Source organism: Candidatus Villigracilis saccharophilus, assembly GCF_016711665.1.
The window spans coordinates 1-57,671 of the sequence record NZ_JADJSO010000038.1; the positions used below are offsets into that span (position 1 = coordinate 1).

A 57,671-nucleotide genomic window follows, 5' to 3' on the forward strand; every position below is an offset into this window, starting at 1 on the left:
AGTGAATTCACTCCGCCTTGCTTGTTTCTAGTAAACCAATGTTTTCTTGTCAGTGCTGATGCGTTTGCGGAACATGTAGTATGTCCAGCCTTGGTAGGCGAGTACGATCGGCACGAAGATCAAAGCCACGATGGACATGACCGTCAAGGTGTATTGTGATGACGAAGCATTGTAGATGGTCAGTGACCATTCAGGATTGGTGGTGGAGAGCATCACGTTCGGGAAGGTCATGGAGAAAAAGGTGACCTGGGTCAGGACGATGTTCAAAGCGACCATGATGAACGACCAGCCTTCCATCTTGCGATTGATGAAGTAACCTGCCAGTAATAGCACGGCTACCGCTCCGATCGGGACGATGCCAGGGTTGACCACACCGCGCGCCCAAAAACCTGCAACGTAGGTGAATACACCGAACAGAATATACAGGACAGTTGTCACAGCCCAAATCTTCTTGGCCGCTGCGTTGACACGGTTGCGCATTTCGCCTTCGAGTTTGAGACCGAGGAAATTTGCGCCGTGCAGAAGGAAGATCGCAACAGTTGTCACGCCGCCCAACAATCCGTAAGGATTGAGCAGTGTGAACAGATTGCCTGTGAACATCTTGTCAGCATTGATCGGAACACCGCGCGCCAGATTTGCGAAGGCAGCACCAAGCAGTAAGGCGGAGAGGAAGGAACCGATCGCGATCATCCAGTCAAAGCGATTGCGCCAGGCCGGGTTGGCATCTTTTGAACGATATTCAAAAGAGATACCGCGCAGGATCAGGCCGACCAGGAGCAGGAAGAGCGCCAGATAGAAACCACTGAACATGGTAGCGTACCATTCAGGGAAGGCTGCGAATGTTGCGCCGCCTGCGGTGAGCAGCCAGACTTCGTTGCCATCCCACACAGAGCCGATCGTGTTGATAATGGCGCGGCGCTCTTCATCTTTCTTGCCAAGGAAGGGCAGGAGCATTCCCACACCGAAGTCGAAACCTTCCAGGAAGAAGAAACCGATCCATAGGACTGCGATCAGGAATGAACCAAAGGATTTGTAAAAATTCGTAAGACATGTTTTATTCCTCGCGATTAATCTTGCGCGCCGACGCGTGCAGGAGCGACATCAACTGATTCGTGCATGGCGGCATCCGGCCCGGCGATGGCATATTTTCTCATCAGGTATACCATGGCAACAGCCAGTGAACCGTAGACAGCTGTGTAGCCGATCAGGGAAATGAGCAGGTCAACTGCGGTCAGGTTCGGGGAGACGGCATCCTGCACTTTGAGCAGGCCATAGACGATCCAGGGTTGACGTCCCATCTCGGTCAGGATCCAGCCGCTGGCGTTCGCAAGATACGGCAGGATCAGCATCGCGGGTACCCATTTCATCCACTTGGCTTTGGTGATGTCGCCGCGCGCATTCGACCATACAAAGAAGGCGGTCAGACCCATCATGACAAAGCCAAAGGCCATCATGATGCGGAAGGTCCAATAGGTGACGACCATGAGCGGAATATAATCGCCGGGACCATATTGCTGTTCATATTGAGCTTGCAGTTCGTTGACACCTTTGACTTCACAGGTGAAGTTGTTACAGGCAAGAAAACTCATCGCTCCGGGGATTCGAATCGACCAGATTTCCTTTTTGCCTGAAAGGTCACCAATGGTGAGCAGAGAGAAGGAAGCGGGTTGTTCCGTTTCCCAAATGGCTTCGAGAGCCGCTAATTTCATAGGCTGTACTTCGGCCATATATTGCCCCATGGTGTGACCACCAAGGAAGATCAGAACGCTGGCAACCAGACCAACGACTGCAGCCATTTGGAAGGAGAGTTTGAAAAAGGCTACATTTTGCTTGCGGATGATGTGATAAGCACTGACGGCCAGAATTAAGAAGGCCGCCATCGCCAGACCATCAGAGACGGTGTGCCAGAAGAAGATCCAGCCTTTGGGGTTGCCAATCAGGGCAAAGAAATTGACAAGTTCAAGGCGGCCTTTTTCAGCATTGAAAACGTAGGAAGCGGCGGGAGGAGCCTGCATAAAGCTGTTCGCTAACAGGATCCATAGGGCCGATAAATTGGAGCCGATCGCGGCCAGCCAGATCGATGCGAGATGCACTTTTTCGGATACGCGGCCTTCTCCAAAGATCCAGATTCCGAGAAAGGTTGATTCCATGAAGAAAGCGACCAAAGCCTCCACAGCCAGGGGGGCGCCGAAGATATCGCCCACGTAGCGGGAATACTCTGACCAGTTCATGCCGAATTGGAATTCCTGTACGATGCCTGTGACAACGCCAATGGCAAAGTTGATCAGGAACAATTTGCCCCAGAACTTCGACATTTTGCGCCAGTTTTCATCTTTGGTTTGATAATAGCGGGTCTGCATAAATGCCACAAACCAGCCCATTCCCAATGTCAATGGGACAAAAAGCCAGTGATAGATGGTGGTTAGTGCGAACTGCAATCGAGAAAGTGTTACTATGTCCATATGTTTGTTCTCCAAAAAAAATTATTGATTACTTGATTGTGGTGCGTTGTACAATGCAGATTGAATGTGATCGGTGTTATCTCCTTTCAATGTGGTTTATCCTCCAGATACTTTCTTTGGTTTTTTTTATTGGGTGGTTTTTATGAAACACTAACAGGAATGAGCTGTTCAATGGGGATTAGCATAGGTGATGCGGTCACATTGGCTTCTATCAGGTTGCCTTCCTCCACAAGCTGTGCAAAGGTGATGCTTGCCATTTCTTTTCGGAGTAGGTTCTTTAGCCGTATCCATTGACAGTGGACGGGGCAACGTGTATCAAACGGACATTCACCAGGCTTCAGGACACAATCTGATAGGTAGAGTTCGCCTTCAAATTGTTCCACAACCTGAAGCAGGGTAATCTGTCTTGGATCATGGGCAAGTGAGATACCGCCATCACGCCCGACCTGGGTGTTGATGAAACCACCATTTGCCAGCTCCGCAACGATTCTTTGGAGCAGTACGGGGGGGATTAGCATTTCACGCCCAATTTCGGAAGTGGGATAAAGCCTGTCCCTGTTCTTTTTGGATAGGGCAAGTACCACACGAACGGCGTAATCGGTTTGACGGTTGATTCGGAGCATAATGTTTTCCAATTATATGTTGACCACCGTGGTCAACGTTTACAGATATTGTAAGGATTTAGTTTGTTTTTTTGATGTGGCTTTCATCACTTTGTAAAATGACAAATGTCTTTTCTTTTATGGTATTGTGTGCGATATATATTACGATAATTGTCAGATTTCTTAAATTTTGCATGGGAATTTAGAAAAAAATCTTTATATTGTTTGGATGGTATAATCTTCGAAAAAATTTAATCACGAGGTAGTAAATGATAGATCCTGTAATTTTTGAATTCAATCTTTTGGGCTTGCCGATCATACTTCGCTGGTATGGTGTATTGGTAATGCTTGGAGCGGTTGTTGGTGCGCTCATCGCAGAGCGTGAGATAAAGCGGCGTGGCGAGAATGGTGAGAGCGTCTGGGATGCGCTTGTGTGGATCCTGCCCGCAGGCATCCTCGGAGCGCGATTATGGTATGTAGTGAATAATATTCTTGGCGGTAGTGATTATTACACCAGTGACCCCAGCAGGATATTCAAGGTTTGGGAAGGCGGTTTGCATTTCTTCGGAGGCTTGTTGTTCGGTGGGATCGCGCTTTACTATTACCTCAAGCAGGAAGGGATGGATATCTGGCTGTTCCTGGATGCGATCGCTCCTGCCGCCCTGATCGGGCAAGCCTTGGCACGCCCGGCAAATTTCATTAACCAAGAGCTATACGGTCAGCCAACGAAGTTACCCTGGGGTATTCCAATTGATAATGTCGGAAATCATCGTCTCCCGCAGTATTCGGACCTAACCCAATTTCCGGTTGAGACAACACGTTTTCACCCGACCTTTGCCTACGAAATGATCTTGAATATTCTTGCGGGTCTATTGTTGCTTTGGGTTGCGCGCCGATTTATCGAAAAGTTGAAGCCCGGCGCAATCTTCTCCGGCTGGCTCATTGCTGCGGGTCTCATCCGTGCGTTTATTGAATTCTTCCGCCCGGACCAGCCTCGTATCGGTGATTCGTTCATCTCCTATTCGATGCTTGTTTCATTCCTTATGGCGGTTGTCGGTGTGGTCATGCTGCTTATCCGTAACGGTAGATTGCAGCTTGGTTTTGCTGAGAATTGGGAAGAAGATTATCAGATTAAGTCAATTTCCAGACCATCACCTGCGCAGCGCGTAAAACCGCTTGTTAGAGATATTGCGAAGGTAGAACACAAAAAGCAGGGGGCTGTCCATGAAGATTTGACCATGGTCACTGCAGTAAAGCAGGAGATGGCAGAACCTGAAAATAAACAGGCTGTTGTTGGGGAGTCGGTTTTGGTCAAAGAAGAACCGATCGTGGCGCTCGAAGAAAATGCCGCAATGACGCATGGTACAGAAGAAGTTGTTGCTGCACCTGAAAAGAAAAAGCGTATTCAGAAGGAGCAAACACCTGCCAAAAAAGTACCAGCAAAGAAACATGCGGGAAGCGCAAAAATACCTGTCAAAAAGGCTCCCGTGAAGGCGAAGGCAAAAGAAAAAGCCTCTGTCAAGAAAGTTGCCAGCAAGAAGGCGACTGCAAAGAAACCTGCGGTAAAGGCAAAAACACCATCCAGACAGATTAATACAAATATCGAGAATTCGGAATAAAAAATTACAGTAAACAAATCAAAAGGAGCCTCACAATGAGGCTCCCTTTTGATTTTATATTTCTATTTTTACGGATTTATTAGTGATCGGCTCTCGTGTCTCAAAATTAAATCGCCTGAAAATTTCGGAATACATTTCAACGATTTGCCCGCGGGTGAATCCCATTTCTTCGTAAGAGTAGGAATGGTCACTGTTAAACGTCAGTGTTTCTTTTACGGCCTGATCAATGATGATAGGCAGGCCTGGTTTATCTGGATAGCCAAATTGTTCATAGAAGGCGCGAATGACATGTTCTGGACGCTGGATCAGATCGTCGTATTTCAGGATCAAGTGACGGGGTGAGGGATGCGTGTCCAAATATTTAAGCGGGTGACTGTACCAATGTTTTGTCATATCCACGATCTCGTCCAGGTAATGGAAGCCATCCACAGGATCTGTGAATTGCCGCCGCGCATAATTGATCCAAGACACAGTGGAAGGAAGCATATCCAACGGATTGCGGGCAAGATAGATAATGCGCGCCTCGGGGAAGAATTCCACCAGCGTTTCGATCTTCGCGCTGAAAGCTGGATTTTTCGCGACGTAATATTTCTTGCCGGTTGCATACATGTGGCGCTGTATCATGGATCTGTAGAATGTCATGATGCCGCGTTTGTGTTCGGGGCTGAGCGCTTCGTCGAAATGCTGATAATTTGGCATCTCATCCATAAAGGGGAAGAGGAATGTGACGAAGTAACCGTCCCAAATGTGCAGGTGAATATTCTCATCCTCTTCGGGCTGGAAGAAGGATATGGGATGGATCTTTATTTTGCCGAGCGTGGCATCGTCGAATTTATGAAGCAGACGATGGAAAATACCTTTTAAGTATTTTTTATCCAATCTTGCAAAGAATTGCGTGATCTTCTTTTGTGTGACGGATGGGGTCAGGTAAATATCCCAGGTGGTTAAGCTGGTAAAGGTTTGTGAGTCGCGGGAAAGCAGACGGTGCAGGAAGGTTGAACCGCTGCGCAGATTGCCGAGGATGAACAACGGCTTTTCGATGGGATGATCTTTATATGCGGGGAATAGAATGTCATCCAGCCAAAAGAAGAACCAGTGGATGAGTGAGCCAAGCGGCCAGACGATGTAGAAGAGCGCAAGGAAGATAATGCGTTTTTGTGTGAGGCGGGCAGTGGTGTTTTTTGCGTCGAAGAACGAGCGATAGAAAGTGCGCCAGAAAAGGTGGAAGTTATATTTCATTTACGGTTCTATGTTCCTTGCTTTTATGCTTACATATAAAAAGCCCGTTTGGGCTTCTTTTGATTATTCTATCACCAATTATTATTTTGATTATTGCTATTTTCATGCCTTTTCGGTTAATACTTTGTTTATTAATTGCCCTACGCAACGCAGATAATTAATCCAATTTTGTTGAAAATAGTTATATTATTTTCCGCTTTGTGAAGGCAGGTCACCCTTGCCCATGGTTATTGGCACGTTCAAAGAAAGCCAATGTCTCAAGCGGAGTTGGATAACCTGTAATTTTCATCGGCCCGCGAAAGACCCGTTTCGTCCAGTGATCCTGCCAATCACCGGGCGGGATCACAATATCACGCTGACGCATTTCGGGATATAGAACAGGTGCAACAAGAATATTATTTCCGAGCAAAAATTCATCATCACAAGTTAATGTTTCCTCGTTGTTTGCATCCAGCCAGAAAACAGGACGAATGATCGGTGTGCCCGTTTGAGTTGATTCTTTGGCAAGCGCTATGATGAGCGGGGCATATTCTCTATGTAAATTTGCGTAGCGGCGGCAAAGCTCTGCGCTTTCTTCACCATATTCCCATGGAGCAAGGCTGAACTGAATTGAAGGCAGCAGCGTGTTCAACTGCGTCCAGCGGATCATCAATTCTGCGCTCGCTTTTTCATCGTACTCATTGCCTCCGACCATGTCAGGCAGAACAAATGGATAGCCTGCCATCCCAAGCGCAAGGATTCCAGTCAACACGGAATGCAAACCATTATCCAAACCCCACGAGGTGGTCTTGTCCCATTGACGGAAAAAGATCGGCGCGTGTTGATTCTTCCAACCCGACCGTACCTCCGTGAGACGATAGTGTTTTGAGACGGCATTCACATAAAGGTGCGTGTATTCATTGGGGTGGATTTTAGTTTGTGTGACCGCATCAGGTGGGAAGAAGCAGGCTTCTCCTGCGTCGAATTTGAAGCCATCGAGTCCAGTCTCAACCTGAAGCTTGGCCAGCCTTTCGAAAAACCACCCCAACGCTGACGAATTCGTCACATCCAGCAATCCGCCGCGTCCCTGCCACCAGTCGACGAGATAGGGAGAACCGTCTAGGTGTTTCACAAGCCATCCATTTTTCACACCATCTGTAAAGGCTTGTGACTCAGGATCTAAAAACGGAATCACCCAGGCTGTTACTTTGAAGCCTTTGGCATGTAACTCATCGATCATTTGTTTGGGATTTGGGAATCGCTTTGGGTCGAATCCGAGATCGCCATAATAAACCTGCCAGCGGTCATCGATCTCAAGTATGTTGAATGGATACTCATTCTTGATGATGTCATCAGCGTATTGTAAAACGACATCCTGATCGATGGCGGTTTTGTAACGCGCCCAGGTTGTCCATGTTGGTTTTTCAAAAAGACTATCGGGCGGAGTCTCTATTGGATGCCCAAAATGTCCCACAAGTTTTTCGTATGCTTTGATCGCATTCTCTGAAAAGGAGAATTTCAGGTCCAGAGCATTGCCTTTGAATGTGAACAAACCATCGCCGACTTTATTCTTATTTAGGAATGGTCGATCAGAGAATGCCCCGCGACCATCTGTCGCAAAACTCCATTTGAAGTGCGGATAATCTGCGGGTGGTTGGTTGATTCCAACTTCAATGGGGGAGTCTGCGATGATAAGTGCACCGTTGGAGGAAAACCACGCGGGAGTCATCACTCCGCTTAAGCCGGTCGGGCCATTATCAAAGGTCTGCATGGATGCACTTTGCAGCATGATCTTGTTTAGCGGCCATTGCTGGTTGATGAGTTCGCCATGCCCATACCAGTGACCAGGCATCTCGATGGTAAGTTCAACGATGGACTCTGCCGGGGATGTGGTTAATGTCCATTGGTCAGCAACCAGCTGCATGTTAAGAGTGAAACGTGAGAATTCCGCAGTGACTGATGATTCGTCTGTGCGGAGATCCTGCACGGGCGATGCTGAATGCCGCACGGTCATCAATAGGATATTGTTTTGTTTGAAGGAAATGGAGAAGGGCGAGTGGGTGGTTTCGAGTTGGATCATTTGACGATGGATGATAGACGATGGACGATATGGTCAATCGTCCATCGTCCGTGGTCTGATTTACCGCTTGAATTTCTTGCCAGTGGCGAGTTCGATGCTCTTATATGCGCCGTCGTAAATGCCGATGCTCTTGTTCTTGACGATGCAATCGCAGAACATGGCGAGCAGGTCATCGGCTTCGGTGAGCAGGTCGATGGCTTGCAGGGTTTGCGGGATGGTGCGGGTTTCGACAGTGCTGTCGCCGATCTCTGCGCCGCGGATCGCGCCCCACATTTCATGTCCGCCGACGCGGGCGTTGAAGATTTTTGGGACGGGATAGAAGGCGAGTTCGCTGGGTTTAGTGATCATCACATCCATGACACGCATGAGATAGTTGGTGGCATAGACCGCGTGGAAGGTGTTGTCATGCAGGAAGATGTGCAGACCATGCGCGGGCTTCTTGCGGATGCTGTCTGTGAATTCTTTGGTATCTTCCCAGGTGAAGTGCGTGTTGATCAGTTCTTTGTGCTGGGCGAGTTGTTCCTGCAACCAAACCCAGTTGTCTTTGTGATCGCCGAGATTGATAAAGAGCGCGATCTGATCTTTCTCGATCATCGGGATGGCGTGCTCGATGATGGCTTTGAAGAGTTCGCGCTGTGCGCCCGCTCCGCCCATGGTGACGAGGAAGCGGCGCGGTTCTTTTGCGTTCATACGGCTGATACGGTCGGCGCAATCAACTTCAATATTTTCAACAAGTTCATGGTCAACGTGATGACCCGTGAAGAACAGGGCGTTGGCTGGCGTAGGCTTGAGGACTTTGCCCTTGTCGTCAAATCCGCGCATGGCACGGAAGCCATAATAGCCTGACGGAGATTGAACCGCGTGCTTCGCGCCTTCGGTGAGTTGGAAAGCCATCGGCCAGTTGTCGAACATCATGTCAACCACATTGGTCATGCCGCCAGCGACAGCGCCCATCGCTGTCCACATGTGCGAGGTGAGAGTGGGCATATCAGACGGGAGCGCGCCGTAAAGATTATTGAACAACTCGCTCATCTTGTAATCTTTGACTTCGGTCTTGAGGAAGCGCCACGGCCAGGTGCTGGTCATGTAATTGAAGAGCGCATCCAACCCCGGGAGAGTTGGGTTCGCCCGTGGTGAGAGATTCCCACACGTATTTATCGAACCACGGATAACGCTGTGAGATGCGCGAATATTTGCTGTAATTGGTATTGCACCAGTTGATCACATCCGTGCTGATGCCGGGGATGCCGAGCAGGTCAAGCCAGTACGGCGTGAAGCCCATCGCCTTCGCGGCAGAGACGCCCGCCATGGCGATGCGATAATGACCGAATCCCATGCGGATGGTGCTGACGATGACACCGTTCTTTTTATCAAGCGGTGCGCCTTTCCCATCGCGGACGATGTTCTTGAGGCCAAAGATACCTGAATCGTAGGGATGGTCTTCGACGGTTAGATTGAATTTTTCGTTGGGATCGTAATTGAATTTCTTCGCCAGCATGGCCTTCCACTGATCTGCTGCGCGGGTCTGGCGTTCTGAAATGGGGTTGCCATATACCTCGTATCGGCCGTCTTTCTTCTGTAACATGATTCGCTTTCTCCTTGAAATAAAAATTATTGCGAGACCCCAAAGGCTTGCCTTTAGGGTCTGAATTTGGCGCTGATTATATACTCCTATTCACTCAATGCGTTATCCAGCCTTTAATATTTTTTCTACAAATCTCAGTGACAGGTCGGTGACAGCATCCAACTCAACATCGATCAAAATGGGATGCGTCGATTCTTCCATCCAGTGATGTTCCTTGATCGCTGAGCTGACACCTTGCAAGATCATCTCGCCGGCAACCGGGTCAACCGTCGTGTCCTTGCGTCCCTGAAAAATGATGATCGGCTGTTTGATCTGAGGCAGGACTTTTTTGACAGCATCCTGAAACCGCAGTAATTGAACGATGCCCTTCGTCGGCAGTTCCGGATGATAGCCCTGCCATTTATCCGAAGCATCCATCGACTCGCGTTTGGCAAACGGCATGAACAACGAACCAAGATACAGCTTGATCCGATCTGCTGTAGAGATATTTAATTTGATCGCAGGCGCGTACAACATCACACCGCGCACTTCAGCATGCCGGCTTGCCAGATACAAGGCAACCAGTCCGCCCATCGATTCGCCGCCAAGGATGACATGCTCACAGCGAGACTTCAACTGCCCGTAGACTTTTTCTCCGCTCTCGACCCAATCCTGCCAGCGGACGCGGTTCAGATCTTCGGGACGACTGCCATGCCCTGCCAGCAGGGGACCGCCTACGCTGAATCCTTTTTCGTGCAAACGCTTCGCGAATAGACGCACTTCCGCAGTGGTGGCAGTGTATCCGTGTGAAAGGAAAACTCCCACAGGCCCCGCCTCCCAAAAGAAAGACTGACCTTCAAGCTGCGGGTTATAAAGTACATACTCCGGCATTGATTATCCTTTGACGCCGCTGCTCGCCACGCTTTCTACAAAGAAACGCTGGCCGAGAATGAAAACGATCAACGGCGGAATGATGGCAATGGCTGCGCCTGCCAGAATTAGATTGGGGGTGTCAGATGCCCGTCCGCGCAAAACATTGAGCGCAAGAGTCAACACGTGATTCTTTTCATTGCCCACGTTGATGATGACCAGCGGCCAGATGAAAGAATTCCACGCGTACAGGAATGTGAATGTGGCTTGTGTCGCTAAAGCAGGCACACTGGCAGGGATCAAAATTTGGGTAAGGATCTGCAAGCGTGATGCGCCATCCAGTAATGCTGCTTCTTCAATTTCCTTGGGGAAGGTGATGAAGTGCTGGCGCATCAGGAATGTCCCGTACGCTGTGAATATCCACGGGATGACCAGCGCAGCGAGGCGGTCGGTCCAGCCGATGACCACCATCAGTTGATACAACGGAACAATGAGCATCACGAACGGGATCATGATCGTGCCGAGATAGAATACGAAGACCGTGTCGCGTCCGGGGAACTTCAAGCGCGCAAAAGCATATCCGCCAACGACCGAGGTCAACAATTGTCCGACCACAACAAGAATGGTTACCAGCGCGGTATTGGTCAGTGCGCGAGCCATATTATTAAGCTCGACAACTTCCTTGTAGTTTTCAGGATGCCAGCCGATCGATTCCACAGGTGTGCTTAAGCGCACATTTTGTGTAACTTTATTCTCAGGGTTTTTCGGATCAATGAATTCACCGACGGTGGTTTGGCTGACGAGGATCATGGGGACGATCTGCCCGTCAACATCTACATCGAACAGTTTTTCCTGTTTTCCGTTCACATCCACTTTTTGCTGGTTCGTCGCTCCGCCGGTCGGTTTCACCTCTGTGAGAAAACGCTCAACAGTTGCCGTGAGATTGTCAGCCGGGGCGTAAGTCCCAATTTTGATATTGCTTTTTGCCAGCGCGTATTGCTTTTCTTCTCCATCGATCTCCACATAATAAAGTGGAAGCGGTTCATCGTAGCCAGCGACCACGATGGTCTCAGGATTGCGAGGAAGCATGCGCGGTGGATAGCGGAATGTGTCAGCAGGGATCTTGAAGGATGTGGCCAGCATGTACGCGAACGGGAAGATCATCACCAGCGCAAAAAAGGTGAGCACAAAATAAGTAAAGAACTTGTTTAGAAATTGAAGAAAGCGATAGGATTGGATTTTCATGAGTTTGCTCCTGTTTAGCTTTCGTAAATACTGGATTTGCGCTGACGTTGGAACTGGATCAGTGTCAGTCCGAAGATAACGATGAACAAGACCCACGCGATGGCAGAGGCGTAGCCTTGCTGGAAATTCTGGAAACCGCTGCGGTAAAGATAGAGTACCAGCGTAATGGTGGAGTTGTTCGGTCCTTCGGCTGGATTCATCAAAATGAATACTTGTTCAAAGACCTGCATGGCCTGAATGGTGGTGGTGGATACGACATAAAAAGTCGTTGGTGCCAGCATGGGCAGGGTGATGCTCCAGAATTTATCCCATGCGCCTGCGCCGTCCACAGTGGCGGCTTCGTACAATTCACCTGGGATATTCTGCAGTCCCGCCAGAAAGAGTACCGTATTAAAGCCCATGGTTTGCCAGGCGGCGATCAAGACGATCGCCAGCAGGGCGGTCTTTTCATCTGAGACCCACTGGATCTTCGGGTCAACGACGGCGAGATTAAAGAGGTTATTCCAAAATTCGATACCGAGCGTTATGAAATAATTTATATATCCCACGGTGGCGTTGTACAACCACTGCCAGACAAGAGAGATGCCCACGACTGCGGCGATACTGGGCATGAAATAAATTGCGCGATAGAACTTCATGCCAGGGAGTTTGCTGTTTAAGACATTTGACAATACCAAAGCCGGGATCACGCTCAAAGGAACAGCGAGCAGAACAAAAGATAGTGTGTTGCGCAGCGCGAGCCAGAAAAATTTGTCGGCGGCGGCAAATAATATCCCGCTGTTTCCAAAGATAAAGCGTCCAACTTCATCGTAGATCTTAATATCCACTACTTCCCGCGCGAGTTGATCGGGAGATGTCAACATTGCAAAACGGACATTGAGGATCTTTGCGTAATTTGCGAAGCCGACCCAGTTGGGTGTGTTGAACGCATCTGAATCGGTGAATGAAAAATAAAACGAAAGCACCAGCGGGCCGGCAAAGAAGATAAGAAAACCAAGCAGGTTTGGAGAAAGAAAAAGCCAGCCATTTAAGATCTGTTCATGGTTGGTCTTGACATGCAACGCCTGCGCGGTTGCGGGTCTCCCGATCGCCCAGAGGGAAAAACCGAAAATTGCGATACCGATGACGCTTGCGATCCCTGCGGGCTGCGCAAGTTTCCCCAGGAAATAAAGGATCCCATTGATTGCGCCAACTTGAAGCAGGAAGAGAGCAAAGCCGCCAAGCATGACCCAGCGACTCGCGATTTTTAAACTGGTCTCAGAATTTTGCTGTTTTTGGGGAAAATATTCATCCAACACCCCGAGAAAATAGCCAACGATTACGATCCCCATGTATGGAAGCCCGCTTGAGAAGGTCTCGCCCAGAGCATCAATACCGATAAAGACTTCACCGGTGTTCATGGCCAGCACGACACAAGCCACAAAGCCAAGATAATCTATAACGAGCGAGATCATTCTCCCGCTATGGTTGCGGCGGGAAATTTGAACAACACCAACTCCGCTGAATATCGAAGCTGTGATCAATACGGCAGTCATTAGGATCTTTTGCCAGAGGGGGGCTTCTGGTAACCAGGTCCCAGTCCATAAACTGATTGCGCTTCCTGCTGAGAGCAGGGAAAATAATCCGCGCCAGAGCATACTGATTCGCAGGAGCAACTCTGTTCTGGTATCCGTTTGCAAATGAGTGGTCATGTTCACCTCTTTTATGGGTTGAAGCAGCGGGCCAATAACAAGATTGAATAAATAAAAAAATACAGTTGGTTTTTTCTTAATGCCCCAGAGAGGCTATTAAGAAGTGAGGGACAGACAAAATTTTGTCTGTCCCTCTTTTTTACAGGGAAATTATTTGGTAAAGACTTTGTTGGCTTCGTCGCAAATGGTTGTGCCGAAGGCTTCAACCGTGGTTGCGCCAGTCAACACGCCCTGGATGGCCGGGCCCATGATCTTGTCATATTCAGGCCATGAACCAGCCCACAGCGGGCCTTCAGCGGTCGGGTTTGCATCGGCTGCAATTCCGTTCAGGAAGGCTTGATTGTTAGCAGGAGGGGTGAAGGTGAGGAAGGCATCGAGAGCTTCCTGGCTTACACGGCTGGGGATGTTAGCGCCAAGAGCGGAGATCTTGCCTTGGGTCTGAGCGGTGGTGAGCGCTTGAGCGAGAGCCCAGGCTTCTTCAGGATGTTCGGTATTGGCGTTGATCACATAAGCGCCCCAGAACAGCCAGTTACCGGCTGAGCCGCTTGGGCCGGCAGGAAGTTCAACGACATCCCATTCGAAGTCCACAGTGCGGACGCCGGGGGTAGCCCAACGGCCATTCTGGAACATGGCAACTTTACCAGCACGGAAGGTCGGTTCAGGATCTTCGCCGTAGGGAGTGGCGACATCATAATCCTGATAGAGTGAGCGTTGGAAATCGAGACCCGCGAGGGACTCTTCGGTATTGAGGGCGCAAGCAGAGCGATCTTCAGTGAAGAAACCGCCGCCTGAGGCATTCAACCAAACGCCGTAAGGACCCCACCAGGCACTGGCGCCGTAGCCATAGACATCAGAGCCGAGGGCGCGTGTCTTCTGGGCAACATCGAGGAAGGCATCCCAGGTCCATTCGCCATTGGCGGCGAGTTCACGAGGATCGGGTGCGCCGGCTTCGTTGATCAAGTCCATGTTCAGGTACAAAGCGAAGGTGGACACATCGCGCGGGAGACCCCACATAGCGCCAGAGTCAGCGCCGGAAGCGCCGGTCTCAGGATTGTAGGTCAGGTGGAACATCGGGCCAGCATAGAAATCATCAACGCTGAAGCCATCGGTTGCGGAGGCAAGGTCGGCGGCATTCAGGATCAAACCGCGGGTTGCGAAATCAGCAACATCGGTTCCGGGGATCCAGAACACATCGGGAGCGGTGCCGGCTGCAATTTCAGCCTTCAACTGATCTTGATAATTTGCGCCTTCGGAACCACCGGGTTCGTAGGTGAGGGTAATGCCATCGAGTTCTGCATCCAGGTCAGTGCTGATCTGGCTATAGACATCAATTTCTTCCTGATTGTCAGGGCGGGTGCGCCAGCGGACTTCTACATCAGCGGCAACAGGGGCTTCAGTTACGGCAGGGGCTTCGGTTGCGACGGCAGGGGCTTCAGTCGCGGCAGCGGGAGCTTCAGTTGCTGCGGCTCCACCGCCACAGGCTGCTAAAGCAAAAGAGGCAATCACCAAAAGGCTCATTACCTTAAAAATTAAATTCTTCTTCATGTATTCTTCTCCTTAGAAAATATTTATACGATAGGTTGAAAAAGTGATCTATTCATGTGTGGCGTACTATCCCTGATCAATCACCTCCTTTTTCTGAAGTGGATCGTCGTGCAACCAGCTGTGCTGATAATTTCAATTCGCGCACGGTTGGGTTTTTCTTTTGAATAATGTCGATCAGCATGCGCGTGGCTTCCTGACCGATGCGGGGGATATCCTGCTGCATGGTGGTCAGCGGTGGATCAAAATAGGAGGACAAGGGCATATCATCTACGCCGATGACGGCCAATTGCGATGGGATCTTAATATCCGCATCCCGCGCGGCGCGCAGAATACCCATTGCCATGCGGTCATTCTGGGCGAACACTGCGGTTGGAACCCGACCCTGTTCAATAAAGGATTGAAGCGCGGTCTGTCCTGAAGTGGCCGACCAATCTCCTTCGATCACCATGGTTTCATCAAAAGGAATGCCTGCTTCCATCAAGGCGCGGCGATATCCTTCGGTGCGGTCACGGGAACAATCTTCTTCCATCGGACCGGTCACAAGCGCGATCTGTGTGTGCCCCAGTGAGACCAAATGATGAGTGGCGTCATACGCAACCTTTTCATCATCCAGTGAAACCGAGCAGATGTCTTTTTCATGCGCGCTTGCCCCAACAAAAACCAGCGGGAAATCTTTGGGAATAAATTCAAAGCGTTCGTCTGCGTAGGGATTGATCACGATCAATCCATCCACACGGCGATGTCCGACCAGTTCGTCCACCAGGGCGCGGAACGACTCCGGGTCGGAAGCAGAAGATGATAGTAAAAAATAATCGTGTTTGCGGGCTTCCACTTCGGCGCCTTCGATCACGCTGGCAAAAGTGAAGTCTGTTAAGTTCGGGGAGATACATGCCAGGGTGCGGGTCTGACCGCGTGCCATCGAACGGGCGATGGCATTGGGGCGGTATCCCATCTGCTCGATGGCAGCCTCAACCAAAGCGCGGGTTTCTGGCAAAACATCGTCCTTCCCATTGATCACGCGTGAAACGGTCTGGTGAGAGACACCGGCTTTTCGAGCCACATCACGAATGGTTGGGCGGGGATTGGGCATTTTTAGAGGGGTTTGGTATAATGTTACCGTTCACGTGAACGGTAACATTAGTTTACAAGATTGATAACTCTTTGTCAATAGGCAATTTTGAAGATTTGGATGGCATCATGTTCAATATTCAAGTAATTCAGCAAAAGATCCAGGTCTCCACTCCAACCTACAAATGGGAGTGGGACGCAGAGACAGATCTGTTCCAATTATTTGACTCGCAAAACAGGCTCATCTCGCGCGCACACCACCAACCTCTTATTGTTACAACAAAGGACAGGGCGGAATATTCCCGCTCAAACCGTTCTTTCGAGATCCAGGATGACCGCGTCGTGATCTCTTATCTGCTCGATAAAAGCGCATCGCGACTCACCGTGAGCTGGCTCTTCAAAACAGACTTTATCTCCCTTGAACAGTTCCAGTACGAATCATCTGAAGCGCAAGATATTGTCCAAATCATATATTTCCCCGAAGTTACTGGTGACTCCTATAAGCCATCCATGTACAGTCATTATGCAGTTGTGCCCGGGCTTTGTATGAGCTCCAGCATCAGTCCCATCATAGATCTGCACTCCAGGTTATCTGTTACAACGGTCCTCGGTTCCGGCGCCATGCGCGGACCTGGACTCACACAGCAATGGGGTTTGCCCGCGCATTACTTCTGCACATTTAACACCTCGGATCAATGGAATGCCATTGGCGCGAAGGCGCTCCAATCGGGCGCGGCATGTTGGGGACTCGCCGAATTACCGCAAGGCGATTTCCGTTTGGAGATTCGTGAGATTGGCATCAGCCCTATTTTGAATCTCCGCAGTGACATTTGGAAGCACAAGCCAAATAAACTTGGCTTTTCGTTTTTGATCGCGTTCGGCGAGAATTATCATGAAGCCATTCGCAGTTATTACAAAATTCTTCAGCGTGAAAAAATCATTGCACCAAAAAATATTTCTCAAAAGAAAAAAGATGTGATGCTCTCGCCGCAATACAATACCTGGGGAGTTGAATCATCCACGGCGCTGAAGCCTGAAGAATTAACAGAAGAGATCGTCAAAGATATTTTTGATAAATTTCAACGATCGGGCATGAAGGCCCGCACCTTTGTCATTGACGATAAATGGGAAGGTCAGTATGGCGAACTAAAACATGATGAGATTCGTTTTCCTGAATTCGAATCTCTTCTTGAAGGGTTCCGCAAGCAGGGCTTTTATATTGGCTTGTGGGCTGCCTTCCTGCGCTGTCAGGACCCGTCTGCTTTGGGATTAGACGAATCGAATCTACTCCACACCCCCGATGGCCAACCCGTATGGCTTGCCCATCAAACCTCACGCTACGGAATATTTGATGTCACCCAACCGATCGTACAAAAAGTATTAAGCGAACGCGCCAGGCAATTCATCCGCCGCTACAAACCCGACCTGATCAAATTTGACTTTGGGTATGAACTGCCATCATTGGATATCGCCGCCCCGGCAGACATGAATTGGGCGGGGGAACGCCTGCTCCAAAAAGGTTTGGAAGTTGTTGTCGGTGCAATGAAAGCGGAAAACCCTGACCTTGTCATTATGTATTATGGTCTCTCCCCATTACTGATCGATCATTATGATCTGCACAGCCCCGATGACCTGGTTTACTGTATTGGGGATTACGATCTTGAAACCAACCGCCGTATCTTTTTTAGCAGTTTGTGCGGTGAATTGGGCATGCCCACCTACAGCTCTTCTGGTTACGATTGGGAATCCGCAATGGACATCTGGTTCGACTCTGCGCCATCGGGCACGCTTGGCTCGCTGCATTGCTTTGACGGTGATGAAAACGGTGATGGTCCTACAGATAAGATCATCGCAAAATTCAACGGGCTTTCTGCCATCCTGCGCAAACAGGCAGTCTTTCATACATACCCAGTTGATGTAAAATGGCAGGGCGGTTTACGTGCGGGCTTCTCTCCATCCTGGGAACGCATCGAAGATGACAAAACCGTTCTCATCGCTTTGCGAACCCACCTTTTTGACGGCAAGCCCGCGATAAAAACTTATAAAGATATTCTTGATACCAACATCATGCTGGTCGTCGCTTCCATGACCGCGGCTGGCATTGCCGAAGCGCAACATCTCGGCATCGTCCCTTTCGGAGATGGGAACTGCACGATCAAACATACTTCTCTTCATCAAACAGCGACCATCATCGAACATTACTTCAGTGGACATCAACTTGAAACACAAATCACCTGCTCAAACAATTGTATAAAACTTGCGCTTCAACAAACACGAAACACCCAGATCCTTGAATGGGTCGAGATCATTTTCGAAAAGGAATAACCATGTTAAATAATCCGCATCGCCGCTATAACGCCCTCACGGGTGAATGGGTACTCGTCTCACCGCACCGTGCCAAACGCCCCTGGCTTGGGCAGGTCGAAAAACTTTCTCCCGAAACACTCCCAGTTTATGATCCCACTTGTTATCTATGTCCGCGCAATGAGCGCGCAGGCGGAGTATTTAATCCAGATTACACAAGTACATTCACCTTTGAAAATGACTTTGCCGCTCTGCTCCGCAATCCCGTGGAGGAGGAAGCCGCTTCCCCCCACCCGCTGCTTGTCTCTGCTCCCGAGCACGGACATTGTCTGGTGGTCTGCTTCTCTCCCCGTCACGACCTGACATTACCCGAACTTGACCTGCCTTCCATTGAAAATGTCCTCACCACCTGGGCAAAAAACTCGTCGGATCTGGCAGGCGAGGATGCCATACAGTATGTACAAGTCTTTGAGAATAAAGGCGCCATGATGGGATGTTCCAATCCGCATCCGCACAGTCAGTTGTGGGCGCAGTCACAATTACCGAACGAGATCGTCAAGGAACTTGCCACACAAACGGAATACTTCAAAATAAATGCTCGTCCGCTTTTAGTGGACTATGTGCAGGAAGAACATAAACGCAAAGACCGTATCCTGTTTGCCAACGATCACTTCACCGCGCTGGTCCCCTATTGGGCGGTCTGGCCATTTGAAGTGTTGGTGACCGCGCATCGCGCATCCGCATCCTTGAGTGAATTATCTGCATCTGAAACTTCTGCGCTGGCTGAAGTCTTCAAACAGGTGACCACCCGTTACGATAATTTATTCGAGATCTCCTTCCCCTACTCCATGGGATTCCATCAAGCCCCCGCCGATGGACAGACGCATCCTGAATGGGTGTTGCACGCTCATTTTTATCCGCCGTTGCTGCGCTCTGCAACCGTCCGCAAATTCATGGTCGGCTACGAAATGCTGGCCATGCCCCAGCGCGACATTACACCCGAGGTAGCCGCGGAACGACTGCGGGCGCTTTCAGATATTCATTACAAATCTATTGAAAGATAATTCGACCGGACGTGAACAGTGCGAATACGAGCTGATAAACACAGATGGTTTTCGATTTCAAACGGATTTGAACCCGCGCGCGATTTGAAAATGCGCGGCAGGGAAATTTTATTATGTTCCCTGCTGGACATTATAAGAAGATATTTACCTTAAAGAAGGCTGGGAATAAATTCACAGTTTGTGTATAAGTTATTTTTTTACCGTTGGTTTTGGATGACCATTGCGAGGGCTATTCGCGCGGAATTCCAACATGTTTGTAAGGTTTTACCCAATATTTATTTAATATTTATGAAGGCGAAATAGACATTAAAACCTGCGGGGTGTATAGTTACATGGTCAAATTGTCAAATATGTAACATTGGGTTTGTCTCTGACAATTGATCTGGACACGACTTTTAACCTATTAAGGAATAAAAGATGGCAGAGATTAAACCTGCTCGGCTTCAATCATCATGGCGTGTTCGCGTGTTTGATTTTATTCACGACTCAGGCTCTCGTAATTTGTGGCTTGCTCTGAGTCTGCTGGCTTTTGGAATGACCCTTAGCTTGCTTGCATCACTTTATGTAAAATCAGAAGCTGAAATTGCGGCTGAACGCGAATTTTCCTTCATAAGCAACGAGATCCAACTCAATATCGCGGACCGGCTCGCTTCCAGCGCGCAGGTCTTGTACAGCGGCGCGGCACTTTTTGATTCATCCGAATCAGTCACACGCGAAGAATGGCGCATCTTTACCAATCAGCTCCGGCTTGAACAACAACTGCCTGGCATTCAAGGTGTCGGCTTTGCGTTGCTCATTCCACCCGAACAGCTCGACCAGCACATCCAGCAAATTCGAGACGAAGGCTTCCCGCAGTACACGGTCCGACCCGAGGGCAGCCGCCAGATCTACTCCTCCATTGTTTATCTCGAACCTTTTTCAGACCGCAACTTGCGCGCCTTTGGCTATGACATGTTCTCAGAACCCGTGCGCCGCGCGGCGATGGAACAGGCGCGTGATGAAAATAGCGCGGTCCTTTCCGGGAAGGTTGTTCTGGTACAGGAGACTAACGAAGATGTGCAGGCGGGGACCTTGATGTATGTGCCGATCTACCGCCAAGGGATGCCGATCGAGACCGTTGAGCAGCGCCGCGCCGCGATCATCGGCTGGGTGTACAGTCCCTACCGCATGACCGACCTGATGCGCGGCACTTTGAGAAATTGGGAAGTGGAACAGGGGAAACAGCCTGCTCATTTACAAGTTTATGATGGAGATGTGATCTCTTCGGATACATTGCTCTATGACAGCCGTAGTGATGCCGAAAAGGATCTCGCAAATCCCGACTCAGAGTATTCCAAGTTGACAGCGGTTGATCTCGCAGGTCATCGTTGGACCCTGCGATTTGCGCAGGTGGGTGGGTTATCTGCGTTGACAGACTATGACAGCGTTTGGCTCATCCTGTTGGGTGGGACGAGCATTAGCCTGCTTTTATTTGTATTGACACTTTCCCTGCTCAGAACACAGGTCAATGCGCGGCGGATCGCTGAAGAATTGACGATTGAGCTTCGGGAAAGTGAAGAAAAATTCCGCCAATTTTTTGAGCAAAGCAGCGATGGGATTGCGATTCTCGATGAAACAGGTTCGGTGATCGAATGGAATCTCGCGCTTGAAAAGCTAACTGGTTTAGAGCGTACTCAGGCGTTGGGCAGGGGGTTTATTGAAGTTCAATCGACACTAACAGACGCTCAGGTTTCGGTGGATATCCTTGAACAACAAAAAAATATGATGGAGATGGCCTTACGAACCGGAAAAGCCCCTTTCCTAAATAAGCTGCTGGAAGCCTCTTATAAACAGGCGAACGGGGTAATCCGCTTTGCGCAACAGACGGTATTCCCGATCAAGGCCCGGCAGGGATTTCATCTGGGACTCTTTTCACGGGATATCACTGAACGCAAACTTAAAGATGATGCAATACGCACAAGCGAAGCTCGCTTCCGGAATATGTTTGCCATGCATGCCGCCGTAATGCTGCTCATTGAACCAGCCACGGGGGAAATATTGGATGCCAACCTTGGGGCGGAAAAATTCTATGGCTATCCTGTATCGCGTCTGTGCGGTATGAATATCTCTGCACTCAACATGCTTTCAGCAGAAAGAGCCGGACTTGAACGACAAAGGGCGCTTAAAGAGGAATGCAACTATTTTATTTTTCAGCATCGGCTTGCCAATGGGAATATTCGCTGGGTCGAAGTGTATTCATCGCCCATGACCTATGAAAACAAAACGATCCTCTTTTCAATTATCCATGATATTACCGAGCGCAAGCTGGCGGAAGAAAGAATTGATAATATAGTCAGTGAACTACAGGGCACTCTTGATACCGTCACTGCCGGCATCAGCCACATTACGGATCGCAAAGTGGAGTGGGCGAACACTGCTCACGATGAAATGTTTGGATACGAATACGGTGAAACACTCGGAATGGAGACAGCAGTGTTTTATCCAGATCGGGAGGTTTATGAACAATTTGGCAGGGAAGCTTACCCCCAGCTTGGAAATGGCGGGTCATTTAGCAAAGAAATGGAGATGTGCAAAAAGGATGGAAGCCGCTTCTGGTGTAATTTGACTGGACGGTTGGTGAATGTTGCGCATCCGGAAGAGGGTGCCATCTGGATGGTCCAGGACATTAGCAAGCGCAGAGAAATGGAAGAAGCGCTGCACCGGGAGAAGGACGCCCTTGCGAATTTGCTTTCTGTGTCAGAAGGTTTTCTGGAGAATTTCGAATTGGGGATCGATTATCAAAAGATCACCGAAAACCTATTGCGGATCTCAGGCGGGAAATATGCTGTATTTAATCTTTTTGATAAGAATGGAAAAGATTTTACAACCATGTCCCTATGCGGATTGAACGAAAATATTCAAAAAATAACATCTATTTTCGGGTTTGATATTGTCGGGAAAACATGGCCATACGACGAAGCCCGCCAAGCACAGATCAAAGATAATCTCATCACCCATTTCCCTTCCCTTCTGGATCTGATCGGAAATGCGATTCCCAAGACCGCCACTCAGATCGCCAAGAAGCTATTTAACCCCGGGGAAGGAGTGATCGTCAAGGTCGCCACCTCCACGCAAGTGCTGGGCGATTTCACAATCGTAATGCCGGCCGGGAAAGTGTTTGATGCGGATAATACTGTATCCATTTATGTCCGCCAGTTTGGGCTGCTTTTACAGCGCCAACAGGCTGAAGAAGCGCTTCGAGCAAGCCAGCAACTCTACCGTGAACTGGTAGAACAGGTGCCCGAAATCGTATATACCGATGAAGTCGGCGGGAATTGGCGGTACATTGGTCCGAACATCCAGACCCTCTGCGGGTATTCGCCGGATGAATTATTTGCTGATTCGGGCCTGTGGATGGGAATGATTCTGCCGCAAGATCGGGATCTCCTCAAGATGCAGATCAAGGACTTGGCTGCGGGAAATTCTCTGCATAGTGAATATAGAATCCGAAGGCGTGATGGCCGCCTGATTTGGGTACGTGATCATGGGATCATAAAAGAGGATCGTGTCACAGGTAAGAAATTAATCCAAGGGTTGTTATCTGAGATCACACAGCAAAAAGAGATCGAACTTGCCCAAAAGGAGAGTGAGGCGCGCTTCCGCATCTTGTTTGATAATTCTCCAATAGCCCTGCATGAAGAGGATTTTTCAGCGGTCAAACAGCGGCTGAACACTCTACGGACTGCAGGAGTTATTGATTTTGATGCCTATCTGTGTGAGCACCCAGAAATAGTTTTGGAGTGTGCTCAACTAGTGCGGGTGGTGGATGTTAACAATGCAAGCCTGAAGTTGTTTGGAGCTGCCTGTAAAGAAGATATGCTCACAAATCTGGCTTCCAGTTTTCCGAAAACGGGACTTGAGGCATTCCGCTCTGAATTGGTGCTGATCGCATCTGGAGCACCTCATTTTGAAATGGAAACGATAAATCAAACTCTGGATGGGAGGATGATCACAATCCAAATGAATTGGACCGCGTTCCCCGGTCATGAAAGTGACTTATCCAAGATCATTGTTTCCATCCTGGATGTCACCGAACAAAAAAGAGCAGAGGCTGCCATCAGGGAAAGTGAGGCGAAGTTTAAAGCCATTATTGCCTCCTCACCCGATGGGATCGGCATGTCGTCAATGGATGGAAAAATGCTGCTCATATCTGATTCTCTGGCCAGTATGTACGGATTTTCTGAGGATGAAAAGGATGCTTATCTGGGGAAAAATATCTTTCAATTTATTGATAGATCGTCACACGAAATATTAAAAGATAATCTAATTGCACTACAGAGCGGCTTAAAGTGCGGAGTATCGGAATATCTGGCTGTTAAAAAAGATGGGAGTCGCTTTCCGGTGGATTCGAATTCAACGATTCTGCGAAATTCTGACGGCAGCCCGATCGGCATTGTATTCGTTCAAAGAGATATTACCGAGCGTAAAATTGCGGAGGCAGAGCTTCTCAATACCAACCAGCAGCTCGAGGAATCCATTATCCGTGCGAACATACTTGCAGTTCAAGCCGAAATGGCGAATGTCGCCAAGAGCGAATTCCTCGCAAATATGAGCCATGAGATTCGTACCCCAATGAACGGAGTGATCGGCATGAACGGGCTGCTGTTGGAGACCGAACTAAATGAAGAACAACGGAATTATGCAGAAATTGTTCGCTCCAGTAGTGAGGCGCTTTTGACCTTGATCAACGACATCCTGGATTTCTCAAAGATAGAAGCTGGAAAATTGGAACTTGAGACTCTGGACTTCGACTTGCAGAATATGCTCGATGATTTTGCCGCCACATTAGCTATGCGTGCCCACGAGAAGAATCTGGAATTTATTTGTATTGCCAACCCGGATGTTCCCGTTTTTCTAAAAGGGGATCCGGGACGCCTGCGTCAGATACTTACCAACCTGGTAGGCAATGCCATCAAATTTACTGCTCAGGGTGAGGTTGCGGTACGTGTTACCTGTCTGGAGGAATCTGACAGTGAAGTTGAATTGAAATTCTCGATCCGCGATACCGGCATTGGCATCCCGCCGGAAAAGATTGGTTTGCTCTTCAATAAATTCAGCCAGTTGGATGCCTCGACCACGCGCAAATTCGGCGGTACCGGCCTGGGGCTGGCCATCTCAAAGCAGTTAGCCGAACTGATGGGCGGCAGTGTAGGTGTTGAGAGCATAGTGGGTAGGGGATCCGATTTTTGGTTTACAGTTCGATTGAAAATCCAATCTGAGAGTGCCGTGAACAGGCTAAACGAAATACCCGCTCTTGCCAGCCTGAATGGGTCGCGCGTTCTGGTAGTTGATGATAACGCGACCAGCCGTGAGATCCTGAATCTACGACTGGCATCTTGGGGCGTGCGTACCTCGGAAGTGGATAATGGACCATCTGCGCTCGAGGCGTTGGCTTTAGCAAAAGAGGAGGGTGACCCATTCCTTATTGCCATTTTGGATATGCAGATGCCCATCATGGATGGATCAACTCTTGGGCAGATGATCAAAGCAGATAAAAATCTGGCTGGAACCCATATTGTCTTATTGTCTTCTCTCGGAGATCGCAGCGATACCCAGCGTTTTTCAAATTTTGGTTTTGCCGGCTACTTGCATAAACCCTTACGTCATGCAGAACTATTTAATGTGCTCTCAAACGTGCTGATCAGCGATGTACAGGCTGTCGAAACCGAACCGGCCGTGACGCATGATATACGTTCTTTGAGTGTAAAAGCTGGAACGCGATTACTTCTGGCAGAGGATAATGCTGTCAATCAATTGGTGGCACTCGGGATACTCAAGAAACTTGGGTTAAAAGCAGACGTTGTTGCCAATGGCGCAGAAGCACTCACTGCTTTGGAAAGTATTCCCTACGATCTGATCTTGATGGATGTGCAAATGCCTGAAATGGATGGGCTGGAAGCAACCCAGCGCATCCGTGATATTCGATCTGCTGTCCTCGATCACAATATTCCGATCGTTGCCATGACAGCCAATGCCATGCAGGGTGACCGTGAGCGCTGTCTTGAGGCAGGGATGAACGATTATGTTGCCAAACCAGTCAATCCGCAGGCATTAGCCGATGTATTGACCCGCTGGCTGCCCGGCGAAGCCAGTCTGGATAAAGTTGTAGATGGCCAATCCTCTGAGGATAAAACTAGTGTGCCTATGGAAGAGCAGAGAGCAGTATTTGATAAAATCCATTTCTTGCAACGCTTAATGAACGATGAGGAGCTTGCCCGCATTGTAATTGCAGGATTTCTTGAGGATATTCCGCGTCAGATCCAGGCGCTGAAAGATTGCCTTGCCAGTGGGGATGTTGTGAAAGCTGAACGTCAGGCGCATACCATCAAAGGCGCCTCCGCAAATATAGGCGGGGAAGTAGTACGCGCGATTGCCGCTGAGATGGAAAAGAGCGCCAGGATCGGTGATCTGCGCGCTGTCCAAACTCGAATGAGCGAATTGGATTTGCAGTTCGATGCTTTGACAGCAGTGTTAAAAAAAGAGATTTATTTTGATTAGTAAAAATGCCACGCTGAATTACAGGATATTATTTCAGTATCGAGGAGATCTTAACCATGAAGACATTGATCGTTGAAGATGACCTTATCAGCCGTATGCTTATGCAGGAATTGTTGAAAAGCTTTGGGTTGGCGCATGTCGCGGTGAATGGAGAGGAAGCTGTGAAAGCGGTTCGCCTGGCTCTGATGACGGACGATCCGTATCATCTGGTCTGCCTGGATATTATGATGCCGGGCTTGGACGGGCAGCAGGCGTTAAGAATGATCAGACAAATGGAACAGGATCGAGGTATCCAAACCAGTGATGGCTCGAAAATTATTATGACTACGGCGCTTGATGATTCGGAAAATAAGATCGGCGCGTTTTCGGGTCTTTGTGATGGCTACCTGACCAAGCCCATTGAGAAAGAGAAATTGCTGAATGAATTACACAGACTCAAACTTATTTCATAATACGGAAAAAAACAAACCTCCCATCCTTATCGCCGAGGATGATCTCACTTCGCGTATCATTCTGGCAGGCATCTTGGGAAAGTGGGGCTATGATCCCATTGCAGTCAACGATGGTCAGGCTGCCTGGGATGTTCTTCAACGGCCAGATGCGCCAAGCCTGGTCATTTTGGATTGGATGATGCCGAAAATGGATGGATTGGAAGTGATTCGGCAAGTGCGTGCCCGCGTCACTGAACAGCCGCCTTATATCATTCTATTGACCAGCAAGGATGAAAAAAGCGATATTTTATCCGGACTTGAAGGCGGGGCGAATGACTATATAAAGAAGCCCTTTGAGCACGAGGAACTATTAGCCAGGATCAGGGTGGGACAGCGCACGCTTGAATTACAGACCAGTCTTTATGAAGCAAAGCGTTCCATGGAGCATCTGGCGACTCGTGATCCGTTAACTGGGATTCTTAATCGGCGCGCCATTCTCGAACAACTTTCCAAAGAACTATCTCGAATCCAACGTGGTCGTCTTGATCAGGATGGAAAAAAACTTAGTATTGGTTTTTTTGATGTGGATAATTTTAAGCATATTAATGACAAGTACGGGCATCAAGCCGGGGATGATGTGCTCCGTGGGATTGCGCAGATCTTAAGAACCCAGTTGCGCGGGTATGACTCAATTAGCCGTTTAGGTGGTGATGAGTTTCTGGTATTGGCGCCGGAGAGTGATGAGGCAGGTTATAAAAAACTCTACGAAAGATTGGTGTCTGTCATTGCCGCATCTCCGCTTTTAACCTGCGCCGGTGAAGTCATGTTAACGATATCAATGGGGGTCGCCACTGCGATCCCAGACAGCACCGACGATCAATTATTAAGTAATGCTGATGCAGCCATGTATATGGCAAAGCGGGCGGGGGGCAATCGTGTGGTGTATGCTTGAAAGAACTTCGCCCATACTTTGCCATATTTTATATACATCAAAGACTCGTCTGGGATGAGCGCGTGAGTTTTTGATGAACCTACGGCTAGTTCAGAAAACATTTTAAATTGATGGAATTATCCGCTTTTTACGATCTGATGAAAATTCTTGATCTTTCAGTTTCTACTCTTCTTCCTTGTCTAATTGTTTAGTGATCATCAATAAAACCACGGATACAAAAATTAACAGAACGGATAATGCCAGCGCCACGCCTAGATTGCGCTCAAAGCCAATGTAAATAGCTACGGGCATGGTTTGTGTAACACCCTCTAAATTTCCCGCAAACAGGATCGTTGCACCGAATTCCCCAAGCGCGCGCGTCCATGTCAGAATGGCACCGCTGGCAAGCGCGCGGATGGCGATAGGGATCATAACTTCATGGAAAAGCTGCCATTGATTTGCGCCCTCTACATAGGCAGCTTCTTCAAGTTGTTTGTCAATGTGTGCGAATCCAATTCGCGCCGAGCGGACGTGTAAAGGAGCGGCGACAAACATCTGTGCCATGATTACTGCGGCTGTTGTGAACGGAATGCTGATTCCGATTTCGTTTAAGTATGCGCCAATCAATCCCCTGCGTCCAAATGCAGCTAACAACGCCAGCCCTGCCACAGAAGGCGGTAGGACAATGGGCAGGTCAAGAATCAACTCCATCCATGCCTTGCGTTTGAATTTCCCTCGCGCTAATAGGTAAGCCATGGGCGTTCCAAATATCACTGCCAGGATGGTGGTAATGGAACTCGTGACCAGACTCAGTTTAAGTGCTTGAAACGCCTGTCTTGAAAGTGTGTTCGCAAAGAAATCAGGACCGATGGAGCGATAAATCAATGCGATCAAAGGCACCGCGAAAAAAGCCAGAAGAATCAAACTTGGAAGCAGGAGTATCCACTTGGAATATCCTTCTCCTAAGACATGGCGGGAGAATTCTCGAAATTTGGTCATGTGGCAATCAGGATTTTTTGGCGGGCGCAAATCCCCATTTTGCCAGGACGGCTTGCCCCTCTGCAGAAAGAACGAACTCAATGAATTGGGCTGCAAGCTCGGCGTTTTTAGACTTGACAAGCGGCGCAATGGGATATTTTGCAGCGACATTCAAGTTGGCTGGAATCGCAATGGAGTTCAAGTTTGATGCGGCAATCGAATCGGAAACATAGACGATGCCCGCATCCGCTTCGCCAAGCTGGACTTTGGCAACTACCTGTTTGACATTTTCTTCATTGGAAACGATGTTTGCCAAAACCATATTCTTGAAGCCATACCCAAATGAAGTATCCATGAGATCCAGAGCCTGGCGGGTATATTTCCCGACAGGAACTTCTTCGGATGCAAATACCAATTTGATTCCAGGGTTGGCGAGGTCTTCCAGGCTTCCAAGCATCGCAGGATTGTCCACCGGCAGGATAACAATCAGTTCATTTGTCAGGAAGATTTGCGCCGCGTCAGCCGCAACAAAGTTGCCGGTCACAAGCGCATCCATTTCCCTGCCACTGGCAGGCGCAAATACATCCACGGGTGCGCCTTCTTCGATTTGAGTCTGCAAGGCTTGGGAGCCCGCAAAGTTGAACGAGGTGGTGACGCCGGGGTTGACCGACTCAAATGCAGTGCCAATTTCGGTAAATGCGTCAGTCAATGAGGCGGCGGCGAAGATTGTCAATGTGCGCGATTGGGGTTTGGGTGTGGCAAAGGTATGGCAGGCTGTCAAAATAAGGCAGAGGAAAAGAATCAGGGCAGGTGGGAGTTTCATGGGTATTCAGAAAGAATGTGAACCGATCTCGTTTTTACCATTAAATCAATGTATTTACTTGCGATGATATTACTCAGATACTGAAGAGCATAATATCTGGAAAACTCCGTCAAGCCGATACTTCCCGCTAGCGGCAGGAACAAGAACACTGTCGAATTTGCGCAGTACCACGTCGCTGCCCAAAGAGGAAACGCGAGCCTCGCCATAGGTCACTGTCAGAGCATGGAAACTCAGCCCCTTTGTATCCCGTTCTTGAGTCCCCGAAAGTTTTTCAAGATGGAAATACGGACACTTAACAAGACTTGTAGCCGGGCCGCCTGTTTTCTGATGATGGAAAATTTTTCCCTGTGAAAGGGGATTTGTCACGGCTGTGGATTTTTCAATATGTAAAACCCTGCCGTTGTTTTGGGGGCGGTTCCAATCAAATATGCGATATGTTAAATCAGAGGTCTGCTGGACTTCATAGATCAATAATCCCGGCCCCAGGGCGTGGATGGTTCCCGCGGGTACAAAGATCGTATCATCATTTTGTACCTTGTGATATTCCACCAGATCGAGGATTGTTTCATTGCCGATCGCCGCGTGCAGGGTTTCGATGGAAGTACCAGCCTTAATCCCGGCTATTAAATGTGCGTCTGGCTCGGCATTCAGAATGTGCCAGGCTTCTGTCTTGCCAATGAAATTGAGACCTTCTAATTGCAAGGCTTGTTCATTATTAGGGTGTACCTGCAAAGAAAGCCAGCTTGCACAGTCCAGTAATTTGATTAGCAAAGGAAAGCGTTTATTTCCCTTTGAAACGGTGATCTCGCCAAGAATTTCATTTGGGTATTCTGTAACTATTTCAGCCAGTGTACGCCCGGTGAACTCCGCATTTGTTACTGGATTTCCTTCATAAAGGGACCATACCTCGGAGATCGGCTTGCCGTCCCATGCCGTATTTGGACCAACAAGAGAAAGCAAACTTTGTCCCCCCCAAACATAATTCCGAATGGCGGGTGAAAAGGTAAGCAGGGACGATATGGGTTTAGGCAATGTGATATTCCTTTTAATTTATGGCAAATTGTCGTTTATGCGAAAAAACATCTTTATGGTTATTTGAACAACGGTTCCATTTTTAGCCGCTCGCCAAGGTCTAGCATTTGCCTTTCGGTGGGTCGGGACTCAAAACGATGCGCGGAGGCAAGAATGCTTGGTAAAAGATTGATATCTCCTGCAGTGTTCAGGAATACCTGCGGGTTGCCCAAAACCCAGTGCATGGCCAGATCTATGTCTGCCTGATCTTCAAGTGGACGGTACCAGGTGGTGTGGTTCTGCTGTACATCGTTCCAGGGTGAGCGTGTAATCCCTTTGATCGTTTGCACGGCAATATTGCGGTTTTTACATATCGCCAATACTTTGTTAAAGTTTTCAGCGTAGCGCTGATTCTGCATCATCATGAAGCTATATGGGAGGAGGACAGCGTCGAAGTCGAATTGGGCAAGCGAGCGTAAATGAAATTCTGGGACAGGCACTCCATGCCCCGTGACACCGATAAAACGGGCAAGGCCTTCATCGCGCGCCTGGATGACTGCTTCGATCACGCCGTCAGGACCAAAGGCTGTGGACCAGTCGGGTTCTTCGTGCAGCGCGTGGATTTGGATCATGTCCACTTGATCAACATGCAGCAGGTCGAGTGAGCGGCGAATTTGATCATAGGCAGTTTGTTTCGTGCGCTGGTCTGTTTTGGTGGCGAGGAAAAACTGTTTTCCGTGCCGGCGAATCCAATCTCCCAATACCTGTTCGGCTAGACCGTAGCTGGCGGCAGTATCAACATGATTGATCCCGTTTTGCAGGATTAGATCCATGGTGGCATCGACTTCTTTTTGTGGAGTTTCCCAAAACGCCGCAGCGCCGAAGATCGTGCGGGTGCTTTGGTGCCCAGTGCAGCCAAATGTCAAGGTAGGTATCATAAAATCTCCATAAGCATGTTCAATTTTAATAATTTTTATTCCTTCAACTATCAAATTGAGGTCGTTCGGATTGAGCGACCTCAATTTGATAGCCGCTTAATTAGAATCAACAGATGTGGCGCTGATTCTATCAGTTAGCATGGTAAGGTTGCTTTACGACCAGTTCTTCCTTTTATTATAAAACCAACCGAATGATATACTTGCAAAACCTCAAAATGAATTCAAAATCTAAAATAAATTTCAACGACCTGACCTTTGCGCGCCTGTATTACTTTGCCTTTATGGGCGGCTGGGGATTCATTCTGCCGTTCATGAATCTCTTTTATATCAGTCTTGGGCTTAATGGGAAGCAGATCGGTTTTATCTCATCCACTAGCGCCATTGTGGGTATGGTGGTCTCGCCTTTGTGGGTAAGTGAGGTCAAGCGACGCCCTCAAGCCCGCCGCATTTTGCAGGTCGCATTGATCCTTGGTGCAATTGGATATTACATCCTCGGTCTGCAAAATTATTTTCCATTTATTCTTCTGGTTGTGTTTCTGCATTCACTTGCGGCTTCAGGCATCGCGCCCCTGGCTGATTCAATGGCTGTGACAGTTGCACAGGAATCAGGCAATGGATACGGAAGCGTGCGCGCCTGGGGTTCACTGGGCTGGATCGTCTGCCTTCTTTCATCGGGAAAGCTGGTCGCGCAATTTGGGTTTATCGCCGGCTTTAGCGGAATTTGCCTGATGTGGTTGATCGCGGCAGGCTTGATTTTTTTTATCAAACCACACTACTTCAGTTCACCGCAAATCTCCGATCAACCGAAGCCAAATGTGCGCGCGGCCCTTCAATTTATTTGGCAGGATAAAGTTTTGCTTGGATTTGCCTTGGCGCTTGTTGCCATTGGCTTTCTTAACAATGGTGTTTTACAGTTTGAAAATGTTTTCCTGGCTGAACTTGGCGCATCCAAGCAGATTATTTCGGTGGCAGGTGTTCTAAGTGCCGTGGTTGAGCTTCCCTTTATGATCTACTCGGACAGGATCATGCGTCGGGTGGGTCCGCACCGATTACTGCTGCTTGCTGTGGGGATAACCTTGTTTCAACGTCTTGCAGTGTTGATCCTGCCATTCATTTCCACGATCATGGTGATCCGCTTTGTTGGCGGCGTCGCGTTCAGCTTTTATACGATCTCATTTATCGGGTTGATCAGCAGCCGTACACAATCTACAGAGACTGGAACCATCTTGGCATTGTTTAGTGTCACCATTGCGGGGTTGGTTAATATCATAGCTGCTCCCGTCTCAGGAGCCATCTTTGACCTGATCGGTGCACGCTGGTTATATGCGCTCTCTGCCTCAGGTTATCTGATCGGGGTCTTATGTTTATGGTGGACAAGACCAACCGTCCCTTTGGAAGAACGTGCTCAACTTATCGACACAATCAGGTGATGTGCAACTCCATCGCGCTGAAAAATATGCCCGCTGTTGACAGTATCCAAAACATGACCTTCGATCTGTTTAATGCTTCCATTGGTGAAATGTACGGTGATGGCATCCTTGTTTGAAGATTGAAGGATCACAGGAATTTGACAAATCGAGTAAGCCAGGGAGTCTGCTGCTAGATCAATTTGCTGCGGCTGCCCGTCAATATCAAAATAGTTAAATACTGTGGGAGCGGCAAGAAATTCATTTCTGTCTAACATCAGAAAATCAAACACTAGGTTTCCATTTTCGATGAAATAACCAAGTTCCGCTTGACGGGTCAAGATCTCTTCTTTGACCAGGCCTGTCATACCGGGCTGCTTTGCTCCCTGACCTTTGGGAGTATGTGAGTAGGGATCAGTGGGGAAGGCGCCGTAATTTTCAGCAGTTTTATTAAAACTTAATCCCTTGCGAATATCGGCATACTTATCCATTAACGCGCCGGTGGTTGATTCGCTTCGCGTGCGGATGATTGTTTCCTGTACTGCCAATAGTAATTTGGAAACCATGTGCCAGTAAATGCTTCCCAGACCTTCATAGGCGAAAAAAGTTCCAGATCGCCCGGTGAACTCCGTATGCTGGAAAATATCTTCGAACAAACTCTCAATCTTCACCGCATCAGTCTTTACCAGTTCGGCATATTGCGGTTGCTCTTTTAGAGCATCCAATAAGCGGGTTACATCTTTCAAATTGCGGATATGACTGCTGAAGTGGTAATTATCTTCTTCATCCTTGACAAAGAGGGTTTTATTCTCATCCTCTACAAGTTTTGAGACTAATGCCAGATCACGCACCTGATCTGATGTCATGCGGTTCTTTTCGAGGAAACCCGGCAGTTGCCGATCAGGATAGAGAATATAGCTGTGTTGATCTGCGCGGTAAAGCGGACTGTGTCTCAAACTTTCCAAAAGCGCCAATGACTCTTCGCCAGAAAGCAATCCTGATGAAAGGATGGCGGCCTGACCTTCGAGCATTTCATACAAATGTTTGACCGATGCCGACTTGTCATTGAGCCGCAGGGTGTTGTAGGTATGATACAGATTGTCACTGCGCTTATTGGCACGCAATGAATGTTCGATATATTGCTGCGCCAGGTCGAGAAATGCGATGACATCGGGGAGCGATGCTTGAGTATCGTTTCCTGAGAACCCCTGCGAATAATAATTCCAGCGATAGGCACTGCCAGCCTGACCGAGCGCATCCATCATGGCGCGCCTTTGTTCATCGTTAAAAGAGGTGTTTAGCGAGTTCTTGAATTCTTTTAATATTTGGAATATCTGCGAGTAGAGTCCATAAACTTCTGTACTAATTTGAACTGTACTGAGGGCGCACTGCTCCAATATTGTTTTGTAGAACTCAATACTGCGCCGCAAATAACATAGCGTTACAACAGACAGACCCTTACCAACCAGGGCGTTGTTGGCGTCATTCCACTCTGGTCGTTGAGTATTCATCCAGATGCCGCCTTCCGGGACAAAGTTCACCAATTTTGCGAGCAGTAGAGTCAAAAGTTTTTCTGCAAGCGTGGCGTGAGCGATCTGCCCGTTTTGGGCATACAATAATTTACCATCCGTCCCTCGTTCTTTTACCCGCAGCTCAATTTCATTTTCCAAATCCCAATTGAATTCAATCGTATTGAATGGATCTTTTAACAGATCAGCATAAGGTTTTATGCGATAGGGAACATTGGCAAAGCTGAAGATCGGTTTGGAAAGAAATTCCTGCAATTTGCCGGGATGTACCTTCGCGCTGATCTCCATTAATTTTTGAAGATAGATGATCTGATGGTCACCCCAGTAACCAATATTGGCCCAGGGATTATCTGGTTCGGGAATTTCCCAATCAATTCCCTGGCGGGTAATCCGATATGGATTGTATCCATCCGCGGTTGCGGCATTCAGGAATGTGCAGATCATACTTTCGATATATTCTGGATATGAATAAGCAAGCGCTTCCCAATTTTGAAAGATGTCGCGCCAATTGCCTTCGTAACTTAATTGCGGCGAGCCATCTTGTTTTTTGATGTCGATCGCGAATCGATTCCACGGGCGGCTTGGGTCGCCATGCCGACGGCTGAACGACAGCGGCAGGTATGCATAGCTCAAGCGGATTAAATCATTTGAGCCGCTTGCTTCCGCCCGCATATGCAAGTCAAGGATATTAATTTCTGAAGGCAATTCAGAAAAGAAAGTTGCATTCTCATCGAGAACTATGCGGTTACGGACAGACACGAATTCAATGAAATCTTCTGTGTGTACCTGATACTGGTCAGCGAATATACCGCCGCGCATAACATTGAACATGACGTTGGCAAAATGGTGGGCTGTGCAAAGTTGATCGCTGGAAACTTGCAATCCATCCGCGCTGGCGACAATCTTCTCGAGGTTTAAACTATTTAATGCGATATCGCATTCGAGATTTTCTACCAGATTGGATCGATTTCCTTTTAGTTTTTTAGCAAGACTGACAATTGCCGCGTCATCCTTGCTGACATCTGCCACCAGATGCCAGACATGTTCTGCCCCTGAAGCGAGTTCAAGAACAGCGTGCGCAAAATACGCGCCGCGCTGACCGCGCACTTCGGTTTCCATTGTCACACCAAGTCCAGCACGGAAGTTGTCAAGTTGCGCGGATGAGAGCAGATACTCCACTTGATCGAGTCCAAGCTGTATGACCGTTGTCGCCAACAGGGACTCGCTGGGTTCAGCCAGATCCGTCAAAGTGGAATTTAATGCAAAGATGGCCAGACCAGTTTCAGGGTTAAGTTCGCTGCGCTTGTATGCATCCAAAAGAGGACTGAACGTATTCTGAGTCGTTGAGGTGATATTGGCGGGCAGAATATTTTGCAGTCCATCAACCAGCTCGATCTGGCAGGACGAGTCTCCAAAGTTTTGCAGCCAGGTCGTTTTGATGAAGCCATAAGTGTCGCTGGTTCGCCACGCATACCGATAGGTTATTCCCAGACTGTGATTGACCTCTTCAAAAATAATGCTGGTGCCAATTACATTTTTATAAAGATTTCGTTCAATTTGATAAACCCCATGATAGCGTATTGAAAACGGTTCCCATAAATTTTTACGTTCGCCGCGTGTGACCAGCAGTATGGATTTATTTCCCGTGTTTTCGCTGTTCTCCGTCAGCTTGTCATCGGTGTAGTAGGGGAACAGGGATTGTTCGGCGCTGACCCTCCCAGCCGATAGCCCGCCTGTGGATGAGATAAAGAGCCAGTGATTCGAACTGCTGACGATGCTCATAAAGAACGGCGGCATGCCGTCATAATTTTTTATTTTATAAAATGTGCTTCTAAGCATGGTGACGTATTCCCCTTTGACTTCCCGCTCTGACCATTTTTGTACAGTATCTCCGATGAAAAGCGTTGATAAATTCTGGTTCCTCATTCTTGCTCCTATGGATATTTGATCCTTCCCAGACAGAAAAAATCCTCAATTCTTGCGAAGCTTATCTCCGAAAGAACTGAGGATTACTATTTCTAAAACCCATTCTTTTTGATCACGCCCTTATACCATTTTGCGCTGTCTTTTAAGATGCGCTCCTGAGTTTCATAGTTCACCCATACAATGCCGAAGCGTTGACTGTAGCCATGACTCCACTCAAAGTTATCCAGCAATGACCAGACAAAATATCCAGCCAAAGGCACGCCTGCCTGCATGGCGCGATGCGCGGCAGCGAAATGGGTTCGTAGATAATTTGTCCGATCGACATCCGAGACATTTCCATTTTCATCCGGCGGCGTGGAATAGCTCGCGCCGTTCTCTGTGATGTAAATCTTCAACGGGTTGTAATTGAAATACACACGCCCCAGAACTCCTGTGAGTCCATCAGGATAGTTTTCCCAGCCCATTTCCGTCCAATGTTCGGGTGTTTTAGGATGCGGAAAAACTAGTTGTGGATCATTGTTCGGATCATCCGAGCGGGCAAGGTTTCTGCTGTAATAGTTCAGGCCAATGAAATCCGTAGGACAGGAGATCGTGTCCATGTCGCCTGCCTGTACAAAATCCAAGCCGTTTGGCAGCCCGCCAAGTTTTGAAAAGTATTCAACCATATCCGACGGATAGCCGCGGCCATACACAGGGTCGGCAAACCAGCGGAACCATTTCCCGCTTTCGGTGCGGGCGAGGTCTAGATCCATTTTGCTGTTGGAAGCCGCCGCCGCCCAATTAATATTGAGCGTGATACCAACTTCCGCGTTTGAGCTGTTGCGGCGGATCACTGGCACGGCCTGTCCGTGAGATACAAGGAGATGGTGTGCCGCCCGTAGAGCAAGCCCATAGGTTGGATCTTTTATTCCCGGGGCATGAATGCCGTTCTCATAGCCCATCCACGCGACCACAGCGGGTTCGTTTTGAGTGATCCAACTCTTTACACGGTCGCCCAATGTGCGGGAGACAAGATCCGCGTATTCCACAAACGCATCCCCGGTTGAGCGGACAGTCCAGCCGCCTTCATCCTCCAGGGCTTGCGGCAGATCCCAATGATTAAGCGTAACGAATGGGGTGATGTTCGCTGCCAGCAAACCATCCACCAGACGGTTGTAGAAATCCAATCCTTTTTTGTTAACCTTGCCGCGTCCCGTTGGAAAAATGCGCGGCCATGAGATCGAGAATCGATATGCTTTCAAGCCAAGTTTTTTCATCAAGGCGATATCTTTTTTCCAAAGACGATAATGATCATCGGCCACATCGCCTGTATCATTATTTTTTATTTTCCTGGGGTATGCGTGAAACGGTCCCAGGTCGATCTGCCCTTGCCGTGTTTATTCCAAGCGCCTTCTATCTGGTACGAAGCCGTCGCCGCACCCCACAGGAAATCTTTTGGAAAAATAATTTTGTTTGCCATTGTGTACTCCAATAATTTTTGAAAACTACATACTGATCGATCTGCAAATTTTATTTTCAATGAAAGCGAATGGAAGAGGGGACTACGCTGTTACCCCATCACCACTTCGACAGTCACTTCGCCCGAGCCGTCTTCTGCGCGGATCACACTTCCCTCGATCTGCTTCCCGTTGACTGTGACTGATTCCACGCCTTTGCTGACGTGCTTCGGGTTTGTCACGTTGATAAGATAGGTTACGTCACGATATTTTCGTGTGACTGTGAATCCATCCCAATCCGCAGGAATGGCTGGATCGATCTTCAACCCGTCGAACGTTGGACGAATGCCGAGGATGTATTGTGTGATGGCGGTGTAATTCCACGCGGCTGTTCCGCTCAACCATGAATTCTTGGCTTCGCCATGGGTGGGCGCATCTTTGCCCGCGATCATTTGAGCATAAACATACGGCTCGCACTTGTGCAGTTCACTGATCTCTTCGCGCGCCGATGGGTTGATGCGCTTGTAATAATCAAAAGCCTTCTCTCCGCGTCCGACCATCGCTTCAGAGATCATGATCCACGGGTTGGTGTGGCAAAAGATACCCGCGTTCTCTTTGTATCCAGGGGGATAGGATGATATCTCACCTAAATGTAAATAATACTGACTGAACGCAGGTTGTTGCAGCACAATTCCATGCGGCGTTGCAAGGTGTTCAGCCACTGAATCAAGTGCTTTGACAGCATTTCCATTTTCAACACCCAAGCCTGCCATAATGCACATGCCCTGCGGTTCGATAAAGATACTGCCCTCGGCGTTTTCCTTCGACCCAAGCACATGACCAAAATTATCATAAGCGCGGCGGAACCATTCGCCGTCCCAGCCTGCAGCCCAGATGGTTTTTTCCATTTCAGCAGAAGCGTTTGAGTAAAACGTTGAAGGTTGAAGGTCAAATGTCAGAGAGACTTTCGACTTTTGACCTTCGACATAATTTTCCGCCATACCTTTCATTTCACCACATGCCAGCACGAACAACCCAGCAATGAATACACTTTCCGCGACTGTGCCATCTTTATTGGTTGTTGTTTGGAAGGATTGCCCTGGCGTATCGGAGAAACAATTCAAGTTCAAACAATCATTCCAATCCGCGCGGCCGATGAGCGGTAAATTATTTGGGCCGAGGCGGTCAAGTGTATATTGAATGGAACGCTGCAAGTGTTCATACAAAGGTGACTCGGTTCCCTCTTCATTTTCATATTGGACTTGTTCATCCAAAATAGACCAGTCACCGCTTTCCTTGATATACGCCGCAACCCCCAGCACCAGCCACGCGGGATCATCATTGAAGCCGGATCCAACATCATTATTGCCGCGTTTGGTCAGCGGTTGATATTGATGGAATGCGCCGCCGTTCTTGAGTTGAGTTGCAGATATGTCAAGGATTCTTTCGCGCGCGCGTTCGGGGATCATGTGTACAAATCCAAGCAGGTCCTGATTTGAATCACGGAATCCCATACCGCGCCCGATGCCGCTTTCAAAATACGAAGCCGAGCGGCTCATATTAAACGTCACCATGCATTGATAGGCGTTCCAAATATTCACCATGCGATTCGTATCAGTGTCAGGCGTGGTCACCTGAATTTTCTCAAGCAGCATGGTCCAGTGATCGCGCAGAGTATTGAATGCCTTATCCGCATTTTCTATTTGTAAATATTTTTCAATGATCGGCTTGACTCGCTTCTTGTTGATGATCTGTGAAGCAGGCGGATCAAACTTATCATCTTTTGGATTCTCTTGATAACCGAGGATGAATACAATTTGCTTTCGTTCCCCAGCCTTCAAATGGACTTTAACATGCTGCGACCCGATCGGCTGCCAGCCATGCGCTTCGGAATTTAACGAGCGGCCTGATTCAACAACTTGAGGTTGGTCCCAGCCCTTATAGTTTCCGAGAAAAGACTCGCGCTGCGTATCATAGCCGGCTAATTTTTCAGAACAGGCAAAGTAGGCGAAGTGATCACGGCGTTCGCGGTATTCTGTCTTGTGATAGATGACATCATCAACGATCTCAACCTGTCCAATCGAATAATTGCGTTGGTAGTTGATGGCATCGTCATTTGCATCCCACAGACAAAACTCAATGGCTGAGAACAGGCTCAGGTCGGAGTCAGATCCGCTTTCGTTGGTCAGGGGTCACCTGCCAGATCTCGAGACTCTCACCGAGCGGAACAAAATAACGGGTGGAGGATTTAATCCCATTGACTTTGGATGTGATGATGGTGTAGCCCTGACCATGCCGGCATTCGTACTCGTCAAGTTTTGTACGTGTGGGCATCCATGAAGGTGACCAGTATTTGCCGCTCGCATTATCGCGCAGGTAGAGATAGCGCCCGCCCATATCGAGGGGAGCGTTGTTGTAACGATAGCGGGTCAGGCGGCGCAGGCGCGCATCTTTATAAAATGAATAACCGCCCGCGGTGTTGGAGATCAATCCGAAGTAGGCTTCACTGCCGAGATAGTTGATCCAGGGCAGGGGTGTTTCGGGGGTTTCAATAACGTACTCTCGATTTTGATCGTCAAAATGACCGTAATGCATAATACCTCTTCTATGGAGTAACTAAATTCAATAAGTCACAGGTTTTACTCTGGAGTCGGACAGCTTGCTGTCCGAGCGGCTGAATGAACTACGAAAGGCCAAAAGAAAAGTCAAAAGGGCTAATTTCATGCATTTCGCGTCCCGTGTTTTGTTGTTTATCCATCAGCAAGCTGATGGACTCCAGAATTGTGATTTACTAAAATTGACTAAACTCAAATATTTTTCATCTCTTCAAAAGAATTTCGATCTCGTTCATTTGTTCCGCAGTTAACGCGCCAAATTTCATTGCGCCGCAATTTTCTTCCACCTGTGCCACGGTACGGAATCCGGGAATGGGCAGGGTTTGCTCACTGCGCGCCCACAGCCACGCCAGCGCACCTTGCGCAAGAGTGCGTCCGCCGCTTTGCAATATCTCACGGACTGCTTCCATCATCTTCAACCATTCGGGGTTGGGCTTGCCGTCTTTGAAATATTTCATCCACGAAGGGCTGTTTACGCCGCGCACATCATCCGCGGACGGTGTTGTGGAAGCGGAATATTTTCCGGTCAACAAGCCCATCGCCAGAGGTCCGCGGTTGATCGCCGCGAGGTTATATTTTTCACAGACCGCGATCACCTCCGTGTTGTTGTCAAGCACGTTCAATTGAAGTTGTATGCTGGCGCAGTGTTTTCCCTGCGCGAAGAATTCCGCGCGATCTGCAAAATCGGTGCTCCACCCATAGGCGCGGATCTTGCCCTCGCTGACCAATTCTTCCAACGTGTTTCGTACAGGTTCCGCCTTATCAACGGGGAAACCATTATCGTGGAATTGATACAGGTCAATGTAATCTGTATCGAGGCGGCGCAGTGATTCTTCACAGGCTTTGCGAATGCCTGCTGGGGTTGTATCAGAACCGAGTAACTCACGCGCCTGTTCATCAAACACGGCGTTGAATTTTGTCGCGATCACAACATCCTTGCGCCTGCCTGCGAATGCGCGCCCAAGAACTTTTTCGCTGTGACCCGCGCCGTACAAGTTGGCCGTATCAAAAAAGTTGACGCCCAATTCCATGGAACGATGAACGGCGCGGATGGATTCGTTATCATCCACTTCGCCCCAGCCGTGCGGCGTGCCTTTTTCCCAGATCGGCCCGCCGATGGCCCAGCATCCCATGCCGAGGGCGCTTACTTCAATACCAGAACGGCCAAGTTTTCTTGTGAATGTCATTTTGTCTCCATATCAAAATTGTGCGCGTGCTGTGTAGGGGCGCAGCATTGCTGCGCCCCTACGATAAATTTATTTTATTTGCGCCAATTCTTTTTCTATTTTTTCAACCATTGTCTGCGGTACAAAACCGGGGTGATTGAACGCAACTTGTTCGAGGGTTAGTTCTGCGGCCATTTTCATATCTTCCATGAGCAGGAATCCGCCAATATGTTTGGAAAGAATTGCGCGGCCATTCGGGTCGTTGAGCAGGGCGCTGATGGTGAGACCTGCATGCAACCGGGCGGCGCGTTTTTCTGCCTCAAGTGTGACGTTTCCACTCAAGCGTATGTCGCGGCTGGATGAGCCGACGAGAATTTCAAATTCACCCGCCTCCGTTGCCCAGACGTTCATGGTCGAATTGAAATACCAGAAGGCTTCGCGGTCGAGGGTAAATGTTACTGTTTTGGTTTGCTGTGGATTAAGTTCAATTTTCTTGAAGGCTTTGAGTTCCTTTTCAGGCCTTGCAAACGTGGACTTGATATCACGTACGTACAGTTGAACGATTTCCTTGCCCGATACTTTGCCTGTGTTGGCCACATCTACTTTTACATTGACTGTCTGATCGGGCGTGATCGCTTTTTTGCTGACGCGCAGATTGCTATACTTGAATGTGGTGTAGGAAAGTCCATGACCGAAGGGGAATAGCGGAGAGACATTCTTTTTCTCGTAGTAGCGATAGCCGACAAAGATGCCTTCTCCATAGCGGACTTTCCCATTCTCACCGGGGTAATTGATAAACGCAGGGTTATCTTCCAAACGCACGGGGAAGGTGGTCGGTAATTTGCCAGATGGATTCTCGTCACCGAATAAAATATCAGCGAGGGCATTGCCCTGTTCCTGGCTGTTGTACCAAAGCTGGATCACGGCTGGCACTTTTTCGATCCACGGCATTTCTGTGGGCGAGCCGACGTTCAAAACTACAATGGTATTTTTATTGGCTTTGGTGACTCTTTCGATCAATTCGTTTTGCGCGCCAGGGAGTTTCATGTCTGCGCGGTCAAAGCCTTCGGATTCCCATTCACCATTTAAGCTGGCGACCAGTACAACCACATCAACTTTCTTTGCAAGTTTCACCGCATCGCCGATCAGGTCTTTCGAATGCGGCGGTTGATGACCGATGCTGACTCCGCGCCAGCGAGGACTGCCCTGCCAGTAATATTCCAATTTAATGGGATATGCTTTTCCGCCTTCGAGCTTTATTTCAGCGATGAGTTGTTTGCCCATATCTGTTTCAGATGAATGGTCGATGATGAGTTTGCCATCTAGATAAAGTTTGCCCCAGCCAACAGCCGAAAGCGATAAGGTATGGGTGCCTGATTCTTTCGGTGTGAAGAATCCTTCCATGCGCATGGAAAAGGATTCCTGGTCCACCTTGGGAACAGATGTGTAAAACCATCCATGCTGAACGCGGGTTGTGGTTTCAGAATAAACAGCGTCGCCAAAACCTTCAGTCCCGTTGAACAGGCTGAGGTTAAGTCCGATGCGTCCGTCTGCGGTGGATAATGTTTCGGGGGCAGGCGCAGGCAGGTTCTTGTGGATAAAGCACCCAGGCGCGTAATCCACTTTGATGTTTTTGCCTGCGCGATTCTTGATCCCCTCAAACGGGGTGATGACATAATGCGGCGCGACCGATGAACTGCCGCCGCCCAGGATCTGCGCGGCGTTTGCATATGGGCCGATGACCGCAATGGATTTGACTTTCTTGAGCGGAAGCGTGCCGTCATTCTTGAGGAGGACGATCGCTTCCTGCGCGGCCTGACGAATGATTCTGCGGTGCTGAGGCTTGTCCTTCCCTTGTTCAGGCTGGAGCGTTGGGTTTTCAAACAGATTTGCCTTTTCAAGCACACCCAACAAACGACGCACTTTATCATTGATCACAGCTTCTGTGACTGAGCCGTTGGCGATTGCTTTCTTCACAACTTCGATCGACATCCAACGCGCAGGGCCTGGCATTTCGAGATCAAGTCCGCTGGTGGGGACTGCTTCATCGTACGTGCCGAACCAATCGGACATGACGATACCTTCATAGCCCCATTCACCTTTGAGAATTTCAAGCAGGGAGTGGTCGTACTGGCAGGCATAGGTCCCGTTGACGCGGTTGTATGAAGACATCACCGCCCACGGATTGGCATTGCGAATCGCAATGCGGAACGGCTCAAGATAAATTTCGCGCAATGTGCGTTCATCCACTTCGGAGCTGATCGAGAAGCGTTCGTATTCCTGATCGTTGGCAATGAAATGTTTGATGCAGGCACCGACGTTATGATCCTGAATTCCTTTGATATATGCGCTCGCGATCATGCCGCTCAGGAAAGGGTCTTCGGAATAACATTCGAAGTTGCGTCCCGCGATGGGTGTGCGGTGGATGTTGACCGTGGGGGCAAGCAGGATGTGCGCGCCTTTGGCCTTTGAGTTCATCGGCCAATACGTTGCCAACTTTTTCAACCAGATCGGGATTCCATGTCGCGCCAAGCGCCGCGCCGATGGGTGTGGCAACCGAAGGCGTCCCCATGCTTCCCCAGGCACCGCGCGCGCCGTTGGGGCCGTCGGTTGTTTTGAATTGCGGAATACCCAGCCGTGGAATGGCGACACTGTGCCACAAATCCGCGCCTGCGAGCATGGATATTTTTTCGTCGAGAGTCATTTGTTCGAGCAGATCATCAATACGTGACATGGGTACCTCTGAAAGGGTGGTGATTTGACAATGGCGATAGACGGTGGACCGTAACAAAATGGTCTATTGTCTGCGGTCTACGGTCACAGATTTGCAAATGTAATTAGTTCAATGCTGCGCGCTTGAATGGCTTGTTTGATGGCTGGATCAGTGAGGATCTTTAATTCTGTTTCGCGCTGTGAGTTATAGGATGATTCTTTCGCGAAGGCATCGTCCACATAACCAGGGTGGCACATGATCTCAGTTGATCCGTCTTTGAGGTTGTTGATAATGCCGAGCAGAATTTCCTGCGTAGCTTGTTCATCGTAAAAATCAACGATGAAAACATCGGGATGGCGCGGATTGAATTCCTTGATCAGGGAAGGGCCTTCTATAAAAGTTTGTTTCAGTTCACTTGAAATATTGTTTGTGAACGGAAAACGGATCGAGCAGTCATATTCTTTTGCCAATTCAAGCATTCCGCGGAATAGGGCAGGTGAAAAGAAGGAAGAATGGTGATGAGAGTCAAGATGCGTTGGCTTGCGTCCCGCCGCGTTAATAAAGGCCTCGATCTGAGCGCGCCATTCTGCTTTGACTTCGCTCATGTCAATTTGATCTAATTTTGAAAGGAGGATGGCTAGTTTTAAAAAGCTGCCATCTTCGTTGGTGATCGTTTTTAATTGATCACGCGGGAGAATCGGTTTTTCAGCCGTTAAAACGAGATGAACACCCAATCCAAGATTGGGCGTTTCGCGCATGGCGACGCCAATATCCACTGCGGTGGTGGGGATGTTCATCATGCAGGTCGTGGAGGTGACCACTCCGCGCAGGTGCGACTCGCGGATACCGCGTGAGATATCAGGACTGCGTCCATAATCGTCCGAGTTAATAATAAGGCGTTTCGACATTCTTTACTCCTTCAAGGTGTGTTTGCTAAAGATCCACAAGCTGTCCAGTGGTGCCTTGTAAATAAAGGATGAACGCTTTGTATGAATGGCGAATTGCTTATGGATTTTCTGGAGACGAGTTTTAGTGGCGCGCGGTTTATGAGATCGTTTTCAACTCTCAGGTATTGTTGGAGTTTGCCTGGACGAAAAAAATGCCATTCGTGCGCCGAACAGGCAAAGGGTCAGAAAAGAAGCGCTGGGCTTTATTGTGCAAGCAATCTTTTGATCTGGTTTCGCTGTTCCAATGTCAAGAGTAATCCGCTTGCTTCCATTCCTAATAATACAGCACCGACAACCGGTTTCACTTCGGCAGGAATTAATTTTGCCTTGGGCGCGATGGCATGGACTGTTTCGCGCATGGGGGTGATGAGCGGCTCTCCGCTTTTGAACATGGATCCGATCAGGGCGATCTCAAATTCGAGGGTTTCAAAATTAAGTTGGCGGATCACCGCTTTGGCCATCTCGCCAAGTTCCATGCCTGCCCATTTGACAATTCGTTGTGCTGCGGCGTCTCCCTGTGCGGCGGTTTGAAAAACAATGGGAGCGGCATCAGCACCAATCACATAATGTTCTTTTGTGTATCCTTCAATGAGGTCTTCAAGGTTGTTTGCGCCGGCGTATTTGATGAAGGCTTCCGCCAGCAAGGTGGGCGGCAGGCGTTTTGTCCACGAGTAACCGATGATCTGCATGGTGCGAACGATTAGTTCACTTGCACCTGCGTTTTCGCCCATATAGTAACCGTATCCGGTAACACGGCCTTCGCGTTTGTGTTCTTTATCCCAGCCGCGGCAATTGCATCCAGTACCAGAGACGACCGCAATTCCCCAGCCTTCGCTCGTACCTGCCAGCAAGCCAAGCACTACATCGTTGACCATTATGTACGGGGCGTTCAACCCGAGGTTGGAGATCGTCTGTCGCATCCAGGGTTCTTCTGCAGACCAGTCGTATCCTGCAATGCCAAAACCTGCCCCTGCAATTTGATCTGCATGAATGTTTGCGGTTGTGAGAGCGCCATCCAAAGCTTCGCGCATGGATTGTTCCATGCCGGCGAATCCGACAACATTGCGGTTGCCCGGCCCGCCCCGGCATTCACTGATATGGTTGCCATATTCATCCACGATCAGCGCGGCGGTCTTGGTTGAGCCGATGTCTATCCCGAGGTAGTATTTCATCTAACAATTTGCATATTAATTTTGAATTATGAACTTTGATGAAGAAACGCCTCAAAAGGCGTTTCTTCATGTCTTATTTGAAGAATTGCGGCAGGTGTTCACGATGAGTTTCTAGCATATCATCGAGGACCTTCTGTACTTTATCTGCCTTGGGGCCAATGGGGTGGACGAGCAATGCCTGATACGCCGCATCACGGTCACCATGGACAGCGGCTTCAACGGTCAGCAGTTCATAGGCTTTGATCGCGGCGATCAACCCGAAACATGAAGCGGGCAATGGGTCAGCGGCGATGGGAGTAATGCCGCTCTTCTTCACCAAAGATGGCATTTCCAGTACCCACTCCGCGGGCCATTCTTTCACCGCGCCATTGTTCTTGATATTGACCACATGGGTCTCGCCGAGGTCGTTGTAATGTGCGTTGAGTAATTGCGTCGCAACGGTTGAATAATATGCGCCACCACGTTTCATTAAACCAGCCGGAGGCTCGTTAAGATTAGGGTCAGAGTAATCGCGCAATAATTCCTTTTCTACTTCGATCACTTCTTCAGCGCGTGACGGCGGCCACTTTTCCTGCTCTTTTAATTTTTTATCTGTGTGATAAAAATACTGCAAATAATAGTTGGGCATCATCCGCAGCACTTCGATGGTGCGCGAATCCCATTCGGGATGTTCTTCCGTCTTTAATTTTTCGATATATGCCTGAATGACTTGTGGCCAGACATCTTCACCGTCTATTGTGAAACCACGATGCCAGGAAAGATGATTCAATCCGAGCGTTTTCAACTCTGCCCGCTCCGCATCAATTTTCTGACCTGTAGCCTGCTCTAAGCCTTCGATGATCTTCATCTTCGCTGTGATAGGGACGTTGCACACGCCCACAGCGGGTGTCTCCGATGCGTATTGGCTTAGCGCTTGTGTGACAAGCCCGGCAGGATTCGTAAAATTCACCAACATCGCGCCGGGTTTGGCAAGTTCCTGCATATCTTTGGCGATCTTGAGAATGACTGGAATGGTGCGCAGGGCTTTACCCATGCCACCGACACCAGTAGTTTCCTGCCCGATCAAGCCGTGACGCAGACCAAGATATTCATCGCGTTTGCGCGCTTCCATGTGACCCACGCGCAGTTGCGTCGTGACATAGTCCGCATCTTTCACGGCAGCGCGTTGGTCAGTAGTGAGGATCACCTTGAATGGGGAGCCTTTTGCCGCCACCATACGCTGCGCGAATCCCCCGACGATGTCTAGGCGCTCCTTGTCAATATCCATTAGCCATAATTCATTGACAGGAAATTTATCCAGCCGCGCGAGGAATCCATTGATAAGTTCGGGGGTATAGGTGGAGCCGCCGCCTATTACAGCAACTTTAAGCATTTTATTTTTCAACCCCTGTAACCACAATTCCCTGCATGAACTGACGTTGAGCCAGGAAGAACATTACCGCTGGCAGCAACATGGCGAGAACAGCCGTTGCCGCTGAGCGACCCGGATAGGTGCTGAACGTGGTCACAAACTGACCGATCCCGACGGAAACCGGGTATAACTTTTCATTGCCTAACAGATATACAAGTGGCTCAAAGTACTGGTTCCATACGAAGAAGAAATGGAAGATAGTGACTGCGGTGATCGCGGGTACAGATTGGGGAATGATGATCGAGACCAGGATCCGCAATGGATTGGCTCCGTCCAACATGGCCGCCTCGTCCAATTCCTTGGGGATGCTCATGAAGTACTGGCGCAATAGAAAGACATCATAGGCATTGGCAAAAAATGCAGGTACCAACAGGGGAAGCCATGTGCCTGTCCAACCCAGCTTGTTGAACAAGATATACAGCGGGATGATCGTAGCCTGAGGCGGCAAAACAATTGTCGAGACCAGGATCACAAATAGTATGTTCTTACCCGGTAATTGGAATCGAGTGAAGCCATACGCCACCAAAATGCAGGAGATCAGAGTGCCGATGGTGCCGACCCCTGCAAGGACTAAACTGTTTCGAAATAGGCGCGGGAAATTGACCTGGTCCCAGGCATCGGTAAAGTTCTTCCAGTTTGGGGAAAATTTGTAAATAGCGTCCCAGGTACGCCAGCGGCCTTTAACATTAAATACCCCTTCCTCCGGGTGAGCGGGGTCTACCATGTCGCTGTTCTCGCGGAATGGGCGTACCAATGCCAGACGACGGGTGCTGCCATCTTCGGTAGGTACGTTATATAAAGGATAGTCTTCCCCTTCATAATTGTATGTTGATGGAGCAGCCGGCCATAGAGGCGCGCCAACCGTGGTCATTTGTGAATCTAACTTGAATGCCGTGGCGAGTACATAGCCCAACGGCAGCAGAAAGATCAATAGCGCCAGCAACCCCAGGCCGGTCACTCCGATCATAGACAAGCCTTCGCGAAGAATAGGCAAAAATCGCCGGTAAATGGGTGTTGTGGATGAACCGTGGGAAACAGATGATGTTGCCATAATGGAGTTGCTCCTGTTTAGGAAGTCTCGCCGCTGGCGTAATACACCAGCCGCTGGCCAAAGTAGAACAATAGTCCGGTGGCAAGCATTGTCACCACAAAGATAACGATAGCCAGAACCGAGGCATATCCCATGCGGCTAAAGACAAACGCTTCGCGATAGAAAACCATCGGGAAGAACAATAATGATGCTTGCGGATCGCCATTCGTGCCGCCGATCAACAGCGCAGGGACAAAGAATTGGAAAGCCAGAATGATGCCAATGGTGATGTTATAAAAGATGACGGGCGAGATCATCGGCACAGTGATATAGAAGAATTGCGTGATCGGGCCGGCCCCGTCCACTGTGGCTGCCTCGTAGAGTTCAGTTGGCACGCCTTGCAAACTGGCCAGCAGGATGATCATGGCGTTGCCTACCGACCAAATGGCAAGTAAGTTAAGCGCAAAACCAGCCCAAGCCGGGTCGGTAAACCAGCGGGGCGGGTCGGTGATACCCAGAGCCTGGAGAGATAGATTTAACCAGCCAGACTGGGCATTCATGACACCACCGAAGATAATGGTGCCAGCTACGACCGGGATAACGGAAGGTAAATAAAATAGAGTGCGAAAAAGGCTGGAAGCTACCAATCGGCGTGAATTGACCAGAACCGCCAGAAGCAGCGGGACAATCAACCCAAGTGGAATGCCGATCAGTGCGAACTTGAGTGTTACACCCATGGAGGGTAGCGCGAGTGGGTCTATAGCGAATTGCTTGTAATTATCCAAGCCGACAAAATTGAAATTCCCCAACTTGAATTCCGAACTGGCAGAATAATCGGTAAAAGACAGGAAAACGGTGAACAAGATGGGAAGTAATTGGAAGGCAAAGAACCCGATGATCCAGGGAGATAGGAACAAAAATCCATGAGTCCACTGGCGTCGGGTTCGGGCAGTGACTCGGGGACGGGACGGGGCAGATGCGAGGTTGGTGCGGGTGACAGCGGACATGGCGACTCCTCATTGTCCTGGCCACAACCCTTATGGGTTGTGGCCAGGAGCATATTAGCACTAATCTCTAGATTGAAACTTAGGGCGCAGCCTTCTTATACGCTGCATCAAGATCGCTCTTGAGCTTGGCGATGGCTTCATCCATATTTACATCCGGGGTCTGATCCATCATGGTGCGGAAGGCGCCGAAGAGGCTATTGGCATCGGCCAAGTTTGGCAGCCAGGCTTCATGATTGGGCAGGTCTGGGTAGGCGAGCATGGCTTCAGCAACGGTCCAGTCGATCTTGTTTGGAGCAGCTTTGGCATCCAATGATGCAAAGAATGCTGCACGATCGGAAACAACGGCCGGAATGCCACCGTACATAACGGGCAGTTCCGGATCAGTCACCATATCGCTCAAAACTTTGAAGGCAACTTCCTTGTTCTTGCTTTCTTGCATGATGGCGAAGGTGTCGCCATGGAGTTTGGCTGTTGTCTTGCCATCAATGCTCGGCATCACGGCAATATCCCAGTTTGTCTTGGACATATCAAAACAGCAGGTGTACCAAGTGTGGGTCCAGGACATGGCTACGTTGCCTGAAGCGAAGAGATTGCCTTTGTTGAATTGATCGCTGTTCTGATAATCAGCATTAGGCATGAAATTGTTCGTCCAGACGCCGTCATAATACCATTTCCAGGCTGCGGCATAGCTATCGGGAATGACTGCACTGTTGGTAGCTGGGTCATAAGGTATCCCGCCGTCAAAGAATGCGGCGACACCACGGGCATCTGTCCACTGTTCAAAGAAACCGAATTGAGTGACATTCTTGGGGTCGAAATCAGCGCTGGTGGCGTCATTGCCATTCGCATCCACCGTCAATTTCATTGCCAGATCTTGGAAAGTAGCGAGATCCCAAGGCTTGCCGTCATATAATTCGCCAACTTTGTGAGGCGGGTAAGGCAGCTGAGCTTCATCAAACAAAGTCTTATCATAAAAGATGAAGGATGGGAACAGGGCAAATGGGAGACCAACCAACACACCTTCGTCCGAGGTGAAGTCCAAAAGTTGTGGGTCATACTTGGTCAGATCATAGGATGCTGCATCGGCCAAAGATTTGACGTCAGCCCAGGCGCCCTGGAAGCTGGCGCGGCCAGCCTTACCGACGGGTCCAACGATCTCGGGGGCGTTTCCGCCAGCGACTAAGGCGCGCAAGGCATCATACGAATTCGAGCCAGTGTTGTAGACGATGTTCAACAATACGCAGGCTTCCGTCTGTGACTTGTTGTAATTTTCAACCCAGGCTTTTTCCAACGGGACTACATCAGCATTGGAACCACCACCGAGACCGACGAACCAGGTCACCTGAGTGGAGCCCGGGGCGCAGCCTTCGCCGCCAGTTGTTACTGGAGGAGGAATGGTTGGGGTCGGGACGGCGGTTGGCGCTTCAGTCGCGCCGCCGGCGGGAGCTTCAGTCGCCGCAGGGGCGTCTGTTGCGGCGGGAGCTTCAGTTGCAGCAGCAGGCGCTTCAGTTGCGGCTGATCCGCCACCACATGCTGTAAGGACCATCGATGCGATGATCAGCAGAGACAAAACATAAAAAATTTTTTTCATGGTACTAATTTCTCCTCATATAGAATTTGAAAAAGCAGCTTTGTCAAAAACAGGGTCATTACTAACGAAAGCGTCACCTCCTTTTTCATTGATGATTCAAGTCATTACAACCACACGAGCGTCGAGTGATCAGTTCGGTCGGCAATAATGTAACATCTGCGAGGAACTGTTTATCGAAAAGGGAAAATAATTGTTCTGTTGCAATTCTTCCCACAGTTTCTGTGGGAGCGGAGACTGTAGTAAGCGGGGGCGTCAGGAATGCCGAGAATCCCAAGTCATCAAACCCGATCACCGAGATGTCCTCTGGAATTCGATAGTGATGGTCCTGCAATGCCCTGAGTACTCCGATCGCCGCATCATCATCGCCTGTAAAGATCGCGTCAAACGGAACCTGATTTTCGGCAGTGATAAATTTACTAAGTGCCTGATATGCGGTGTGGCGTTCGAAATCTCCATTAAGCACCAGGCGCTCATCAAAAAGAATGTCATTCGCCATCAGCGCAGCCTTGTATCCCATTTCGCGCCAATGCGAATCTTCCTGATGAATCGGACCGCGCATCAGCATGATCCGTTTTCTTCCATGGACTTTGATCAGGTGTTCGATTAATTCAAATGTGATTTTTTTATTTTCAACTGTAACGCTGGGGATTTTTAGTGATTCAGGCGGAGTCCGATGCACAAGAACCATCGGAAAATTTCTGGCATGTAATGCTATCAAATCCTCGTCAGAGAGGCCGTCAGAAAAAACCAACATCCCATCCGTATTGTGCGGGCCGATGGGGGGGGGCATATCCCGGTTGTCTGAGTGATAGGTGGCTATCACTAAATTGTAATCATGTTTTCGAACAACCCCTTCAATTCCATTCAAGAGGGGCACGAAAAAATCGTTATGCAGGTTATTTAATAAAAGACCGATCACATGGGTCTTTTGAGATGCTAGTTGGCGGGCTGCAGAATGAGGCACGTATCGCAATTCAGCCATTACCTGTTTTATGCGCTCCGAAGCTCCCTTTGAGATCGGTGCATTGCGGTTGATATAACGACTTACTGTAGCCACAGAAACACCAGCCTTCTGAGCTACTTGTCGAATGGTAACGGAGTGAGATTTGATCGTCATAATAACGTGTAATCTAATGTAACCGGTTACTGTAACCAGTTACATTATTTCATATTTGTAAGGTTAGGTCAATATCCAACTTCCTTAAAAAATCTATTACACGTGATTTCCCATAAAAGTAGTGCGAATTTCCAAAAATAATGGAAATTCGCACTACAGCCCCGCTTTATCAGTAATTTTTAGTTCTATTCTTGATCAGTAGCCTATCCCACCCACAAATCAAAACTAAAAAGTAAAACCGACATGCCCATCAATAATATACTTGCGAGAGTCCAGGCTTTGTCAAAGACCTTGTTCTTTCCAAGATGCCCCAACATGATGAACATTGCCGGCGCAATTAACATATACCGCGCCATGCTTTGTGCTGATCCGCTAAAAATTGAAAGCAAAACAACTGCTAGGCTGAATAATGACACAATGGGATCACGGCGAATCAGCCAGATGCTTCCGAGCAATGCCGTAATGGTCGTTAACACTTCGATACTGAAATAGATCAAAGCCTCCTGACCCGTGGCGCGCGCATAAGCGAACGCGTTATACCAACTGGCAACGGAACTTTGGATCGACATTAATCCCCTTCCAAAATAAAACGATTGTAATTCCGCCCATCCTTCACCAAGCGGGGAAATGCGCCAAATAAAATATGCGGCGAAGGGCAATAAAGCAAACAAGCCTTGCAGCAGCCACTCCCAATTTACCTGTGTGCTTATTTTCGATTTCCAATTGATGTTCATGATCCATGCGAAGATTAATGGCAGGCATAGCGCCGCGCCGTGTGCGCGGGTTAACGCGGCCAGCATGCCCAGCAGGGAAGCCAGTGCCCACTGTTTGCGTTTTGTCAAAGCCAGAGAGGAGAACGCTAACCCAACGAATAAACCTTCTGTGTAGATTTGCGCAAAGAAAAATGCCGACGGAAAAATGAGCATGTAGAATATAGCCCGCTGCGCGGTTTCTTCATCAAATAGGTGCAGCGTTAGATCCCATAACGCGAACATGCCTGCCAATGTCCCAAGCAATGTAACGATCAAACCAGCCAGCGTCGCCGTCCCAATTGGCGATAACCCAAATAAATTCAATGGCAAAACCAGTGCGCGCATAATATATGGATAGAATGGAAAGAACGAATAATTTTTTATTACCATTTGACCTGTTGCCGGATTTTGAACACGACCCGCTTCAGGGTCATCGTAACCGCCCACTGCGATGCCAAGATAATATTCAGAATCCCATGCCACCTGGCGATTCATAAATGGTTCATTTAAATAGATTTTATCGCTGTTGCTTGCGAACGTTGTTTCACCCGCGCTCCAAAATACTGATCTATCAGGCCGCTGTAATTCCGTGCGGGTGGTCGCGACCCATTGAAATCCGTATATCAAAACAAACCAAGCGAGCCATAATAAAATTAAGTAACGTTTCATGTTTGCACCTGTGCTTGAAGATGAATGAAATTGTTTGGATCCAAAGCTTGATCCTTTTTTAATTTGCGCAATATCGTACCACCAATTGATTTGTATAAGAAGAAAATAATTGGCGGTGATCGGTGTGAGTTACCCTTTCGCATCCAGAGCGTATAATGGAAATATGACAGCGCGTGTGAGACTTAACTCCGTGTTATTGCCTTTGTTGATAATTGGGATACTGGGGATGCAATTGCTCGACCCATCAAAAATATGGCAAGCCTTGCTTGTGGCGTTTGGCGGGATGTGGTTGATCGCAGCATTGTGGGTATGGTCCTTGAAAAGCCATTTACGCTTGACGCGTGAAGTGCGTTTTGGGTGGGCACAGGTGGGCGATGCGCTTGAAGAACAGTTCACGCTTACAAATGACGGCAGCCTGCCCGCGACCTGGGTGGAAGTGATCGACCATTCGAACTTGCCGGATTATTCCGCCGCACGCGCGATCGGTATTGACGCCAGGTCAACGAATACATGGCATACAAGAGGAATATGCAAGCGCCGCGGTGTCTATGAATTGGGCGGAACCTCATTGCGAAGCGGCGATCCATTTGGGATTTATACTGTTGAAATTTTTTTACCGGAAAAGTCAACAGTGGTGATCATGCCGCCTGTGATCCAACTGCCCGCCGTCGAGATCATGCCGGGCGGCTGGATGGGCGAGGGGCGTCCGCGTCCGAATATTGTTGATCAAACCGTGAATGCGGTAACTGTGCGTGAATATACCCATGGAGACAGCCCGAGAATAATTCATTGGCCGACCACTGCAAGGCGCGGAAAATTGTATTCACGCATGTTGGATGGCTCGCCCGCCAGTGACTGGTGGATCGTACTCGATGTCGATTCGAAAACCCAGGCGGGTCAGGGTTGGGAGAATACGATCGAGCTTGGGATTATTCTGGCTGCCTCGGTTGCAGACCGCGGCTTGCGCGCGCATCATTCCGTGGGATTGCTCGCGAGCGGTGAACAGACAATCTGGTTGAAACCAAATTCGGGCGAACGCCATCGCCTTGAAGTTTTGCGCGCGCTGGCGATGCTCGAGCCAGGCAGTTTATCGCTTGAAAAATTACTTGAACGGGCCAATCCAACTCTGGGGAATCGCATCAGTTTAATTATCATCACATCGTCCGTGACAAATGATTGGCTGCCCTCGCTCACTCATTTGACCTGGAAGGGAATTAGTCCAACCATTCTTTTGATGGATCCCGCGTCATTTGACGCCCCTCAGAGCGCCGACTCACTAGCCAGCCTGCTCTCCGAAATGGGAATTTCCTGTTTCATTTTAAACCGCGGTCTCCTTCAACAACCTGATGCTCATCCTGGCTGGAGAGGACAGTGGGAATGGCGCATTACGCCGTCAGGCCGGGCGGTTCCCGTGCGCCCGCCCGGCGACCTGACATGGAAGAGGCTTGGATGATATTACGAGCCATCTTCAAACGCCTTTTCCAAATTCATGAATTGATCCTCCTGCTCTCGCTGCTGGCTTTGGCGTGTTTGCCAATTGGATTAAGGGGAATTGTCCGCGATGCGGTATCAGTCTTCTATTACCGCTTACTCTTATTGGCGTATTCCTGACGTGGCAGCTTACAGCCTGGAATGTGCGAACGCTATTTTCGGGATTCGCTTTATTGATCCTCGGGCCGTTGGTTTTGTATATTCGTATTGGTCGAGTGGGGGATTCGTTATTTGAATTTATCAAACAGTCGTTATTTTTTATTTTCGCACTCTTGCAGCGATTGCTTTACAAAACCCCAATTGATATGGTCGCTTTTCTTTCATCGAGGGATGAATTTTTGCAAAAAATATTTTCCTTGAGCGGACGATTCTCATTGTGGTTGACCAGCTTTATTAATGGGATACAAATCGAGGATCCGGTTGTCCGAACATTGATCTGGAGCATGCTTCTCTGGCTGATCGCGGTTTGGGCCGGCTGGCAAATTTTTCGGAATAAAAGATTTTTGGCGGGTATGCTTCCTTCCACGGTTCTGTTTGTTCTTGTTCTCGATTATACCGGCGGCGGGAATACGATCTTGTGGCTTCACCTTGCTTTGCTATTGTTCCTGTTCGGGTTGACCAATTATAAAAATTTACAAGTCCGCTGGAATACCTCACATACCGATTATGCGGAAAGCACAAGTTTCGACACGTTGGTTTGGGTTGGCGTGCTTACACTGGGATTGGTAGCCGCCTCTTTTATTGCTTCTACTTTTTCCATCAAAGATATCATGGATGATCTTCGCGAAAAAAGCGCTGGGGGAAACGAATTACGGGCGGAAGCGCTGGGGCTTGAACCTGTAAAAAATAATGCCACCCGGATTGGGTTGGGAAAAGGACTGCCTCGTTCTTTTTTGTTGAGCGCTGGACCTGAATTATCTACACAACTCGTGATGACTATTTCCACAGGGGAACTGTCCCCCATGCCACAAAACGCCCGCCCGACGATTCCCCGTCATTATTGGCGCACATTGACATATTCCATTTACACAAGTTCAGGTTGGACAAATCCCTCCATATTGACCCAGGATATTCCTGCCGACCAGGTCTTGATCGAAGCGTCAAACCCTGATGATCATATCCTCCAGACAGAAGTGACATTTCACAGCGCTGAAAATGATAGATTGTATTGGACAGGCAGACTTGTCAGCGTGGATGTTCCGTTTAAAGCCGCCTGGACTTACGGGTCATCGCTTGAAGGCGATCTATTTGCCGCGCTCGCATCTGTCGAGTCGTACCAGGCTCAGTCCATTCTGAAAAATATCAGTGCGCTGGAATTGCGTGAATCATCCAGTGTGTATCCTGATTGGGTACGGGATCAGTTTTTAGCGCTGCCTGATTCGATGCCCGAGCGAGTATTGGCATTGGCGCGCGATCTGACCGCCTCCGAGCCGAATCCATACGACCGTGCGCTTGCCATCCAAAATTATTTGCGCGAATTCCCCTATACACTGGATGTTTCCACTCCGCCCGTGGGCCGCGATGTGACTGATTATTTTCTCTTTGATCTCAAACAGGGCTATTGTGATTACTATGCCACCTCGATGGTTGTGCTTGCGCGCGCCGCGGGCTTACCCGCGCGTTTGGTTGTCGGTTATGCAAATGGTTCTTATGATCTCGAGCGCGCTCAATATATCGTTACTGAAAATTATGCCCACTCATGGGTTGAGATCTATTTTGCAAATATCGGCTGGGTTGAGTTTGAACCTACCGCCAGCCAGAATGTGATCTTGTATGAAGAAATAAATACCCCAACGGCATCAGCGCAGGAACCATTGGTATTGAAACCTGATTTTATGCAAAGATCTATGCATTTCTTGGAGGGTGCTCTAAAAAATACATGGCTTTTCTTCCCCTTGATTTTTTCCTGTCTTTTGTTATGGATGGGATTTGACTCATTGTATCTTGTTCGTGCTGATCCCTTACGAACGATCCAAATAGTATATAAACGTCTGCGCCGCCTTGCGCGGCCAATTACAGGATCTGCTTCAAAAGATCAGACAGCTCATTCGTTCGCCTCCAGCCTTGTTCAGAGTCTGTCTCTCGTCGCGGCTTCATCTCGATTTCGAAAATGGTTTATGCTGTCTCAGCATGAGATCGATCAATTAACTGAGATTTATTCGCGCAGCTTATTTGCACCTTTACCGTTAACTCGCGTAGAGGCGCATGGCGCGGTTCATATATGGTCGCGTTTGCGGTGGAGATTGATGCTGGCAAATGTATTGGGGATTATTTATAAGATAAGTAAGTTTCGAAAATGACCGCCTTATTTCATCCTGAGCGCACTTACTTTCTGCGGTAATATATGTGATATAGGCATAAATCGGAATCATAAGACTTGATATTTGCTCAAATACCTTTTAAGAGAAGGATTTTATGACCACCATTCTCATTGCTGGTATCCTCGGCGGAGTATAACCATGTCCACAGAACTTTCACACGAAGAGATTTTGCGCTATTCACGTCACCTGCTCATTCCAGAGGTCGGACTGGAGGGACAGAAAAAGCTCAAGGCTGCGTCTGCGCTGATCGTTGGCACCGGCGGACTTGGCTCGCCGGTTGCCCTGTATCTGGCGGCGGCGGGAATTGGCCGCATCGGTCTGGTCGATTTCGATGTGGTTGATTCGAGTAACCTGCAGCGTCAGGTTATTCACGGCACAGCGACCATTGGCC

The 57,671-nt window shown here is 48.9% G+C and carries 38 protein-coding genes and 2 pseudogenes (1 of these 40 running past the window's edge); 11 read left to right on the forward strand and 29 right to left on the reverse strand.

What is annotated here, in order from left to right; all coding sequences use genetic code 11:
* Window positions 1-27 precede the first annotated feature (27 nt).
* From cydB to IPL17_RS12625, 3 genes are all read right to left on the reverse strand, one after another.
* Entirely contained in the window at window positions 28-1,068 is a 1,041-nt protein-coding gene (gene cydB / locus IPL17_RS12615) for a cytochrome d ubiquinol oxidase subunit II (RefSeq protein ID WP_345307488.1), read from the reverse strand.
* On the reverse strand, window positions 1,068-2,462 hold the full coding sequence (locus IPL17_RS12620) for a cytochrome ubiquinol oxidase subunit I (RefSeq protein ID WP_345307444.1): 1,395 nt from the start codon (window positions 2,460-2,462) through the stop codon (window positions 1,068-1,070). The genes cydB and IPL17_RS12620 overlap by 1 nt, the downstream gene beginning before the upstream one ends.
* A 140-nt stretch (window positions 2,463-2,602) precedes the next feature.
* Complete coding sequence (locus IPL17_RS12625) at window positions 2,603-3,085, reverse strand: Rrf2 family transcriptional regulator (RefSeq protein WP_345307445.1); 483 nt, start codon at window positions 3,083-3,085, stop codon at window positions 2,603-2,605.
* A gap of 248 nt (window positions 3,086-3,333) precedes the next feature.
* Here IPL17_RS12625 and lgt point away from each other — a divergent pair, with 248 nt between their 5' ends.
* Window positions 3,334-4,683, forward strand: coding sequence for a prolipoprotein diacylglyceryl transferase (gene lgt / locus IPL17_RS12630; RefSeq protein ID WP_345307446.1), 1,350 nt, complete (start codon window positions 3,334-3,336; stop codon window positions 4,681-4,683).
* 54 nt (window positions 4,684-4,737) lie between these two features.
* On the opposite strand, the gene IPL17_RS12635 is transcribed toward lgt, so the two are convergent.
* The 9 genes from IPL17_RS12635 to IPL17_RS12675 form a co-directional block, all read right to left on the reverse strand.
* Window positions 4,738-5,922, reverse strand: coding sequence for a sulfotransferase (locus IPL17_RS12635; RefSeq protein ID WP_345307447.1), 1,185 nt, complete (start codon window positions 5,920-5,922; stop codon window positions 4,738-4,740).
* A 211-nt stretch (window positions 5,923-6,133) separates the two neighbouring features.
* Window positions 6,134-7,981, reverse strand: coding sequence for a glycoside hydrolase family 31 protein (locus tag IPL17_RS12640; protein ID WP_345307448.1), 1,848 nt, complete (start codon window positions 7,979-7,981; stop codon window positions 6,134-6,136).
* 60 nt (window positions 7,982-8,041) lie between these two features.
* Entirely contained in the window at window positions 8,042-9,067 is a 1,026-nt protein-coding gene (locus tag IPL17_RS12645) for a hypothetical protein (RefSeq protein ID WP_345307449.1), read from the reverse strand.
* Complete coding sequence (locus IPL17_RS12650; RefSeq protein WP_345307450.1) at window positions 8,994-9,566, reverse strand: hypothetical protein; 573 nt, start codon at window positions 9,564-9,566, stop codon at window positions 8,994-8,996. The genes IPL17_RS12645 and IPL17_RS12650 overlap by 74 nt, the downstream gene beginning before the upstream one ends.
* 102 nt (window positions 9,567-9,668) lie before the next feature.
* Window positions 9,669-10,436 carry an alpha/beta fold hydrolase gene (locus IPL17_RS12655; protein ID WP_345307451.1) on the reverse strand — a complete coding sequence of 256 codons (768 nt, stop codon included), beginning with the start codon at window positions 10,434-10,436 and terminating at the stop codon, window positions 9,669-9,671.
* A 3-nt stretch (window positions 10,437-10,439) separates the two neighbouring features.
* Window positions 10,440-11,660, reverse strand: a complete 1,221-nt coding sequence (locus IPL17_RS12660; RefSeq protein ID WP_345307452.1) for a carbohydrate ABC transporter permease — start codon at window positions 11,658-11,660, stop codon at window positions 10,440-10,442.
* Between the two features lie 14 nt (window positions 11,661-11,674).
* Entirely contained in the window at window positions 11,675-13,351 is a 1,677-nt protein-coding gene (locus IPL17_RS12665) for a sugar ABC transporter permease (RefSeq protein WP_345307453.1), read from the reverse strand.
* A gap of 150 nt (window positions 13,352-13,501) precedes the next feature.
* Window positions 13,502-14,896 (reverse strand): sugar ABC transporter substrate-binding protein, encoded by a 1,395-nt coding sequence (locus IPL17_RS12670; protein WP_345307454.1) that lies wholly within the window; start codon window positions 14,894-14,896, stop codon window positions 13,502-13,504.
* Between the two features lie 76 nt (window positions 14,897-14,972).
* Entirely contained in the window at window positions 14,973-15,986 is a 1,014-nt protein-coding gene (locus tag IPL17_RS12675) for a LacI family DNA-binding transcriptional regulator (protein WP_345307455.1), read from the reverse strand.
* A gap of 107 nt (window positions 15,987-16,093) precedes the next feature.
* Between IPL17_RS12675 and IPL17_RS12680 the strand changes: the two genes are divergently transcribed.
* From IPL17_RS12680 to IPL17_RS12700, 5 genes are all read left to right on the forward strand, one after another.
* Entirely contained in the window at window positions 16,094-18,289 is a 2,196-nt protein-coding gene (locus tag IPL17_RS12680) for a TIM-barrel domain-containing protein (protein ID WP_345307456.1), read from the forward strand.
* 2 nt (window positions 18,290-18,291) lie between these two features.
* Complete coding sequence (locus IPL17_RS12685) at window positions 18,292-19,332, forward strand: UDP-glucose--hexose-1-phosphate uridylyltransferase (protein ID WP_345307457.1); 1,041 nt, start codon at window positions 18,292-18,294, stop codon at window positions 19,330-19,332.
* A gap of 417 nt (window positions 19,333-19,749) precedes the next feature.
* Entirely contained in the window at window positions 19,750-25,869 is a 6,120-nt protein-coding gene (locus IPL17_RS12690; RefSeq protein ID WP_345307458.1) for a PAS domain S-box protein, read from the forward strand.
* Between the two features lie 56 nt (window positions 25,870-25,925).
* Entirely contained in the window at window positions 25,926-26,321 is a 396-nt protein-coding gene (locus IPL17_RS12695) for a response regulator (protein WP_345307459.1), read from the forward strand.
* Window positions 26,290-27,252, forward strand: a complete 963-nt coding sequence (locus tag IPL17_RS12700; RefSeq protein ID WP_345307460.1) for a diguanylate cyclase — start codon at window positions 26,290-26,292, stop codon at window positions 27,250-27,252. The genes IPL17_RS12695 and IPL17_RS12700 overlap by 32 nt, the downstream gene beginning before the upstream one ends.
* Window positions 27,253-27,414: 162 nt before the next feature.
* Here the strand turns inward: IPL17_RS12700 and IPL17_RS12705 are convergent, their stop codons facing one another.
* From IPL17_RS12705 to IPL17_RS12720, 4 genes are all read right to left on the reverse strand, one after another.
* On the reverse strand, window positions 27,415-28,230 hold the full coding sequence (locus IPL17_RS12705; protein ID WP_345307461.1) for an ABC transporter permease: 816 nt from the start codon (window positions 28,228-28,230) through the stop codon (window positions 27,415-27,417).
* A gap of 7 nt (window positions 28,231-28,237) precedes the next feature.
* Window positions 28,238-29,032 carry a molybdate ABC transporter substrate-binding protein gene (gene modA, locus IPL17_RS12710; RefSeq protein ID WP_345307462.1) on the reverse strand — a complete coding sequence of 265 codons (795 nt, stop codon included), beginning with the start codon at window positions 29,030-29,032 and terminating at the stop codon, window positions 28,238-28,240.
* 69 nt (window positions 29,033-29,101) lie between these two features.
* Window positions 29,102-30,064, reverse strand: coding sequence for a type I phosphomannose isomerase catalytic subunit (locus IPL17_RS12715; RefSeq protein WP_345307463.1), 963 nt, complete (start codon window positions 30,062-30,064; stop codon window positions 29,102-29,104).
* 59 nt (window positions 30,065-30,123) lie between these two features.
* The gene (locus tag IPL17_RS12720; RefSeq protein WP_345307464.1) at window positions 30,124-30,981 is read right to left on the reverse strand and encodes an aldo/keto reductase; all 858 of its coding nucleotides are present in this window, start codon (window positions 30,979-30,981) and stop codon (window positions 30,124-30,126) included.
* A 215-nt stretch (window positions 30,982-31,196) separates the two neighbouring features.
* Between IPL17_RS12720 and IPL17_RS12725 the strand changes: the two genes are divergently transcribed.
* Entirely contained in the window at window positions 31,197-32,411 is a 1,215-nt protein-coding gene (locus IPL17_RS12725) for an MFS transporter (RefSeq protein ID WP_345307465.1), read from the forward strand.
* Here the strand turns inward: IPL17_RS12725 and IPL17_RS12730 are convergent.
* The 13 genes and pseudogenes from IPL17_RS12730 to IPL17_RS12790 form a co-directional block, all read right to left on the reverse strand.
* Window positions 32,387-35,842 carry a hypothetical protein gene (locus IPL17_RS12730; RefSeq protein ID WP_345307466.1) on the reverse strand — a complete coding sequence of 1,152 codons (3,456 nt, stop codon included), beginning with the start codon at window positions 35,840-35,842 and terminating at the stop codon, window positions 32,387-32,389. The two genes, IPL17_RS12725 and IPL17_RS12730, sit on opposite strands and share 25 nt — an antisense overlap.
* Before the next feature lie 92 nt (window positions 35,843-35,934).
* Window positions 35,935-37,301: pseudogene (locus IPL17_RS12735) on the reverse strand (GH1 family beta-glucosidase).
* Window positions 37,302-37,391: 90 nt separating this feature from the next.
* Window positions 37,392-39,873 (reverse strand): annotated as a pseudogene (locus tag IPL17_RS12740) (glycosyl transferase).
* Between the two features lie 223 nt (window positions 39,874-40,096).
* On the reverse strand, window positions 40,097-41,080 hold the full coding sequence (locus tag IPL17_RS12745) for an aldo/keto reductase (RefSeq protein WP_345307467.1): 984 nt from the start codon (window positions 41,078-41,080) through the stop codon (window positions 40,097-40,099).
* A 69-nt stretch (window positions 41,081-41,149) separates the two neighbouring features.
* Window positions 41,150-43,711: a glycoside hydrolase family 3 C-terminal domain-containing protein gene (locus tag IPL17_RS12750; protein WP_345307468.1), complete on the reverse strand. Its 2,562-nt coding sequence runs from the start codon at window positions 43,709-43,711 to the stop codon at window positions 41,150-41,152.
* Between the two features lie 165 nt (window positions 43,712-43,876).
* Window positions 43,877-44,680, reverse strand: a complete 804-nt coding sequence (locus tag IPL17_RS12755) for a carbohydrate deacetylase (protein ID WP_345307469.1) — start codon at window positions 44,678-44,680, stop codon at window positions 43,877-43,879.
* Window positions 44,681-44,922: 242 nt separating this feature from the next.
* The gene (locus tag IPL17_RS12760) at window positions 44,923-45,891 is read right to left on the reverse strand and encodes a BadF/BadG/BcrA/BcrD ATPase family protein (RefSeq protein ID WP_345307470.1); all 969 of its coding nucleotides are present in this window, start codon (window positions 45,889-45,891) and stop codon (window positions 44,923-44,925) included.
* 73 nt (window positions 45,892-45,964) lie between these two features.
* Window positions 45,965-47,263 (reverse strand): 6-phospho-beta-glucosidase, encoded by a 1,299-nt coding sequence (locus IPL17_RS12765; RefSeq protein WP_345307471.1) that lies wholly within the window; start codon window positions 47,261-47,263, stop codon window positions 45,965-45,967.
* Between the two features lies 1 nt (window position 47,264).
* Window positions 47,265-48,353, reverse strand: a complete 1,089-nt coding sequence (locus IPL17_RS12770; protein WP_345307472.1) for a carbohydrate ABC transporter permease — start codon at window positions 48,351-48,353, stop codon at window positions 47,265-47,267.
* Window positions 48,354-48,370: 17 nt separating this feature from the next.
* Window positions 48,371-49,339 (reverse strand): sugar ABC transporter permease, encoded by a 969-nt coding sequence (locus IPL17_RS12775; RefSeq protein WP_345307473.1) that lies wholly within the window; start codon window positions 49,337-49,339, stop codon window positions 48,371-48,373.
* 79 nt (window positions 49,340-49,418) lie between these two features.
* Window positions 49,419-50,930, reverse strand: a complete 1,512-nt coding sequence (locus IPL17_RS12780) for a sugar ABC transporter substrate-binding protein (protein WP_345307474.1) — start codon at window positions 50,928-50,930, stop codon at window positions 49,419-49,421.
* A gap of 85 nt (window positions 50,931-51,015) precedes the next feature.
* Window positions 51,016-52,047 carry a LacI family DNA-binding transcriptional regulator gene (locus IPL17_RS12785; protein WP_345307475.1) on the reverse strand — a complete coding sequence of 344 codons (1,032 nt, stop codon included), beginning with the start codon at window positions 52,045-52,047 and terminating at the stop codon, window positions 51,016-51,018.
* A 203-nt stretch (window positions 52,048-52,250) separates the two neighbouring features.
* Entirely contained in the window at window positions 52,251-53,468 is a 1,218-nt protein-coding gene (locus IPL17_RS12790; RefSeq protein ID WP_345307476.1) for a hypothetical protein, read from the reverse strand.
* Between the two features lie 163 nt (window positions 53,469-53,631).
* Here IPL17_RS12790 and IPL17_RS12795 point away from each other — a divergent pair, with 163 nt between their 5' ends.
* The 4 genes from IPL17_RS12795 to moeB form a co-directional block, all read left to right on the forward strand.
* Entirely contained in the window at window positions 53,632-54,921 is a 1,290-nt protein-coding gene (locus IPL17_RS12795) for a DUF58 domain-containing protein (RefSeq protein ID WP_345307477.1), read from the forward strand.
* A complete protein-coding gene (locus IPL17_RS12800; RefSeq protein ID WP_345307478.1) occupies window positions 54,903-55,079 on the forward strand; it encodes a hypothetical protein in 177 nt (58 codons plus the stop codon). Before IPL17_RS12795 ends, IPL17_RS12800 begins: the two co-directional genes overlap by 19 nt.
* A gap of 218 nt (window positions 55,080-55,297) precedes the next feature.
* Window positions 55,298-57,259 (forward strand): transglutaminase domain-containing protein, encoded by a 1,962-nt coding sequence (locus IPL17_RS12805; protein WP_345307479.1) that lies wholly within the window; start codon window positions 55,298-55,300, stop codon window positions 57,257-57,259.
* A gap of 159 nt (window positions 57,260-57,418) precedes the next feature.
* Window positions 57,419-57,671, forward strand: partial view of a molybdopterin-synthase adenylyltransferase MoeB gene (gene moeB / locus IPL17_RS12810; RefSeq protein WP_345307480.1) — the 5' end (the start) only. It continues 902 nt past the right edge of the window; only the first 253 of its 1,155 coding nucleotides appear in the window; its start codon is at window positions 57,419-57,421; its stop codon lies off the right edge, out of view.

Bases quoted from the DNA above. Each gene is read 5' to 3' on its own strand.
- IPL17_RS12690 (WP_345307458.1), top strand. From the start codon at position 19,750: ATGGCAGAGATTAAACCTGCTCGGCTTCAATCATCATGGCGTGTTCGC.
- IPL17_RS12665 (WP_345307453.1), bottom strand. From the start codon at position 13,351: ATGACCACTCATTTGCAAACGGATACCAGAACAGAGTTGCTCCTGCGA.
- IPL17_RS12765 (WP_345307471.1), bottom strand. From the start codon at position 47,263: ATGCTTAAAGTTGCTGTAATAGGCGGCGGCTCCACCTATACCCCCGAA.
- IPL17_RS12645 (WP_345307449.1), bottom strand. From the start codon at position 9,067: ATGACCAGCACCTGGCCGTGGCGCTTCCTCAAGACCGAAGTCAAAGAT.
- IPL17_RS12730 (WP_345307466.1), bottom strand. From the start codon at position 35,842: ATGAGGAACCAGAATTTATCAACGCTTTTCATCGGAGATACTGTACAA.
- IPL17_RS12785 (WP_345307475.1), bottom strand. From the start codon at position 52,047: ATGACGATCAAATCTCACTCCGTTACCATTCGACAAGTAGCTCAGAAG.
- IPL17_RS12725 (WP_345307465.1), top strand. From the start codon at position 31,197: ATGAATTCAAAATCTAAAATAAATTTCAACGACCTGACCTTTGCGCGC.
- IPL17_RS12620 (WP_345307444.1), bottom strand. From the start codon at position 2,462: ATGGACATAGTAACACTTTCTCGATTGCAGTTCGCACTAACCACCATC.
- IPL17_RS12755 (WP_345307469.1), bottom strand. From the start codon at position 44,680: ATGTCGAAACGCCTTATTATTAACTCGGACGATTATGGACGCAGTCCT.
- IPL17_RS12800 (WP_345307478.1), top strand. From the start codon at position 54,903: ATGGAAGAGGCTTGGATGATATTACGAGCCATCTTCAAACGCCTTTTC.
- IPL17_RS12795 (WP_345307477.1), top strand. From the start codon at position 53,632: ATGACAGCGCGTGTGAGACTTAACTCCGTGTTATTGCCTTTGTTGATA.
- IPL17_RS12790 (WP_345307476.1), bottom strand. From the start codon at position 53,468: ATGAAACGTTACTTAATTTTATTATGGCTCGCTTGGTTTGTTTTGATA.
- IPL17_RS12770 (WP_345307472.1), bottom strand. From the start codon at position 48,353: ATGGCAACATCATCTGTTTCCCACGGTTCATCCACAACACCCATTTAC.
- IPL17_RS12640 (WP_345307448.1), bottom strand. From the start codon at position 7,981: ATGATCCAACTCGAAACCACCCACTCGCCCTTCTCCATTTCCTTCAAA.
- IPL17_RS12695 (WP_345307459.1), top strand. From the start codon at position 25,926: ATGAAGACATTGATCGTTGAAGATGACCTTATCAGCCGTATGCTTATG.
- IPL17_RS12745 (WP_345307467.1), bottom strand. From the start codon at position 41,080: ATGACATTCACAAGAAAACTTGGCCGTTCTGGTATTGAAGTAAGCGCC.
- modA (WP_345307462.1), bottom strand. From the start codon at position 29,032: ATGAAACTCCCACCTGCCCTGATTCTTTTCCTCTGCCTTATTTTGACA.
- IPL17_RS12655 (WP_345307451.1), bottom strand. From the start codon at position 10,436: ATGCCGGAGTATGTACTTTATAACCCGCAGCTTGAAGGTCAGTCTTTC.
- IPL17_RS12670 (WP_345307454.1), bottom strand. From the start codon at position 14,896: ATGAAGAAGAATTTAATTTTTAAGGTAATGAGCCTTTTGGTGATTGCC.
- IPL17_RS12680 (WP_345307456.1), top strand. From the start codon at position 16,094: ATGTTCAATATTCAAGTAATTCAGCAAAAGATCCAGGTCTCCACTCCA.
- IPL17_RS12780 (WP_345307474.1), bottom strand. From the start codon at position 50,930: ATGAAAAAAATTTTTTATGTTTTGTCTCTGCTGATCATCGCATCGATG.
- IPL17_RS12760 (WP_345307470.1), bottom strand. From the start codon at position 45,891: ATGAAATACTACCTCGGGATAGACATCGGCTCAACCAAGACCGCCGCG.
- lgt (WP_345307446.1), top strand. From the start codon at position 3,334: ATGATAGATCCTGTAATTTTTGAATTCAATCTTTTGGGCTTGCCGATC.
- IPL17_RS12660 (WP_345307452.1), bottom strand. From the start codon at position 11,660: ATGAAAATCCAATCCTATCGCTTTCTTCAATTTCTAAACAAGTTCTTT.
- IPL17_RS12675 (WP_345307455.1), bottom strand. From the start codon at position 15,986: ATGCCCAATCCCCGCCCAACCATTCGTGATGTGGCTCGAAAAGCCGGT.
- IPL17_RS12720 (WP_345307464.1), bottom strand. From the start codon at position 30,981: ATGATACCTACCTTGACATTTGGCTGCACTGGGCACCAAAGCACCCGC.
- IPL17_RS12705 (WP_345307461.1), bottom strand. From the start codon at position 28,230: ATGACCAAATTTCGAGAATTCTCCCGCCATGTCTTAGGAGAAGGATAT.
- IPL17_RS12625 (WP_345307445.1), bottom strand. From the start codon at position 3,085: ATGCTCCGAATCAACCGTCAAACCGATTACGCCGTTCGTGTGGTACTT.
- IPL17_RS12635 (WP_345307447.1), bottom strand. From the start codon at position 5,922: ATGAAATATAACTTCCACCTTTTCTGGCGCACTTTCTATCGCTCGTTC.
- IPL17_RS12685 (WP_345307457.1), top strand. From the start codon at position 18,292: ATGTTAAATAATCCGCATCGCCGCTATAACGCCCTCACGGGTGAATGG.
- IPL17_RS12700 (WP_345307460.1), top strand. From the start codon at position 26,290: ATGAATTACACAGACTCAAACTTATTTCATAATACGGAAAAAAACAAA.
- IPL17_RS12775 (WP_345307473.1), bottom strand. From the start codon at position 49,339: ATGTCCGCTGTCACCCGCACCAACCTCGCATCTGCCCCGTCCCGTCCC.
- IPL17_RS12650 (WP_345307450.1), bottom strand. From the start codon at position 9,566: ATGTTACAGAAGAAAGACGGCCGATACGAGGTATATGGCAACCCCATT.